The sequence below is a fragment of the Bradyrhizobium sp. MOS001 genome (genome assembly GCF_004634465.1).
In the GTDB taxonomy this organism is placed as follows: domain Bacteria; phylum Pseudomonadota; class Alphaproteobacteria; order Rhizobiales; family Xanthobacteraceae; genus Bradyrhizobium; species Bradyrhizobium barranii.
This window is the reverse complement of record NZ_SPVJ01000002.1, coordinates 1-55,858: the sequence shown is the minus strand read 5'-3', so window position 1 is coordinate 55,858 and position 55,858 is coordinate 1. Positions and strand designations below refer to the sequence as shown.

Annotated in this window: 53 protein-coding genes and 1 pseudogene; 25 read left to right on the top strand and 29 right to left on the bottom strand. The window is 64.5% G+C overall.

All coding sequences use genetic code 11. The features are described from left to right. Positions 1–82 precede the first annotated feature (82 nt). The gene (typA, locus tag CT676_RS03670) at positions 83–1,909 is read right to left on the bottom strand and encodes a translational GTPase TypA (protein ID WP_135213907.1); all 1,827 of its coding nucleotides are present in this window, start codon (positions 1,907–1,909) and stop codon (positions 83–85) included. Between the two features lie 289 nt (positions 1,910–2,198). Beyond that, on the bottom strand, positions 2,199–2,975 hold the full coding sequence (locus CT676_RS03665) for a Crp/Fnr family transcriptional regulator (RefSeq protein ID WP_135213906.1): 777 nt from the start codon (positions 2,973–2,975) through the stop codon (positions 2,199–2,201). Positions 2,976–3,111: 136 nt separating this feature from the next. Between CT676_RS03665 and CT676_RS03660 the strand changes: the two genes are divergently transcribed. After that, on the top strand, positions 3,112–3,546 hold the full coding sequence (locus CT676_RS03660; protein WP_135213905.1) for a response regulator: 435 nt from the start codon (positions 3,112–3,114) through the stop codon (positions 3,544–3,546). A 24-nt stretch (positions 3,547–3,570) separates the two neighbouring features. On the opposite strand, the gene CT676_RS03655 is transcribed toward CT676_RS03660, so the two are convergent. Both CT676_RS03655 and CT676_RS03650 read right to left on the bottom strand, forming a co-directional pair. Continuing rightward, positions 3,571–5,112, bottom strand: coding sequence for an alkaline phosphatase D family protein (locus CT676_RS03655; protein ID WP_167767931.1), 1,542 nt, complete (start codon positions 5,110–5,112; stop codon positions 3,571–3,573). A gap of 165 nt (positions 5,113–5,277) precedes the next feature. After that, positions 5,278–6,723 (bottom strand): TAXI family TRAP transporter solute-binding subunit, encoded by a 1,446-nt coding sequence (locus CT676_RS03650; RefSeq protein ID WP_085402976.1) that lies wholly within the window; start codon positions 6,721–6,723, stop codon positions 5,278–5,280. A gap of 151 nt (positions 6,724–6,874) precedes the next feature. Here CT676_RS03650 and CT676_RS03645 point away from each other — a divergent pair, with 151 nt between their 5' ends. Continuing rightward, positions 6,875–7,177: a 4a-hydroxytetrahydrobiopterin dehydratase gene (locus CT676_RS03645; RefSeq protein ID WP_028152804.1), complete on the top strand. Its 303-nt coding sequence runs from the start codon at positions 6,875–6,877 to the stop codon at positions 7,175–7,177. A 91-nt stretch (positions 7,178–7,268) separates the two neighbouring features. Next, the gene (locus tag CT676_RS03640; RefSeq protein WP_085402974.1) at positions 7,269–7,652 is read left to right on the top strand and encodes a YkvA family protein; all 384 of its coding nucleotides are present in this window, start codon (positions 7,269–7,271) and stop codon (positions 7,650–7,652) included. A gap of 253 nt (positions 7,653–7,905) precedes the next feature. On the opposite strand, the gene CT676_RS03635 is transcribed toward CT676_RS03640, so the two are convergent. The 3 genes from CT676_RS03635 to CT676_RS03625 all read right to left on the bottom strand — a co-directional run bounded on the left by CT676_RS03635 (position 7,906) and on the right by CT676_RS03625 (position 11,309). After that, positions 7,906–9,060 carry a TAXI family TRAP transporter solute-binding subunit gene (locus CT676_RS03635; RefSeq protein WP_135213903.1) on the bottom strand — a complete coding sequence of 385 codons (1,155 nt, stop codon included), beginning with the start codon at positions 9,058–9,060 and terminating at the stop codon, positions 7,906–7,908. Between the two features lie 18 nt (positions 9,061–9,078). Further along, positions 9,079–9,939 (bottom strand): hypothetical protein, encoded by an 861-nt coding sequence (locus tag CT676_RS03630; RefSeq protein WP_135213902.1) that lies wholly within the window; start codon positions 9,937–9,939, stop codon positions 9,079–9,081. Between the two features lie 395 nt (positions 9,940–10,334). Further along, positions 10,335–11,309 (bottom strand): NADPH:quinone oxidoreductase family protein, encoded by a 975-nt coding sequence (locus CT676_RS03625; protein ID WP_135213901.1) that lies wholly within the window; start codon positions 11,307–11,309, stop codon positions 10,335–10,337. 240 nt (positions 11,310–11,549) lie between these two features. Between CT676_RS03625 and CT676_RS03620 the strand changes: the two genes are divergently transcribed. From CT676_RS03620 to CT676_RS03585, 8 genes are all read left to right on the top strand, one after another. Further along, positions 11,550–12,389, top strand: a complete 840-nt coding sequence (locus CT676_RS03620) for an SDR family oxidoreductase (protein ID WP_135213900.1) — start codon at positions 11,550–11,552, stop codon at positions 12,387–12,389. Between the two features lie 105 nt (positions 12,390–12,494). Then, positions 12,495–13,142: an invasion associated locus B family protein gene (locus tag CT676_RS03615; protein WP_071908694.1), complete on the top strand. Its 648-nt coding sequence runs from the start codon at positions 12,495–12,497 to the stop codon at positions 13,140–13,142. Between the two features lie 218 nt (positions 13,143–13,360). Next, positions 13,361–14,563 (top strand): 23S rRNA (adenine(2503)-C(2))-methyltransferase RlmN, encoded by a 1,203-nt coding sequence (rlmN, locus tag CT676_RS03610; protein WP_135213899.1) that lies wholly within the window; start codon positions 13,361–13,363, stop codon positions 14,561–14,563. 169 nt (positions 14,564–14,732) lie between these two features. After that, on the top strand, positions 14,733–15,227 hold the full coding sequence (locus tag CT676_RS03605; protein WP_063980357.1) for a hypothetical protein: 495 nt from the start codon (positions 14,733–14,735) through the stop codon (positions 15,225–15,227). Between the two features lie 54 nt (positions 15,228–15,281). Beyond that, complete coding sequence (locus CT676_RS03600; protein ID WP_135213898.1) at positions 15,282–16,058, top strand: phosphatase PAP2 family protein; 777 nt, start codon at positions 15,282–15,284, stop codon at positions 16,056–16,058. A 93-nt stretch (positions 16,059–16,151) separates the two neighbouring features. Continuing rightward, on the top strand, positions 16,152–17,489 hold the full coding sequence (argG, locus tag CT676_RS03595) for an argininosuccinate synthase (RefSeq protein ID WP_085402962.1): 1,338 nt from the start codon (positions 16,152–16,154) through the stop codon (positions 17,487–17,489). Between the two features lie 118 nt (positions 17,490–17,607). After that, the gene (locus CT676_RS03590; protein WP_135213897.1) at positions 17,608–19,365 is read left to right on the top strand and encodes an alkaline phosphatase; all 1,758 of its coding nucleotides are present in this window, start codon (positions 17,608–17,610) and stop codon (positions 19,363–19,365) included. 104 nt (positions 19,366–19,469) lie between these two features. Next, positions 19,470–20,426, top strand: a complete 957-nt coding sequence (locus tag CT676_RS03585) for a homocysteine S-methyltransferase family protein (RefSeq protein WP_071908688.1) — start codon at positions 19,470–19,472, stop codon at positions 20,424–20,426. A gap of 54 nt (positions 20,427–20,480) precedes the next feature. On the opposite strand, the gene CT676_RS03580 is transcribed toward CT676_RS03585, so the two are convergent. The 10 genes from CT676_RS03580 to sdhC all read right to left on the bottom strand — a co-directional run bounded on the left by CT676_RS03580 (position 20,481) and on the right by sdhC (position 32,383). Then, the gene (locus CT676_RS03580; protein WP_135213896.1) at positions 20,481–22,589 is read right to left on the bottom strand and encodes an OmpA family protein; all 2,109 of its coding nucleotides are present in this window, start codon (positions 22,587–22,589) and stop codon (positions 20,481–20,483) included. Between the two features lie 186 nt (positions 22,590–22,775). After that, entirely contained in the window at positions 22,776–23,018 is a 243-nt protein-coding gene (locus CT676_RS03575; protein ID WP_063980365.1) for a hypothetical protein, read from the bottom strand. An 84-nt stretch (positions 23,019–23,102) separates the two neighbouring features. Next, a complete protein-coding gene (locus CT676_RS03570; RefSeq protein WP_028158603.1) occupies positions 23,103–23,489 on the bottom strand; it encodes a VOC family protein in 387 nt (128 codons plus the stop codon). A gap of 22 nt (positions 23,490–23,511) precedes the next feature. Then, positions 23,512–24,336: an FkbM family methyltransferase gene (locus CT676_RS03565; protein WP_167767930.1), complete on the bottom strand. Its 825-nt coding sequence runs from the start codon at positions 24,334–24,336 to the stop codon at positions 23,512–23,514. Positions 24,337–24,558: 222 nt separating this feature from the next. Then, on the bottom strand, positions 24,559–26,517 hold the full coding sequence (locus CT676_RS03560) for an ABC transporter ATP-binding protein/permease (protein ID WP_135213894.1): 1,959 nt from the start codon (positions 26,515–26,517) through the stop codon (positions 24,559–24,561). A 52-nt stretch (positions 26,518–26,569) separates the two neighbouring features. Next, positions 26,570–28,726 carry a hybrid sensor histidine kinase/response regulator gene (locus CT676_RS03555; RefSeq protein WP_135213893.1) on the bottom strand — a complete coding sequence of 719 codons (2,157 nt, stop codon included), beginning with the start codon at positions 28,724–28,726 and terminating at the stop codon, positions 26,570–26,572. A gap of 193 nt (positions 28,727–28,919) precedes the next feature. Further along, on the bottom strand, positions 28,920–29,702 hold the full coding sequence (locus CT676_RS03550) for a succinate dehydrogenase iron-sulfur subunit (RefSeq protein WP_028151918.1): 783 nt from the start codon (positions 29,700–29,702) through the stop codon (positions 28,920–28,922). A 42-nt stretch (positions 29,703–29,744) separates the two neighbouring features. Beyond that, entirely contained in the window at positions 29,745–31,580 is a 1,836-nt protein-coding gene (sdhA, locus tag CT676_RS03545; protein ID WP_135213892.1) for a succinate dehydrogenase flavoprotein subunit, read from the bottom strand. A gap of 3 nt (positions 31,581–31,583) precedes the next feature. Further along, a complete protein-coding gene (sdhD, locus tag CT676_RS03540; RefSeq protein WP_028151915.1) occupies positions 31,584–31,988 on the bottom strand; it encodes a succinate dehydrogenase, hydrophobic membrane anchor protein in 405 nt (134 codons plus the stop codon). Next, positions 31,985–32,383: a succinate dehydrogenase, cytochrome b556 subunit gene (gene sdhC / locus CT676_RS03535; protein ID WP_085402948.1), complete on the bottom strand. Its 399-nt coding sequence runs from the start codon at positions 32,381–32,383 to the stop codon at positions 31,985–31,987. Before sdhC ends, sdhD begins: the two co-directional genes overlap by 4 nt. Positions 32,384–32,892: 509 nt before the next feature. Between sdhC and CT676_RS03530 the strand changes: the two genes are divergently transcribed. Next, positions 32,893–33,753, top strand: coding sequence for a sulfite exporter TauE/SafE family protein (locus CT676_RS03530; RefSeq protein WP_014490679.1), 861 nt, complete (start codon positions 32,893–32,895; stop codon positions 33,751–33,753). 192 nt (positions 33,754–33,945) lie between these two features. Here CT676_RS03530 and CT676_RS03525 read toward each other — a convergent pair whose 3' ends face one another. Beyond that, positions 33,946–35,475, bottom strand: a complete 1,530-nt coding sequence (locus CT676_RS03525) for a malonyl-CoA synthase (protein WP_135213891.1) — start codon at positions 35,473–35,475, stop codon at positions 33,946–33,948. Positions 35,476–35,570: 95 nt separating this feature from the next. Between CT676_RS03525 and CT676_RS03520 the strand changes: the two genes are divergently transcribed. From CT676_RS03520 to CT676_RS03505, 4 genes are all read left to right on the top strand, one after another. Then, complete coding sequence (locus tag CT676_RS03520) at positions 35,571–36,332, top strand: SDR family oxidoreductase (protein ID WP_135213890.1); 762 nt, start codon at positions 35,571–35,573, stop codon at positions 36,330–36,332. A gap of 316 nt (positions 36,333–36,648) precedes the next feature. Next, complete coding sequence (locus CT676_RS03515; RefSeq protein WP_014490676.1) at positions 36,649–37,203, top strand: fasciclin domain-containing protein; 555 nt, start codon at positions 36,649–36,651, stop codon at positions 37,201–37,203. Between the two features lie 183 nt (positions 37,204–37,386). Then, positions 37,387–38,016 (top strand): cytochrome b/b6 domain-containing protein, encoded by a 630-nt coding sequence (locus CT676_RS03510; protein WP_014490675.1) that lies wholly within the window; start codon positions 37,387–37,389, stop codon positions 38,014–38,016. Positions 38,017–38,088: 72 nt separating this feature from the next. Beyond that, a complete protein-coding gene (locus CT676_RS03505; protein WP_135213889.1) occupies positions 38,089–38,871 on the top strand; it encodes a molybdopterin-binding protein in 783 nt (260 codons plus the stop codon). Positions 38,872–39,008: 137 nt separating this feature from the next. Here CT676_RS03505 and CT676_RS03500 read toward each other — a convergent pair whose 3' ends face one another. After that, entirely contained in the window at positions 39,009–40,211 is a 1,203-nt protein-coding gene (locus CT676_RS03500) for a YbfB/YjiJ family MFS transporter (RefSeq protein ID WP_135213888.1), read from the bottom strand. A 131-nt stretch (positions 40,212–40,342) separates the two neighbouring features. On the opposite strand from CT676_RS03500, the gene leuB reads away from it, so the two are divergent. Beyond that, complete coding sequence (gene leuB / locus CT676_RS03495; RefSeq protein ID WP_071908678.1) at positions 40,343–41,455, top strand: 3-isopropylmalate dehydrogenase; 1,113 nt, start codon at positions 40,343–40,345, stop codon at positions 41,453–41,455. A gap of 141 nt (positions 41,456–41,596) precedes the next feature. Further along, a complete protein-coding gene (locus CT676_RS03490) occupies positions 41,597–42,235 on the top strand; it encodes a DapH/DapD/GlmU-related protein (RefSeq protein WP_135213887.1) in 639 nt (212 codons plus the stop codon). Positions 42,236–42,308: 73 nt separating this feature from the next. Here CT676_RS03490 and CT676_RS03485 read toward each other — a convergent pair whose 3' ends face one another. Both CT676_RS03485 and CT676_RS03480 read right to left on the bottom strand, forming a co-directional pair. Continuing rightward, entirely contained in the window at positions 42,309–42,695 is a 387-nt protein-coding gene (locus CT676_RS03485) for a hypothetical protein (RefSeq protein ID WP_193560867.1), read from the bottom strand. Between the two features lie 157 nt (positions 42,696–42,852). Next, entirely contained in the window at positions 42,853–43,641 is a 789-nt protein-coding gene (locus CT676_RS03480; protein WP_135213885.1) for a hypothetical protein, read from the bottom strand. A gap of 116 nt (positions 43,642–43,757) precedes the next feature. Between CT676_RS03480 and CT676_RS03475 the strand changes: the two genes are divergently transcribed. After that, the gene (locus CT676_RS03475; protein ID WP_063980378.1) at positions 43,758–44,792 is read left to right on the top strand and encodes an aspartate-semialdehyde dehydrogenase; all 1,035 of its coding nucleotides are present in this window, start codon (positions 43,758–43,760) and stop codon (positions 44,790–44,792) included. Between the two features lie 112 nt (positions 44,793–44,904). Here CT676_RS03475 and CT676_RS03470 read toward each other — a convergent pair whose 3' ends face one another. Continuing rightward, positions 44,905–45,549, bottom strand: a complete 645-nt coding sequence (locus tag CT676_RS03470) for a carbonic anhydrase (RefSeq protein ID WP_135213884.1) — start codon at positions 45,547–45,549, stop codon at positions 44,905–44,907. 169 nt (positions 45,550–45,718) lie between these two features. Here CT676_RS03470 and CT676_RS03465 point away from each other — a divergent pair, with 169 nt between their 5' ends. Continuing rightward, positions 45,719–46,600, top strand: a complete 882-nt coding sequence (locus CT676_RS03465) for a CoA ester lyase (RefSeq protein WP_071908673.1) — start codon at positions 45,719–45,721, stop codon at positions 46,598–46,600. Positions 46,601–46,716: 116 nt separating this feature from the next. Here CT676_RS03465 and CT676_RS03460 read toward each other — a convergent pair whose 3' ends face one another. Next, positions 46,717–47,517: a Crp/Fnr family transcriptional regulator gene (locus CT676_RS03460; protein ID WP_167767950.1), complete on the bottom strand. Its 801-nt coding sequence runs from the start codon at positions 47,515–47,517 to the stop codon at positions 46,717–46,719. Positions 47,518–47,942: 425 nt separating this feature from the next. On the opposite strand from CT676_RS03460, the gene CT676_RS03455 reads away from it, so the two are divergent. Next, positions 47,943–49,634 carry a caspase family protein gene (locus CT676_RS03455; RefSeq protein WP_135213883.1) on the top strand — a complete coding sequence of 564 codons (1,692 nt, stop codon included), beginning with the start codon at positions 47,943–47,945 and terminating at the stop codon, positions 49,632–49,634. 51 nt (positions 49,635–49,685) lie between these two features. On the opposite strand, the gene CT676_RS03450 is transcribed toward CT676_RS03455, so the two are convergent. From CT676_RS03450 to CT676_RS03435, 4 genes are all read right to left on the bottom strand, one after another. After that, positions 49,686–50,105 (bottom strand): hypothetical protein, encoded by a 420-nt coding sequence (locus tag CT676_RS03450; RefSeq protein ID WP_135213882.1) that lies wholly within the window; start codon positions 50,103–50,105, stop codon positions 49,686–49,688. A 291-nt stretch (positions 50,106–50,396) separates the two neighbouring features. Continuing rightward, the gene (locus tag CT676_RS03445; protein WP_135213881.1) at positions 50,397–51,182 is read right to left on the bottom strand and encodes a hypothetical protein; all 786 of its coding nucleotides are present in this window, start codon (positions 51,180–51,182) and stop codon (positions 50,397–50,399) included. Positions 51,183–51,262: 80 nt separating this feature from the next. Then, a complete protein-coding gene (gene leuD, locus CT676_RS03440; protein ID WP_014490662.1) occupies positions 51,263–51,868 on the bottom strand; it encodes a 3-isopropylmalate dehydratase small subunit in 606 nt (201 codons plus the stop codon). A gap of 106 nt (positions 51,869–51,974) precedes the next feature. Next, the gene (locus CT676_RS03435) at positions 51,975–52,544 is read right to left on the bottom strand and encodes a pyridoxamine 5'-phosphate oxidase family protein (RefSeq protein WP_135213880.1); all 570 of its coding nucleotides are present in this window, start codon (positions 52,542–52,544) and stop codon (positions 51,975–51,977) included. Positions 52,545–52,643: 99 nt separating this feature from the next. Between CT676_RS03435 and CT676_RS03430 the strand changes: the two are divergent. Then, positions 52,644–53,442: pseudogene (locus CT676_RS03430) on the top strand (helix-turn-helix transcriptional regulator). A 4-nt stretch (positions 53,443–53,446) separates the two neighbouring features. Here the strand turns inward: CT676_RS03430 and CT676_RS03425 are convergent. After that, complete coding sequence (locus tag CT676_RS03425; protein ID WP_071908668.1) at positions 53,447–53,845, bottom strand: metallopeptidase family protein; 399 nt, start codon at positions 53,843–53,845, stop codon at positions 53,447–53,449. A gap of 166 nt (positions 53,846–54,011) precedes the next feature. On the opposite strand from CT676_RS03425, the gene CT676_RS03420 reads away from it, so the two are divergent. After that, complete coding sequence (locus CT676_RS03420) at positions 54,012–54,293, top strand: hypothetical protein (RefSeq protein WP_063980388.1); 282 nt, start codon at positions 54,012–54,014, stop codon at positions 54,291–54,293. A gap of 49 nt (positions 54,294–54,342) precedes the next feature. Next, entirely contained in the window at positions 54,343–54,603 is a 261-nt protein-coding gene (locus CT676_RS03415; protein ID WP_135213878.1) for a hypothetical protein, read from the top strand. A 9-nt stretch (positions 54,604–54,612) separates the two neighbouring features. On the opposite strand, the gene CT676_RS03410 is transcribed toward CT676_RS03415, so the two are convergent. Next, the gene (locus tag CT676_RS03410; RefSeq protein ID WP_135213877.1) at positions 54,613–54,912 is read right to left on the bottom strand and encodes a DUF1330 domain-containing protein; all 300 of its coding nucleotides are present in this window, start codon (positions 54,910–54,912) and stop codon (positions 54,613–54,615) included. A 166-nt stretch (positions 54,913–55,078) separates the two neighbouring features. Here CT676_RS03410 and CT676_RS03405 point away from each other — a divergent pair, with 166 nt between their 5' ends. Beyond that, the gene (locus CT676_RS03405) at positions 55,079–55,639 is read left to right on the top strand and encodes a hypothetical protein (protein WP_135213876.1); all 561 of its coding nucleotides are present in this window, start codon (positions 55,079–55,081) and stop codon (positions 55,637–55,639) included. Positions 55,640–55,858: the final 219 nt, after the last annotated feature.

The following is a 55,858-nucleotide window of genomic DNA, read 5'->3' as shown; positions in this document are numbered from 1 at the left end:
GTGCCCACCATTGCCGACGGGGATTTCAAGTGGTGGGCCCGCTACGCTTGGCCCACCCTACGGCACTACGGTGTGGAGCGGCTTACGCCACCGCTTCCTTGGACTTTTCCGCGCGCTTGCGCTCGTTCGGGTCGAGGTGCTTCTTGCGCAGACGGATCGACTTCGGCGTGACCTCGACGAGCTCGTCGTCCTCGATATAGGCGAGCGCCTTTTCCAGCGTCATGCGGATCGGCGGGGTCAGGCGCACGGCTTCGTCCTTGGACGTCGTGCGGATGTTGGTGAGCTGCTTGCCCTTGAGCACGTTGATCTCGAGATCGTTGTCGCGGGTGTGCTCGCCGACGATCATGCCCTTGTAGACCTTCCAGCCCGGCTCGATCATCATCGGGCCGCGGTCTTCCAGCTTGAACATGGCGTAGGCCACCGCTTCGCCCTGGTCGTTGGAGATCAGCACGCCGTTGCGGCGGCCCTGGATCTCGCCCTTGTACGGGGCGTAGCCGTGGAACAGGCGGTTCATGATCGCGGTGCCGCGGGTGTCGGTGAGCAGTTCGCCCTGATAGCCGATCAGGCCGCGGGTCGGCGCGTAGAACACCAGGCGCAGGCGGTTGCCGCCGGACGGCTTCATCTCGACCAGCTCGGACTTGCGCTCGCTCATCTTCTGCACGACGACGCCGGAATGCTCCTCGTCGACGTCGATCACGACTTCCTCGATCGGCTCCATGGTGGCGCCGGTCGCTTCGTCCTTCTGGTACACGACGCGCGGGCGCGACACCGAGAGCTCGAAGCCTTCGCGGCGCATGGTCTCGATCAGGATCGCGAGCTGCAATTCGCCGCGGCCGGACACTTCCATCGCATCCTTGTCGGTGGCCTCGACGACGCGCAACGCGACGTTACCCTCGGCTTCGCGCAGCAGACGGTCGCGGATCATGCGGCTCGTCACCTTGTCGCCTTCAGTGCCGGCGAGCGGGGAGTTGTTGACGATGAACGACATCGACACGGTCGGCGGGTCGATCGGCTGCGCCGGCAGCGGCACCTCGACAGTCGGATCGCAGAAGGTGTCGGCGACGGTGCCCTTGGTCAGGCCGGCAATGGCGACGATGTCGCCGGCTTCGGCTTCATCGAGCGGCGTGCGCTCGAGACCGCGGAATGCCAGGATCTTGGTGATACGCCCGGACTCGACCAGCTTGCCGTCGGCATGCAGCACCTTGACCTGCTGGTTCGGCTTGAGAACGCCGGACGAGATGCGGCCGGTGATGATGCGGCCGAGATAGGGGTTGGCCTCCAGGATGGTACCGATCATCCTGAACGGGCCTTCCTCGACCGTCGGCGGTGCGACGTGGCGCAGAATCAGGTCGAACAGCGGCTCCATGCCCTTGTCCTGCGGACCTTCGGGGCTTTCGGCCATCCAGCCCTGCTTGGCCGACCCGTACAGGATCGGGAAGTCGAGCTGCTCCTCGCTGGCGTCGAGCGCCGCGAACAGGTCGAACACCTCGTTGATGACTTCGGTCGGGCGCGCATCGGGCCGGTCGACCTTGTTGATGACGACGATCGGCTTCAGGCCGACCTTGAGCGCCTTGGAGACCACGAACTTCGTCTGCGGCAGCGGGCCTTCGGCGGCGTCGACCAGCACCAGGGCGCCGTCCACCATGTTCAGGATGCGCTCGACCTCACCACCGAAATCGGCGTGGCCGGGGGTGTCGACGATGTTGACGCGGGTGTCCTTCCACTGCACCGAGGCCGCCTTGGCCAGGATGGTGATGCCGCGCTCACGCTCCAGATCGTTGGAGTCCATGGCGCGATCCGTCACCTTCTGGTTCTCGCGGAACGTACCGGATTGCTGGAGGAGTTTGTCGACCAGGGTCGTCTTGCCGTGGTCGACGTGGGCGATGATGGCGACGTTACGGAGGTTCATGAGTGAGCTTCTTTGCGGTCGGACAATGGGTTAAGCGCGATCTCGCCGGTCGGACCGGGACCTCTTCTCGAAACAACGCTGGAAGACTGGAAACGGGCGCTTTCCGCCCAAAAAGGGCCGCCCGGCCATCTCGACCAGGCACCCTACGCGTTGCGGCGCAATATATGCAAAAACCGCCAAAAAACAATGTGTTCTTTGCTGGTTGGTTGACTGAATTTTGTCCGGGAATCTCCGGGGGTTAGGGTAAATCCAGCACCAAACCGGCCTTTGCTCGGGGACGGGGCCTCGATCAGCCCTGCGCCGAGCCGGGGCTGGTCTCCTCGGTCGGATAGACCCCGCGCAGCACCTCCTCGAAGTGCATCTTCACCGCGTCGTTGCACAGGCAGGCGCGCAGGCGCAGGCCGTCGAGATTGCGGACCAGGATCGCGCCGCGTCTTGTATCGAGCACGCCCTCGGCCTTGAACGACTGGAGCACGCGGCTCGCATAGCTGCGGCCGACCCCGAGCAGCGTCGCGAGCTGCTCATGCGTCAGCGGCACGCTGCTCTCGTCGCCGGTCCGCTCCATCGCCGCAATGATCCACTTTGCCGTACGCTGTTCGATGGAGTGGATGGCGTTGCAGGCGGTGGACTGGAACATCTGCGCCAGCATGCAGTCGGCATAGCGGGCGAAGATGTTGCGCAGCGAGGCCGAGCGCATCTTGGCAGCGTCCAGCTTGGCGACGTGAATGCGCGCGAATGGTCCGCCGAATTTCACGCAGATGCGGGTATAGGCCGGCAAAAATCCCTCGCTGACGATGCCGCCCACTGCGCCTTCGCGGCCGACCAGGATGGTCTCGACGTCGCGGCCGTCCTCATTGGGAACGAGAAATGTCGCGAGCGACGGCCCGCAGGGGAAGTGCACGACCTGGACATCGTCGCCGGGACTGTAGAGCAGCTCGTTGGCCCCGGCGGTGTCCAGGGTGACGTGCGGTGCCAGCAGCGCGTAGTCAGCCGGACTCAAGCGTCGCAGCAGATTGTTGGCCGGCCGGCTGCCGACTTCGGTTGTCTTGCTGATGCGCGCGTCCATCGTAAATCCCCTGCTCTCCTTTCAACACTAGCGAGGTCCGATCATGGGCTATGTGCACAAGTGGACAGACGTCAAAACTGTTCTGTGATGAGTTTCGTTCCGGGAACCCTCCGATGCGCTGGGCGCAGGCATCGGGATGAGGCTGTCCTCGATCGGTAAGAACATGCAGCCCTCGATATCCACCATCATGATACCTGCTCCCCCGGACGGCTCGACCGGCATGCCCGCCGATGTTCTGATCGTTGAAGACGATCCGATCATTGCGATCGATTTCGAGGATCGCCTGCTCGGATTTGGCGTGAGGAGCGTGCGCACCGTGGGGTCGGTGGCGCAGGCGCTGGCGTCGATCGCAGCGCGCGCGCCGGATTTCGCTCTGCTCGACGTCGAACTCGGCCGCGAGAAAAGCTTTGCTGTCGCCGACCGGCTGGCGGCGGCGCAAATTCCCTTCGTCTTCGTGACGGGCTACGGCGCCGAGGATCGGATCGCTCCCGAATTCAAGACGCGGCCGCGGCTGCAAAAGCCGTGCTCGAGCGAAGCGCTGGAGGCCGCGCTGCGCTTGCGCGGCGCCTGATCGCCCGTCGACGTTCTCCCGGCTTCAGGCCAATTTCGGATCGAGCGTGGTCGACCAGAGCGCGACGTCGGCGCGGTCGCGCAAGGTCACCGTCATCTGGCCGGATGCGCCGTCGATCTTGACGTGACCGAAGAACTGCATGCCCGCGGACGGCGGCAGGTTCTGGTTGTCCTTGCCCGGCGCTTTGACGAAACGCACCTCGGGCCCAAAGGTGTTGTCGAGCTCATTTGGACCAAAGGTGCCCGCATGCAGCGGGCCCGAGACGAATTCCCAGAACGGCTCGAACTCCTGGAATTGCGCCTTGTTCGGATCGTAATAATGCGCGGCGGCGTAGTGCACGTCCGCGGTCAGCCAGACCGTGTTGTTGATCGGCGCCATCTTGATGAAGCGCAGGATGTCGGCGATCTCGAACTCGCGGCCGCGTACCGGGCCGTCGCCCTGCGCAATGGCTTCCGATCCGCCCTTCGGCGTGTCCGATACGACGAGACTGATAGGCATGTCGGAGGCGATCACCTTCCAAGTCGCACGCGAATTCAGAAGGCCGCGCTTGAGCCAGGCGATCTGGTCCGGGCCGAGAAAATAGCTCGCGGGCCCGTAAGCGGTTTCGAGATTGGCGCCGTTCGGGCCGCGATAGCTGCGCTCGTCGAGCACGAACACGTCGAGATGCGGGCCGTAGGAGATCTGGCGATAGACGCGGCCCGGCTCAACGATGCTCTCCCGCATCGGATACATTTCGTGGAAGGCGCGGCCGGCGCGGGCCGCCAGCAGCGAGATGTCGCGCACCTTGTAGGAGGCGGGCAGTTCTTTCGACAGCGACCAGTTGTTGGTCACCTCATGGTCGTCCCACTGCACGAAGATCGGCACCTCGGCATTGAAGGCGCGGACGTTGTCGTCGGTGAGATTGTATTTGTGCGCGGCGCGGTACTCGTCCAGCGTCTCCGCGACCTTGGCCTTCTCGGGGATGGTGACGTTCTTCCAGGTCTTGCCGTCGGCGAGCTTCACCTCGGATTCGATCGGGCCGTCGGCATAGATCGTGTCGCCGGAATGCAGGAAGAAATCCGGGCGATGCTTGCGCATCGCGGAGAAGGTGAACATGCCGCCATCATCGGGATTGATGCCCCAGCCTTGCCCTGCGACATCGCCGCCCCAGACGAAGCTGACGTCGCGACGGTCGGCCGGCGCGGTGCGGAAGCGGCCGATCACCGGTTCGCCCTCGATCGCGGTATGCGAGAGATCGCGAAAGCGGACGCGATAGAAGATGTCCTGTCCGCCCGGCAGGTTCTCGATCAGCATCTTCGCGGTGAAGTCGCTCTCCGGCAGCGCCGCGATCGGCGGCAGCACGCGGGCATCCTTGAAGGACTCGGTCGTGGCCACCTCGACCAGCATCTGCGATGGCCGGTCAGCGCGCGCCCAGACCACGCCACCGTCGACCGTGACGTCGCCGGACTGCACACCATGCGTAACCGCCGGCCGGTCGGCCGCGCGCGAGAGATGGGGCATCGCGATCGCGCCGAGTGCGCCGGCGCTGGTGGTGAGGAAGCGGCGGCGGGAGAATTTGATGTTCATGGCGGCTTCGCTTTTTGTCTCGTGCGCATCTCGCGTCGTCATTCCGGGACGGTCCGAACGACCGGACCCGGAATCTCGAGATTCCGGACTCGCGCTGCGCGCGCTCCGGAATGACAGCGAAAGCTATACTGAGACAGTATGACGCAGCAATAACGCGGCAGGCGTTTACGCGTTGCCGGCGGCCCTGAATTGCGCGCCTGCGCGCTGCAGGCTTTGCGGCATGGCAAACAGCACGGCCTTGCGGTCGGCGACGGCGGCGTGGAATTGGTCGAGCACGATGTTGATGGCGGTGAGCCCGCCCTCTTCGATCGCGCCGTGATCGAAGCAGCGCAGCGTGTCGCGCAGGATTTCGTCAGCCTCGGTTTGCATCTGGTCGAGCTCGTCGGTCGTCTCGCTCTTGCGCGCCGCCGCGATCAAGTCGAACAGGCGGTCGCGCAAATGGCTGTTGTTGTCGCGCTCGTCCTTCTTGAGGTAGCCCGCGAACCAGGCGCCGATCGAGCCCATCGCCGAGAGCGCCATCAGCGTCCACCAGATGTAATCGCTGTATTTGTCGAGGAAGGTCTTTTCCTCGCCGTCGACGAAGGCGGCGGCGCCCGGATGCACGGGGATCACCGCATCCTTGTCGGTGTCGGGCGTCTCGATCTTCGCCGCCATCGGGAATTCCGCCACCAGTTGCTGGCGCACGGCGAAGAGCTGGCGCGTGAACGCCGCGATGGTGGTATCGGACACACCTTTGCGCGCCACGATGTGGTGCGAGAAGCTGATGGTCTTGACCTCGTCATCGGGGCGATCGGGCGAGCCGCCATAGGTGCCGGCGGGAATCTCCGATGCTTCGTAGACGGGATGGTTTTGCGCGATCGCGTCCGCGGAATCGATCGCGAGGAACGTCGGCGTGCCGCTGTCCTTGGCGGAAGCCGCGATCGCATCCGACGTGATCTTGCTGTTGACGGGGCCGGCTGCGAGATAGGCATCGGCCTTCTGGGCCTTGATCGCCTCGGCGGCTTCATTGGCGGGGAACTGTATGACCTCGACCTTCGCGGGATCGACGCCGTATTGCTGGAGGATCACCTTGAGCAAATTGACGTTGGCCTGGGTTCGGCCGATCACCCCGACGCGATGGCCGGCGAGCTGCGCGATCTTGGTGATCTTCGCGCCCTTCTTCTTGCCCTTGCCGGGCACGGACCACAGCACCACGACGTTCTTGCGCAGGGTCGCAACGGCTTGCGCGTTCTTCGGCACGTCGACGTCGCCGCGCACGATGGCGAGATCGACCTTGTTTTCCGCGAGCGCATCGGCGCTGGCGGTGGCGCCGTCGGTCTGGATCGGGCGTAGCCGCACAAAGCTCTTGTGCTGCGCGAAAGCCTGCGTCAGCGCCTGCACCACCTTGAGGTCGTCGCTATTGGCCGGACCGACCGCGATCTTCAACGTCACCGGCCGCATCGCGAAGTAGTATCCGCCGACGAGCGCGCCGATGATCGCAAGCACCAGCGCCAGAGACACGAGCGCCGTCTTCCGCGCCGCTGATCGCGGCGAAGGCGGGGTGGGCGCTTCGGCCAGGTCCAATCCCCCGGTCATCGATCTCCCAAACAGGCGCTTGAGGCTCAGTTTCATCTTGGCCAGCGATTTACACCTATAATCATAGCAAATTTCTTGTCCCGCGGGGTTACATCTCCGTCATGGTTAGCGGATGGACGAAATCCGGTCTGAACCAGGGCCATATGCACGGTGTTAGGGTAAAGTTCCCCTGAAAATGGAGGCGATCATGGCAGAGCGGCTGACGCCGGAAGCACGCAAGCAGGCACTGGGCGCCATACCGGGCTGGACCGAGGTTCAGGGCCGCGACGCCATCGGGAAGACCTTTGTCTTCAAGGATTTCAACGAGGCGTTCGGGTTCATGACCCGCGCGGCGCTGGTTGCCGAGAAAATGGATCACCACCCCGAATGGCGCAACGTCTACAAGACAGTGGAGGTGGTGCTGTCGACCCATGACGCCGGCGGCGTCACCAAGCTCGACATCGAGCTCGCCAGGACGATGAACACGATCGCCAAGCTGACAGCTACCTGACACCTTGCGAGGATCGGCTGCATCCCCATGTTGTGATCAGCAGGAGATGCGGCCATCTGCCGCCCCTGGCTGAACGGGGAGTTTGTCGAACATGGCTGCCGAACACAGCGTCGGCTTCGAGCCGGCCGATCGGCTCGCGGAGGATCATGAGAGCGTGCGCCGCCGTTTCTGGCGCAAGCTGAAGCGTGTCGCCGCGCAATTGCCGTTCGCGGAAGACCTGCTCGCGGCCTATTACTGTGCGTTCGACCGGCAGACGCCGCGCCATGTCCAGGCGTCGCTGCTCGGAGCGATCGCCTATTTCATCCTGCCGTTCGATTTCGTCCCCGACGTGATGCCGATCCTCGGCTTCACCGATGACGCCGCCGTGCTCGCCACCGCCATCCGCATGGTCGCCAGCCACATCACGACGGAGCACCGCGAAGCCGCCCGCGCCGTGCTGAAGCGCGGGGTGGATGGTGCGGAGGCGGCGCAGTAGGCGTTGTTGGCGACACGCCGTAGCCACGCCCACCGCTGTCATTCCCCGCGACCCGGCTACGCCAAGGCTTCGCCGGGGTTGCGGTCCAGGGCCGCCGAAGCTTTAGCGTAGGCGGCAGGCGGGGAATCCAGTACGCCGCGGCCTCTCGATTCAATCACTGACGTCACGGAGTACTGGATCGCCCGGTCAAGCCGGGCGATGACAGCGAGTGTGTGGGTGCCGCTTGCGACACCATCGGCCGCAATGCCGCTCGTTACTTCTTCTCCGCCCGCGCGTTCCCCGCGTCCCACGCCTGGAATTGCTTGAACAGCGTTTCCCTGTCTGCGTCGGACACCTTCTGGGCCGCAGGGTTCTGCTTGAGGAACGCCTCGAAGCGCTGCCGGGTCACCGGTTCGACGCCGTGCTTGTCGAGCCATTGCTGCGCCACCGGCAATCTGTTCCAGCCCGTCAGAGGTGCCGGGAGCGAGACTTCCTTCCACTTGGGATGGAAAGGCGGGTTCTGCAGGGTCGGGAATTTCGTGAAGAACGCATCCACGAACAGCGCAAGCTTACGGTAACGGTCGGTGTTGGGCGCCCAGTTGTAGGCCGCGAGCACCGCCGGCACCGCGATGGTGTCCACGTTATCGCCTTCCTTGATCAGGTTCGGATAGTCCTTGGCGGTCAGCGTCGCCGGCAGATAGTCGCTCTGGAGCGGCTTTGCATAGTCGACCCCCGCGAGGTGGAAGCGGCCGTCATTGCTGAAGGTCGACACTGACTTGTACGGCTTGCCGCCGACCACGATGACGGCGTCGATCTCGCCGGCTTTCAGCTTCTCCATCGCGATGCGCTGCTCGACATAGACGAAGTTCGCCTTGATCCCGAGCCGTTCGAACACGGTGAGCGCGGTGACGAAGGTGCCGCCGTTCGGCAGGTCGACGCTGACGGTCTTGCCTTCGAGGTCCTTGAGCGTCGCGACCGATTTCGGTGCGATCACCTGCATCTCTTCATTGTAGAGCTTGGTCACATAGGTGAACTGCTTCTTGATGTCCTTGGCAAAGCCCTTGCGCTCGAGATAGTCGAGCGTATCCGCCCGCACGATGCCGAGATCGACGCCTTGCAGGAACAGAATGTCGGCGACGCTCTGCACCGAGCCGCGGCCGACGATTGGCAGCACGCGGATCTTGTTGCCGTCGTCGAGTACGGAGGCGAGGTCGGCGCCGAACTGCACGTAGGTGCCGCCGATCGTGCCGGTGATCAGCGTGACCGTATTGGCGTTCAGCGACTGCTTGGTCGAGGTCGAGCCGAACTGGAAGATGGCCTTCAGGCCGTCCGAGACCTTGGCCGGATCGTATTCGGTCTGCTCGGCGCGTGCCGCGAAGGCACAGATCGTCATGATGGCGGCAACCGCCATTCCCAAAGCGTTACGCATGATACCCTCTAAAAAGTTCTAGTTCTGAAGCTGAGCGAGGCGCTGCCGCGCCTCCGCCGATCCGAGTGCCGCGGCCTTCTGGTACCAGTCACGCGCGACGGTCGCGTCGCCGGCGATGCTCCGCGCGTCGCTGGTGCCCAGCACGGCCGGGTCGTAGGTCTGCGCCAGCAGAAACGCGGCCGTTGCATCCTGTGCATTGGCCGCGCGCTCAAGCAGCAGGCGGGCTGCAACAATATCGCCGATCCTCAACAGGCTCTTCGCGCGTGTCATCAGCCCGGCCAGCGTGTCGGCATCGAGCGTCTTGGCTAGCGTCTTGGCGGGCGGAGTGGGCGCCGGCGGCGCCGCGACGGGTGCGGGCGCAGGTGTGGGTGCCTGGGCTTGCAGCGCCGTCTGATAGGCGGTCGCGATCGCTTCGCGGCTCGGCGTTGACGGTGCAGGGGGAACCTGCGTGTCGGCGCTCGCCAGCCTCGTGTTGGTCGCGCGGTCCGAATCCTTCAGCGAGCTCTGCGTCATGGCCGGCGTGTTGGCCGACGCCATGGCTTGCTCCGGCGCGATGCCCATCCAGCTAACGGCATTGGCGGGGAAGAGGCCGCGAAAGTCGGACTGATACAGTGTGACCAGAATTGCCAGGGTGGATGCCGTCAGAACGGCCGCGAGAACACGCGGGACAATTCTGGAGCGCACCTCAATGGGCGCATATTCGCCTGGGTCCGGCGCACCGAGCGGATCGGACAGGAAGAGTGGAATTGGATCGTCCTGCGAAAGATCGGCCCGCGCGGCGCGCGCACGGATAAAGGACGCGGTCGGCGGATGTGATGTGGCTCGATCGGAGTCGAACGCCTTCGACTCCTTCGACGGGCGATGTGCCGTCGTCTCCATGGTCATGCTCCCCATTACCAACGCAACGCAGGGGCAATTCGGCTTAAGTCTTCTTGCTTTTGTCCAAAGTGTCCCGCAAATGGAACCGGTAAAACGCAGTTGGAATCAGCCCAAAAAACGACGACGGTTTGCGCGAATTAGGAAATATTTGGGTTTGATTGAGGCGGAGCGGAGGAATGCACCACGATTTTGGCGGTGATGGTTGAGGAAGGTTTTCCTAGATTCCGCTGGCTTTGACCCCGGGGCATCCAGTGGGCCGCGGCGTCTCGGCTGAAATCTCTGGCGTCTCTGAAATCTGGACCGCCCGCCTCAGTACGCAATTGCGCAGAAGGCGGGCGACGACGGTCGCATATGTGGCGAGTGCGTGTGGCAGGCAAGCGCTGCGGCTCACACCATCACGGATGCAGGATCACCTTGCCCATGGCCTGGCGTCCCGCCAGGACCTTCAGTGCGTCGGCGGTTTGTGCCAGCGGGAAGGTGCGGTCGACATGCGAGGAAATCTTTCCTTCCGCGGTCCACTTCACGAGCTTCTCGAGATTGGCGCGGTTCTTGGCCGGGTTGAGCCGGGTCCACGCGCCCCAGAACACGCCGCGGATGTCGCAGCCCTTCAGCAGCGCGAGGTTCAGCGGCATCTTCGGAATGTCGCCGGCGGCAAAACCGATGACCAGGAAGCGGCCTTCCCAGGCGATCGAGCGCAGTGCCTGCTCGGCATAGGCGCCACCAACCGGATCGAAGATGATGTCGACGCCCTTGCCGCCGGTGAGCCTGCGCAGGCCCTCTTTCAAATCTTCCTTGCCGTAGTTGAGCGTCAGCTCGGCGCCATGCGCTTTCGCGAATTCGAGCTTCTCGTCCGACGAGGCGCAGGCGATCACCTTCAGGCCCATCAGCTTGCCGAGCTCGCAGGCGGCCAAACCGGTGCCGCCGGCTGCGCCCAGCACCGCGAGCGTCTCGCCCGGCTTCGGGCTCGCGCGGTCTTCCAGCGCATGCAGCGCGGTGCCGTAGATGATGATGATGCCGGCCGCGCGGTCATAGTCGAGATTGTCGGGAATCTTGACGATCGATGCCGCCGGCAGCGCGATCTTTTCGCGCGCGCCGTTGTGGCCGCAAGACGCGACGACGCGATCGCCGACCTTCAGATCAGTCACGCCGGGACCGATGCTCTCGATCACGCCGGCAACTTCGGCTGCGGGCGAGAACGGGAACGGTGGTTTGATTTGGTACTTGCCCTGAATCATCAGGATGTCGAAAAAGTTCAGCGCCGCCGCCTTGATCGCGATCACCGCTTCGCCGGGACCTGCCACCGGATCCGGCACGTCGGCAAGCACGAGATCATCGGGCTGGCAATATTGCGAGCAGAGGATGGCTTTCATGGCGGCACCTTCTTGAGAAGTAAGCACTGGGCGTTTCGAGCGGAATTATAGTTGATTGGGTTTTGCCGGATTTAGGCACGGGCGACAATCCGGATTCTTTGTCTGAGGCTACGCGCCGGCTTATCCTCGTCATTGCGAGCGAAGCGAAGCAATCCAGAGTCCGTCCCGCGGAAATAGTCTGGATTGCTTCGTCGCTTCGCTCCTCGCAATGACGGCTTACGTGGAAAGAGGATTCAAACGATGTTTGAAACAGGTCTGCTCAGGGACAAGCGCATCCTCGTCACCGGCGGCGGCTCCGGCCTCGGCGCCGCGATGGGACACCGCTTCCTCGCGCTCGGCGCCGAGCTCGTGATCTGTGGTCGCAAGCTCGACCGGCTGGAAGCAACGGCGAGCGAGATGCGCGCACAGACCGGCGGCAAGGTCACGACGATGGCTTGTGATATTCGCGACGGCGCTGCCGTCGAGAGCATGATAGACGCGATCTGGCGCGAGGCGCCGCTCGATATTCTCGTCAACAACGCTGCCGCAACCTTCATCGCGCAGAGCGAGCATCTGTCGTTTCGCGCGGCCGACGCGATCCTCGCGCCGACGCTGCATGGCGCGATGTATTGCACGCTCGCCGCCGGCAAGCGCTGGATCGACGGCAAGCATGGCGGTGTCGTGCTGTCGATCCTCTCGACCTCGACTATCACCGGCCGCGCCTTCACGGTTCCCTCGGCGATGGCGAAGTCGGCGGTGCTGGCGATGACCAGGAGTCTCGCGGTCGAGTGGGGCCCGAAGGGCATCCGCACCGTCGCGATCGCCCCGGGCCCGTTCCCGACCGCAGGCGCCTCGGGGCAGCTCCGTCCCGAGGGCCGCGACGAAGGCTGGACCGCCCGGAACCCGATGGGGCGTACCGGCGAACACAGTGAGCTCGCCGACCTCGCCAGTTTCCTGGTCTCGGACCGTGCCGGCTATATCAATGGCGAGATGGTCGTGATCGACGGTGGCGCCCATTTGCGCAGTTCCGGCGCCGAGGATTTGTTGCGCTGGACCGACGCCCAATGGGCCGAGCAGCGCGCTGCGCGATCCAAAGGCTGAGCCGCTAACTGCCTTCCCAAATTGGACTTTCCCGGTTATCCCTGCCGGGGGACAAAGCGCGGCCGGGCCATCTTCCAGTCACAATATTGAGGGAACCACTCCAGCATGTGGCGGGTGCTGATTTTAGCCTTGATGACGGGCGTTATGGCCGTGGGAATCACCGATTCCGCGCGGGCGCAGACGACGCAACCGGCGCCCAAAGCCGCGCCAAAGGCGGCTGCACCGGCGGCCAATACAGCTCCAAAGACCGCAGCAAAGCCCGAGAGCAAGCCGGTGGCTCCAGCCACGGCGGTTGCGGGCGGCGCGGAGCCGACCCTGATCGGCCAGTTCGGCACCTGGGGCGCCTATTCGGCCACACCCAACGGCAAGAAGGTCTGCTTCGCGCTGGCCAAGCCGTCGTCGTCGAAGACCAACCCGCCGAACCGCCCGCGCGATCCCGCCTATGCCTTCGTTTCGACCCGGCCGGCGGAAAAGGTGAACAACGAAGTCTCTGTCATGATCGGCTATGCGCTGAAGCCGGGCTCGGAATCCTCGGTCGAGGTCGGCGGCGCCGCTTTCGCGATGTACACGCAGGGCGACGGCCTCTGGATCAAGAACGCGGCCGAGGAAGAGCGGATGGTCGAGGCCATGCGCAAATCCGCCGATCTCGTGGTCAAGGGCGTCTCGGCCAAGGGAACGGAGACGACCGATACGTTTTCGCTGAAGGGCCTCGCCCAGGCGCTCGACCGGATCGCCCAGGATTGCAGGCGGTAGGACTGCCGGCGTTAAGCCTGAGGGCGGCATCACGGTCGCAATCGGCGGTTCCGGTTGCTATATTGGGGTATCCCAAAGGTGCAGCCGTCATGGCCGGGCTAAAGCGCGAAGCGCGTCTTCGCACCAGATGTCCCGGCCATCCACGCGCTAGCAACGGGTGGAACAGAACGTGGATGCCCGGGACAAGCCCGGGCATGACGAGAGATATCAGGCAACCAATGCAACCGACGACCGAGCCGCACAACGCAATCCTGGTGGAGAAGACTCCGCTCGAAACCTATGTGCCGCCGGCCAGGCCCTCGCTGATCGGCCTGTCGCGTAGCGAGCTTGCCGACCGCCTCGGCGAGATCGGCGTCGCGCCCGCGCAGCGCAAGATGCGCGTCCAGCAGCTGTGGCACTGGCTCTATTTCCGCGGCGCCCAAAGCTTCGACGATATGACGTCGATCTCGAAGGGCATTCGCGCCGAGCTCGCGCAGCATTTTACGGTCGACCGTCCCGAAGTCGTGGCCGAGCAGATCTCAAACGACGGCACCCGCAAATGGCTGCTGCGGCTGCCGAGCGGCGACAACGTCGAGCGCGCGCATGAAGTCGAGTGCGTCTACATCCCCGAGACCGATCGCGGCACGCTTTGCGTCTCCTCCCAGGTCGGCTGCACGCTGAACTGCTCCTTCTGTCACACCGGCACGCAGCGGCTGGTGCGCAATCTCACCGCCGGCGAGATCGTCGGACAGGTGATGGTTGCGCGCGACCGCCTCAATGACTGGGCCGATCGCGAGGACGGCACGCGCCGCGTCACCAACATCGTGATGATGGGCATGGGCGAGCCGCTCTACAATTTCGACGCGGTGCGCGACGCGCTGCTCATCGTCGGCGACAATGAAGGCATCGGCATCTCCCGTCGCCGCATCACGCTGTCGACCTCGGGCGTCGTGCCGAACATCGTGCGCGCGGGCGACGAGATCGGCGTGATGCTCGCGATCTCGCTGCATGCGGTGCGCGACGAGCTGCGCAACGAGCTCGTGCCGCTCAACCGCAAATATCCGATCAGGGAGCTATTGCAGGCCTGCCGCGACTATCCCGGCGCCTCGAATGCACGCCGCATCACCTTCGAATATGTGATGCTCAAGGGCGTCAACGATTCGCTCGACGATGCCAAGCTGCTGGTAAAGATGCTCAAGGGCATTCACGCCAAGATCAATCTGATCCCGTTCAATCCCTGGCCCGGCACGGCCTATGAATGCTCAGACTGGGACCAGATCGAGAAATTCTCCGAATACATTTTTAATGCCGGCTATTCTTCGCCGGTGCGCACCCCGCGCGGCCGCGACATCCTCGCCGCCTGCGGCCAGCTCAAGTCGGAGACCGAGAAGCTCTCGGCCCGCGAACGTCAGGCGCTGCGCGCCATGGCGATGACGGATTGATAGTTCATGCCTTCGCTCTCGCATTCTCGTCATTGCGAGCGCAGCGAAGCAATCCAGATTCCCTCCGCGGAGACAGTCTGGATTGCTTCGTCGTGGAGCCTGTCATCCGGCCCGCCGAAGGCGGGACCGGGTGGCTCCTCGCAATGACGGCGAGGTGAGCTTTCCCGTCATGTCCCTGATCGGCCGCCTCATCGTCATCTTCATTGGCTTCCTCGCCGCCTGCTTCGTCGGCGGCATGATCGTCGTCGTCGCGCTGTTGTTTCCGGAGTTTGCCGATCTCGGCGCCGGTCCGGTCGACCAGGGCGCGATCGACATTCTGCTCGGCTTCGGCTTCATCTTCGTCTCGGGCTTTGCGCTGGTTCCGGCGGCGGTGATCGTCGCGATCACCGAAGCGCTCTATATCCGCAGCGCGCTCGCTTATGCCGTGGGTGGCGGCGTAGTTGGCCTAGCCTGCTATCTCGGCCTCATCCCCTTCCACTCCGATACGCTCCAGTTCGAAGGCATCGTGCGGCGGCATCTGGAGATCATGACGGGCGCGGGCATCGTCTCCGGCGTGGTCTACTGGCTGATTGCCGGCCGTAACGCCGGCGCCTGGCGCAATCCGCCGCCCCCGCACAAGCCGCCTCCGCCGCTGCCGTCGAATTCGCGGCCGGATGCGCGATGAGTCGCGCCGCTTCCGGGGTTTTCATCTCCTCCCCACTCCGCTAAACCGCGCGCCATGAACCGGACTGGACTCTTCATCGCCCTGGCGCTGTGGCTTGTGATCGGCGTCGTTTTCGGCCTCTATCCCGAGCTCGATCTCAAGCTCGCCGCACTGTTCTTCGACCCCGAGACGAAGACGTTTCCGCTCAAGCTGAATGAGTGGGCGGGCGTCGCGCGCGACGCCGCCATGTGGGTCGCCTGGGCATTCGTGCTGCCGCCGCTGGTCGCGCTTGTGGTCAAGATGATCCGACCCGACCGGCCGCTGATGGTATCGGGGCGCGCGATCGTATTCCTGCTGGTCACCATCATCATGTCGGCAGGCATCCTCACCAATCTCACCTTCAAGACCTATTGGGGACGGCCGCGTCCGGTGGTGGTGACTGAGTTTGCCGGCGACCAGCAATTCGTGCCGTGGTGGGATCCGCGCGGCGATTGCGCGCGCAACTGCTCGTTCTTCTCGGGCGAGGGCGCGACCGCGTTCTGGACGCTGGCCCCTGCTGCGCTGGCGCCGCCGGCATGGCGGCCGCTCGCCTATGCCGGTGCGGTTGTGTTCGGCATGGTCACCAGCGGGCTGCGGATGGCCTTCGGCGGCCACTTCTTCACCGATGTCTCGATCGCCGGCCTCGTCACCTTCGTCGTGATCTGGTTCGCCTACGCGCTGATTTACCGCTGGCCGCGGACCCGGTTCTCGGACGAGGCGATCGATGCCGCCCTGACCCGGCTGAACATGCCCGCCTACCGGCTCCGCCAGCGCCTGTTCGGCCGCAAGACAGGCCCCGAGCCGTCGATTTGAGCCATTAAATGCGTGCCGAGGCGCGCGAAATTTGATATTCGCGCGGTCAACCCACGAACGCCATCCGCCCCTTGAGACCCGATTGGAAGCCCCATGACCACGATCCTGAAAAGCCTGCCCAAGGGTGAGAAAGTCGGCATCGCTTTTTCGGGCGGTCTCGATACCAGCGCGGCGCTGCTCTGGATGAAGCAGAAGGGCGCGCGCTGCTACGCCTACACGGCCAATCTCGGCCAGCCCGATGAAGCCGACTACAACGAGATCCCGCGCAAGGCCGAGGCGTTCGGTGCCGAGAAGGCGGTGCTGGTCGACTGCCGCACCCAGCTCGTCCACGAGGGCATCGCCGCGATCCAGTCGGGCGCCTTCCACATCTCGACCGGCGGCATCACCTATTTCAACACCACGCCGCTCGGGCGCGCCGTCACCGGCACGATGCTGGTCGCGGCGATGAAGGAAGACGGCGTCAACATCTGGGGCGACGGCTCGACCTTCAAGGGCAACGACATCGAGCGCTTCTACCGCTACGGCCTGCTGACCAATCCATCCTTGCGCATCTACAAGCCCTGGCTCGACCAGCAGTTCATCGACGAGCTCGGCGGCCGCGCCGAAATGTCGGCGTTCATGACCGCGCAGGGCTTTGCCTACAAGATGAGCGCGGAGAAGGCGTACTCGACCGACAGCAATCTGCTCGGCGCCACGCATGAGGCCAAAGATCTCGAAAGCCTCGACAGCGGCATCAAGATCGTCAACCCGATCATGGGCGTGCCGTTCTGGCGCGACGACTGCAACGTCAAGGCCGAGAAGGTCGTGGTGCGTTTCGAGGAAGGCCAGCCTACGGCGCTGAACGGCCAGACCTTCAGCGATCCCGTCGCGCTGTTCCTCGAAGCCAATGCGATCGGCGGCCGCCACGGCCTCGGCATGAGCGACCAGATCGAGAACCGCATCATCGAGGCCAAGAGCCGCGGCATCTACGAGGCGCCTGGCATGGCGCTGCTGCACATCGCCTATGAGCGCCTCGTCACCGGCATCCACAACGAGGACACCATCGAGCAGTACCGCATCAGCGGCATGCGCTTGGGACGCCTGCTGTATCAGGGCCGCTGGTTCGATTCGCAGGCCCTGATGCTGCGCGAGACCGCGCAGCGCTGGGTCGCACGCGCCGTCACCGGCGAGGTGACGCTGGAGCTGCGCCGCGGTAACGATTATTCGATCCTCAACACTGAGAGCCCGAACCTGACCTATGCGCCGGAACGGCTCAGCATGGAGAAGGTGGAAGACGCCGCATTCACGCCGGCCGACCGTATCGGCCAGCTCACCATGCGCAATCTCGACATCGCCGACACGCGCACCAAGCTGAAACTCTACACGGATACCGGCCTGCTGTCGGGCAGCGAAGGCTCGCAGATCTTCCGGCTGGAGAACGACAAGAGCTGAGGCCTTTTTGGGCTGAGGCCTTTTGTCGCCCGACCGGGCGACGCGCGACTTAATGACGGTGTCATTCTCGATCGCTAGCTTTCCGTTCCTGTTGGGAACGGATTGCGGAGCATCGAGCATGGTCAAGGGATCGGCACTCGCCTCACTTATCGCCCTCTGTTGGACAACGTCGCTGTCGGCGCAGACGATCTATCCGATCGATCGTGCCGAGATCCTGGCCGGCGCCCTGTTCGACTTCAAGGTCGAGTTTCCCGGGCCGGTCGATCCGGCCAGGCTGAAGGTGACCGTGAACGGCGCGGACTATGCTGCCGCGTTCGGACGTAGCGGGACCTTCATCGATCGCGAGGACGGCAAGGACCAGTCGGCGCTGATTTTGCGCGACGTCACGCTGGCCAAGCCCGGCACCGTCACGGTGGATGTCAGCGATGGCACGCAGCAGCGCAGCATCGCATGGACGGTCTACGACACGGGGCCACGCAAGGCGAAGAACGTCATCCTGTTCATCGGCGACGGCATGTCGCCGGCGCATCGGGTCGCGGCGCGAATCCTGTCGAAGGGGATTGCGGAAGGCAAGAGCCGCGGCAAGCTCGCGATCGACGACATGCCCCACATGGCGCTGGTGGCGACCGCGGGCTCGGACTCGATCATTACGGACTCCGCGAACTCGGCGAGCGCCTATGCGACCGGCCACAAGAGCGCCGTCAACGCCCTGGGTGTTTACGCGGACCGTACCGCGAGTCCGTTCGACGATCCCCGGGTCGAAACCATCACCAGCCTTGTCAGGCGGCGGCACGGCATGGCGATCGGCATCGTCACCAACACCGAGATCGAAGACGCCACGCCCGCCGCGATGGTCGCGCACACGCGCCGTCGCGCCGCCTATGACGAGATCGTCGAGCAGTTTCTCGCGGCGAAGCCGGATGTGCTGATGGGCGGCGGCAGCGCGAATTTCCTGCCGAAGTCCGCGACCGGCTCCAAACGCAAGGACGAGACCGACTACATCGCGAAGTTCCGCGACGCAGGCTATCAGGTTGCGACGACTGCGAGCGAGCTCGGAGCCTCGGCCGCAAAGCCGGAGACAAGCAAGCTGCTCGGCCTGTTTGCGACCGGCAACATGGATGGCGTGCTCGACCGCAAATTCCTCAAGGGCGGCGGCGTCAAGAAATTCCCTGAACAGCCTGATCTGACCGATCAGGTGCAGGCAGCGCTGAACATCCTCTCCAAGAACGAGACCGGCTTCTTCCTGATGGTCGAATCCGGACTGATCGACAAGTATGCGCATGTCCTCGACATGGAGCGCGCCGTCTACGATACGATCATGCTCGACAACGCAGTGCGCCAGACGCGCGAATGGGCACGGGCGCGCGGCGACGACACCCTCATCCTGGTCTTGGCGGACCACAATCATCCCAACAGCCTTGTCGGCACGGTGAACGACGACATGGGCACCACGCCCAACGTGCCGCTGCGCGAGCGCGTCGGCGTCTACGAGCAGGCCGGATTTCCCAATTATCCGGCGCCGGATGCCGAGGGCTATCCGTCACGCATCGATGTGAGCCGCCGGCTCGCCATCTTCTCGGCCAGCCTGCCCGATCACTACGAGACGTTCCGGCCGAAGCTCGACAATCCCAACGAGCCGACCGTCAAAGCGGGCGACGACGGGACCTTCAAGGCCAACGACAAATACAAGGACGTCCCCGGCGCGGTGCTGCGCCCGGGCAATCTGTCGGCGATGATCGGTGCCAGCGTGCATTCGGGCGAGGACGTCATCCTGACGGCCACTGGCCCGGGCAGCGAGCGCGTGCACGGCTCGATGGACAACACCGAGGTGTTTCGCGTGATGGTCGATGCACTTGGACTCGCCGCAGCGCAGTAGGAGCAGTCGCGTGCCGCGCGACATTATGCGGCACCACCTCGCATGAGACCGGAAGGAGGTTGAAACGACCGAATGAGTGGGGCCTCGCAGCGACGGAGCGACCAATGGCGAAGTACAGAGACAATCTGCCTCAGCGCCACGGCGGCATCTTCCTGACCGACGGCGGCATGGAGACCACCCTGATCTTTCACAAAGGTCTGGAACTTCCTCACTTCGCTGCCTTCGTGTTGCTCGAGAGCGAGGCCGGCCGCTCGCATCTGAGGCAGTATTACGAAGCTTATCTTGCGATCGCGCGTCAGCATGGGCTCGGCTTCGTGCTCGACAGCCCGACCTGGCGCGCCAATCCTGATTGGGGTGCCAAGCTCGGCTACGATGCGGACGCGCTCAAGGCCATCAACATGCGCGCAGTTCGCTTTCTCGAGGAATTGCGCGGCACATGGGAGACCTCCGGCCTGCCCTGCGTGATCAACGGTGCGATCGGTCCGCGGGGCGACGGCTACAAGGCCGGCAACATGGATGCGATGGAGGCGATGGACTATCATTCGTCCCAGATCGCCTCCTTCGCCGAGGCAGGCGCCGACATGGTCACCGCGTTCACGCTGAACAGCGTCAATGAAGCCATCGGCGTGGTGCGTGCTGCAAAGATGCACGCGATCCCGGTTGCCATCTCCTTCACGGTCGAAACTGACGGTTGCCTGGTCAGGGGAGAGACCCTGCGGGAAGCGATCGAAATCGTCGATCGTGCAACGGAACGTGCTTGCGAATATTTCCTGATCAACTGCGCTCATCCGACCCATTTCGAGAGTGCCCTCCAAGCCGGCGAGCCATGGGTCGAACGCATTCATGGCGTGAGGGCCAATGCGTCGGCCAAGAGTCATGCCGAGCTCGATGAGTCCGAGGTGCTCGACAGCGGCGATCCCGCCGATCTTGGCCGCCGTTATGTGGCGCTCAGGCGGGCATTCCCGCGCATGCAACTGCTCGGCGGCTGCTGCGGCACCGATCACAGGCATGCCGCAGCCATCTGCGCTGCCTGCGTGCCGCTTCAGGCAGCGGGCGCCTGATCCAAACAAAAATGGCCGGGATTGCTCCCGGCCATTTTGCATTTGTGCTTCGCCTCAGCGCGGCGGCGCGGTGCCGGGCGGGGGCGGCGGCAGCGAGGCCTGGCCACCGTTGAGCAGCGGCGTGATGTTGCGGACGGTGACGCGCCGGTTGATCAGGCTCGGTCCTTGCGTCTGCTCCTTCAGATACTGCTCGCCATAGCCCTGCGAGGTCAGGTTCTCGGCGGGCACCCCGAACTGCTGGGTCAGCAATTCGGCCGCGGACTGCGCACGGCGATCCGACAATGACAGATTGTCGACCTCGTTGCCGACCGCGTCGGTGTGTCCCTCGATCAGGAACACCGCACGCGGGTTGCGCTGGATCGCACGGTTGAGACCGTCGGCGATCCCCTGCAGCCGGGCCGCCTGGTCCGGCGGGATGGTCCACGAGCCCGTCTCGAAGGTGATCGTGTTGACGTCGATGCTCGGCATCTGCATGCGAACATTGGGGCTGTAGCGGATCTCGTCGAGCGTGTAACGCCGATCGATCCGCTGTACCGGCGGTGCCTCCATGGTCTGGTAGATCAGGTCCGGCGATGCTTCCTCGGCGTCGACGATGTAGCGATCGTAGGGAATGTTCACGACCGGCGGCGGCGCATCGACATAGAAGCCGCCGACCGACCGCGGATCGCGGTAGCTGTTGTCGATGATGATGATCTCGCGCCCGCCGGGGTCCCTGCGGATTCGCCGCAGCAACGAACCGTCGGGACCGACCACGGTGATGACCTCGCTGCCATCAGGACGGATCACGACCGTGCGGGTTTCGCCGCCGACGGTGTCGGTGCGGATGTCGCGGGCGCCATAGCGGAAGCGATAGAGGTCGTTGCCGCGGACGTAGGCCTGCCCGCCCGGATCGCGGATGATGATGCGATCCGGTTCGGTGTAGACGGTGCGGCCGCCTTCGATGGCCTCGCGTCGCTGGTTGTGCAGGTCGGCAATGGTGGCTCCGATCACGGCACCGGCCACCACGCCCGCACCGATCGCGAGCGGTGTCAGGTCACGCTGCGGCGGGCGCGGCGGAGGTGGCAGCGGTGCGACGACTGTCGGCCTTGCCTGGAAGGCAGGCGTAACCGTCGGCGGAGCGAATTGCGCCCGGTTGGGCGGCGGCGTTGCGGCCGCCGAGCCCGGGACTGTGCTCGGAGCTGCGGCACCGGCGGGCGCGCCCGCGGGAGGCGTTCCACCCTGTTGACCAGGGGTCGGCGTCGCTGCCGGGGCTGCGCCGGGGGCGGGCGTCGGTCCTGCGCCGGGACGGCCGGGCAGCGGCGTCGGAGCGCCACCGGGGGCCGGCGTGGCCGTTGGAGTGGGCGCGGCACCGGGGGCCGGTGTCGGTGATCCTGCAGCCGGAGGCGTGCCGGGACGTCCGCCGGGCGGCGGGGTGCCCGGGCGTCCAGTCGGCGGTGCGCCGGGCGTGGCGCCCGGTGCCGGCGTTGCTGTCGGCGCAGGTGTTGCCGTCGGAGTAGGCGTGGCGGTCGGTGCAGCCGCGCCAGGGCGGGCCGCAGGCGCGGCCGGTGAAGGCGACGGCGTAGCCGCAGGTGCCGGTGCCGGTGCCGGACGTGCGGGAGCTGCTGCGGGCGGCGTTGCTGCTGCCGGCGGAGTCGGAGCGGGACGCGCGGCAGGCGGAGCTGCGGCGGGAGGCGGCGTCGGCGTGTGCGGCTGCGCGGCCGGGGGCGGCGGAGTTGGCGCAGGCGCATGCTGCTGGGGTGCCGCAGCCGGAGGCGGCGACGGCTGCTTGGGACCTGCCGGCGGTGGGGGTGGCGGCGGAGGCGGAGGTGCCGGACGTGCCGCAGGCGGAGGAGGCGGTGGTGGAGTCGGGCGCGACGGCGCGGCGGCCGGCGGCGGCGGAGCGGGAGGATGCGGAGGTGCAGCCGCGGGCGGCGGCGCCGTGGGGCGCGCAGGAGCTGCGGGCGGTGCCGCGGCCGGAGGAGGTGGTGCTGCGGGACGTGCGCCAGGCGGCGGTCCCTTCGGTGCTTCCTTCGGAGGCTGCTTCGATTTGTCGGTCTCTGGTGGTGGTGTCTGCGCCTGCGCGACCACGAGCGGTGGCGCGCTTTGCGCATGCGATGCGGAGCTTGCGAATTGCATCGCGGTCAGAGCCGTCGTTGCAAGCAGCACGAAACGAAGGTTGGTCATGATGGTGAACTTCCCCGGAAGGTTCTTTGACGAAGTGTCGGGATGAACGGCTACGCGTTAGGCCGGAATGTGGCGGGCGAAGAGGTCGCGGCCCGATTTATTTCTGCACGCAAATCACCTCACTATGGTGACGTTCATTGCGCATTCAGACGCAGGTTGCAATTGCCTCATATGTGATGCTTCGCCTCACATATGATCGCGCAGCGAACTTGCATCCGTCGCGGGATTCGGCGTCAGCGGTCCGTTCTGTCCGCGCGATGGAATCTCTTCCGGCACGTGGCCCGGCAATTCGTCGGGCCGCGGTGATTCGCCGGGCTCGCGCACGGGCGGCGCGATTTCAGGCTGCGGATTGCCCGGCGGAATTCCAGGCGGCGGCTCGGTGGGAGTGCCGGGCGTCGACGGTGGAATCTCGGGCGGTTCGATCGGCATCGGCATCATCGAGGTCAGTTGTCTGGAGAATGACAACGATGATGCCGCGCCGATGTTCCTTGTCGTGTCGTGCCTGAACGCGCGCTATTCCGGCGCGTGGCAGACGGCCTCGATGTTGTGTCCGTCAGGGTCGAGCACGAACGCGCCGTAGTAGTTCGCATGATAATGCGGGCGGATGCCGGGCGCGCCGTTGTCGCGGCCGCCGGCGGCAATCGCTGCCTTGTAGAAGGCATCGACCGTGGCGCGATCCTTGGCGAGAATCGCGATATGCACCGGCTTGTTCATCGCGCCTTCCGCACCGAACCAGAGGTCCGGCTTGCCGTTGGCGCCGAAGCCGGCGGCTGCGGCGTGGCCGGTCTGCTCCGCCGTTACCTCCATGATCAGGCTGTAATCGAGCGGTGCCAGCGCCTTGGCGTAGAACGCTTTCGCGCGCTCATAGTCGGAGACCGAAAAACCCAAATGGTCGATCATCGCAAATCTCCCTTGCTCACGGTTAGCGCGACAGGAACGTATTGCTCCGTGTCTTGCGCGCGATCGCAAAGCCGCGCGCGACCATGTCAGCGATACAATCCTGCTGCCATTCGTTTTGTGACAGATGCTCGATCACCACCGCGCGCGGCCACAGCGATTGCGGCGCGTCGCGGAAGAAGCCGATCAGCACGCGGTCCTCGAAGCCCTCGACGTCGATCTTGAGCGAATCGACTTGGCCGACGCCGGCCTCGTCCAGAATGCGCGTCAGCCGCAGCGACGGCACCTTGATGGCCTCCGCGCTGGCCGTGCCGGTGACGACGTGCGTGGCGCCGAGATTGCCGCCGCCGCTCTCGATCATGAGCTCGCCGTCGCTGTCACCGGCGGCAGCCTGCACCAGGCGCACCTGCGTCGTCTTCGACGCGGCGTGGTTGAACGAGAGCCGTCCAAACGTCATCGGATGCGGTTCGATCGCGACCACCTTGCCATTGGCGCCGACCTGCTGCGCCATCACCAGGGCAAAGGTGCCGACATTGGCGCCGACGTCGACGAACACGCCGCCTGCCGGGGTGTGTCGGCGCAGGAAGTCGAGCTCGTCGAGATTGTAGTCGGGATTGAACAGCGCGCCGCGCTCGGTCGCGCTGCCCTGGTGATAGAAGCGGAACGAGGCGCCCTGGTACTGCACATCGATCGGCCCGCCGCGCATCAGGTTGACCAGCCGCGACATCCACGGGCGGAACGCACCGCGCTTCAGCCCCGACTGTTGCGCAAGGCGGATGATCGCAGCCTGCGCCGCGTTCGGCGCAAACGCGCCGAACGGCGCGGATGAAGGGGCGTTGTCGGGCGTCAAGCAGGCGATCCTCGTTGCAAGCGGCGCATGCATAGCCGGTTTTGCGGGGGACTCCAACGCTCCATCACAGGTGTCGTCCCGGGGCGCGAAGCGAGCCCGGGACCCATAACCCCAGGGAAGAGTTGTGACATGGGACTGGCAACTACGGGGCCTCGCCAAACTCAATCCTGTGGCTATGGGTCCCGGGCTCGCGCTTCGCGCGCCCCGGGACGACAGAGCCTCTTACGCCGCCTTTTTCGGCGCCGCCTTGCGCTGCCTCAGGAATCGCCCAAGCAGCTTGCGCTTGCCCTTGCGCGGGATCAGGTCGATATCGCTGACGAGTTTTGCGCCGCCCTTGCGGCGTTCCAGCACGATCTTGCGGCTGTGGAAGGCTTCCAGCTCGACGCGATGGGCGACGCTGACGATGGTCGCCTTCGGCAGCTCGTCGGTGACCATCTGCATCATCTTGTCCTGGCTCTTCTCGTCGAGCGCGGAGGTCGCTTCATCGAGCACGACGATGTCGGGATTGTGCAGCAGCAGCCGCGCGAAGGCGAGGCGCTGCTTCTCGCCGCCTGACAGCGTCTGGTCCCACGGTCCCTCTTCCTCGATCCTCTCCTTGAGGTGGTCGAGGCCGACCTTGTGCAGGGCCTCGCCGATCTCCTCAACGCTCCAGTCGTCCTCGGCGCCGGGATAGGCGACGGCGCGGCGCAGGCTGCCGGACGGCACGTAAGGCCGCTGCGGCAGCATGAACAGGCGCCGGTCGGGATGGAAATTGACGCTGCCGCCGCCCCATGGCCAGAGCCCCGCGATGGCGCGCACCAGCGTGCTCTTGCCGGTGCCGGATTCACCGGCGACGAGCAGCCGCTCACCCGGCTCGATCACCACCTCGGTTTCGCCGACGACGGCGGTGCCGTCATCTAACGTGACGGAGAGATCCTTCATCTCCAGCATGGCGTCGTTGCCGGTCTCGCCGCGCTTGATGCGGCCGAGGCCGTCGCCCTGCTCGGCGCGCTCCAGGCCGTCGAGCGACATCATCAGCGAGGCGATGCGGCGCGCGCAGGCGTTCCAGTCGGCGAGCCTGGGATAATTGTCGACCAGCCAGCCGAACGCGCTCTGCACGATGGTGAAGGCGGAGGCCGCCTGCATCACCTGTCCGAGCGTCATGCTGCCGTCGAGGAATTTTGGCGCGCAGAGCAGGAGAGGGACCACGGGAGCGACAAGGCTCGAGCCTTGGGAGACCAGCGTTGTGCGCATGTGCTGGCCGGCCAAACGCGCCCACTGCCGCAGCACGTTGGTGAAATTGCGGTCGATGCCGCCGCGCTCCTCCTCCTCGCCGCCGAGCAGAGCGATGCTCTCGCCGTTCTCGCGCACGCGCGTCAGCGTGTAGCGGAAATCCGCCTCGGCTTGGTTCTTGTCCTCGGAGACCTGCACGAAGCGCCGGCCGATCACCAGGATCGAACCGGAGGCGATCGCGGCGTAAAGGATCGCGGCGATGACGAGGAAGCCGGGGATGGTGATGGCAGAGCCGCCGAGCGTGACCGTGAGCGCGCCGCCGATGGTCCAGAGCACGATGATGAAGGTCGCAGCCGACAACAGCGCCGACGTGACGCCGGCGAGGAAATCGACCGGCGAATCGGTCGCGATGCGCAGATCCTCGGCGATCCGGTATTCCGGGTTCTTGTGGTCGCCGCCGACCAGGTTGAGCTGATAATAGCGCCCATTGGCCAGCCAGCGCGTCAACACGCTTGCCGTGAGCCAGGCGCGCCAGCGGCGCTGAATTCCCATGCGCGCGAACACCTGCGCGACGCCAAGCACGATGCTGCCGATCGCGAGCGGGAAGAACACCGCCGTGAGATGGAAGACGGTGGCCGCCTCGCGCTTCTCGATGGCGTCGAAGATCGCGCGATTCCAGACATTGATGCCGTATTGAAAGCCGACGGTGAGGACGATCAGCACGACGAGGCCGATCGAGTAGAGCCACGCCAGCCGGTCGCCGTTGCGGCCCCAGAAGCCGCGGGCGCTGATCCAGAAGCGCGTCAGCAGATAGTCCTTGCGAACCTGCTCGGCCTCCTCGGGCGAGAGTGCAGGATCGGGCTCAATAACCTCCGGCGGCGGCGGCGTGACCTCGTCGCCGTTCTCGCCCTTGATCTCGACAATGGGGGGCTTCCTGCCCTGTTCGCGCTTTGCGGCCGGCTTGTGCATGAGCGGATAACGCGAACCAAATCAATCGGTTCCCGTTGGTTCCGCGCCAGCCTCACTCGGCTGCGCCGTCGCGGACCGGCCGGAGCCGCGCGGCCCGATGGAGAACGCGCGACAATTCCTCGATCGAATAGGGCTTTTGCACGAGATCGAAGCCGGCGGCGCCATCTTGTGAGAGGGCCTGACTGTAGCCGGTGGTCAGCACGATCGGCACGCGAATGCCGCGGTCGCGGATCGCCTGCGCCAGATCGAGCCCGGTCATCCCGGGCATCACCACGTCGGAGAACACGACGTCGAAGCGCTCTGCGTCCACGGTGAGCTCGGCGAGCGCGTCGGTGGCGTTGTCCACCAAAGTGATGCTGTAACCGAGCTCGGTGAGGCCGTCGGCCGCGAAATTGGCGAGCTCGATATTGTCCTCGACCAACAGCACCGACATGCCACTGCCGGCCACCGCCGGTGCGGTGTTGGGCGCCTGCCGCTGCGGCAGCAGGTCTGCCGGCACGCGCGGCAGATAGAGTGAGAAGGTGCTGCCCTGGCCGACCTCGCTCTCGACGGTCACCTCGCCGCCGGATTGCCGGGCGAAGCCGAACACCTGCGACAGGCCGAGACCGGTGCCCTGGCCGACCTGCTTGGTGGTGAAGAACGGCTCGAAGATGCGCTCCAATCGTGCGGCGGGAATGCCGATGCCGGTGTCGCTGACGGCGACACTGACGAAGCCATCGCTGCCTGCAAGATCATGGCTGCCCGAGGCGTGCACCAATGTATCGGGTACGGTCGCCGCCGCCTGCACGGCGAAGGTGATCCTGCCTTTGCCCTGCATGGCGTCGCGCGCATTAGTCGCCATGTTGATCAGAGCCGTCTCGAACTGGCCGGCATCGGCCTTGACGAGACAGGGCTCGGTCGGCAGCCGGATTCCGATCTCGATCGCCGGCCCGAGTAGCGTGGCGAGCATGTCGTGCAGCGACTGCATCCGCTCCCCGACGTCGAACACTTCCGGTTTCAGGGTCTGGCGCCGCGCGAACGCCAGCAGCTGCGAGGTCAGTTTGGCGGCGCGCGCGACCGCGTCCGCGATGGCATTGATGTAGCGCTGCCGCCGCTCCTCGCTCAGCTGCGGCCGGTTCAACAGGTCGACCGAGGCGCGGATCACGGTGAGGAGATTGTTGAAGTCGTGCGCGACACCGCCGGTGAGCTGGCCGAGCGCTTCCAGCCGCTGGCTGTGCTTGAGCGCCTCCTCGGCCTCGCGTCGCGCCGTGGCCTCGGCGTGGAGATGCTGGGTGCGCCGGAACGCGAGCGCAAGCAGCAGAAACAGCAGCGCCGTGGCGGGAATGCCGAACACCAGATGCTGGCCCATGGTGGCGAGCCAGCGCGCGCGGATCGCCGAGGTCTCGAGCCCGGCGCTGACATAGATCGGATATTCGGCGACGCGTCTGTAGCCGACGCGCCGCTCGATTCCGTCCGACGGCCAGGCGATGGTGATGAGGCCCTGCTCGGGGTGAGCGGCGATCTGCTGCCCGACCGGCCCAGTCGGATCGAGCCGGAAGTCGCGGTCGAGCCGGGGAAAATGGGTGAGCACCACGCCGTCCGTGCGTCCCATGGCGAAGAAGCTGCCGCGATCAGAGCCGATCCTGGCATAAAAGCTCTCGAAATATTCCGGCAGGACGGAGGCCTGGATGACGCCGATGAAGCTGCCATCGTCGGCTTCGCGGCGCCGGCTCATGCCGAAGAAGCGTGCTCCCTGATAGGGCGGACGCGGCGTCAGGGCCGCGCCGACGAACGTGCCAATGTTCTGGTCGACGTGGGCGTAGAAGTAATCGCGGTCCGCAAAACTCAGATCCTGCGGTGGCGAGGCGAGGCTGTTGACCAGCGATTTCCCGTTCGCGTCGAAGATCCAGGCCGATTTGAGCTGCGGCAGCGCATCGGTCAGCCGTTTCAGGCGCCGGTGCAGCGCCGGTTCACGCGAGCGGATGACCTCGTCGGGGAGGCTGCGCACGACCTCGTTGAGCTCGGCAAGGCTGCGGTCGATGGTCTCGAACACCTTGAGCGCGTGCTCATGGGCGACATCGAGCGTGCGCTCGATCTCGCGGTCGGCGATGTCCTTTGTCGACGTGTAGGAGATCGTGGAAGTGAAGACGAACAGTGCAATCGGCAGCGCCAGGGATGCCGCCATCATCCACTGCAACAGTCTCAGCGAGTTGCGTTGCGCGCCCTGCACAGTCGCTCCGGTCCGTGACCGGAGAGCTTACTTGAAATTCCCGCTGGGAAGGAAGCGGCTTGTCGATGGAACCGGAGGTTGCAATCCGGAAGTTCGCGCGTGGCGCGGGCCGGGAGAACAATCTCCTTGAATTCGCGGCGGCCGTAGAATCCCCCGGCCGTCCCGGCCGGGGGATCAAGGCGACAAAGGCGGGCTAAATCTGGCGCTCGACCATCTTGAGCTTGAGCTCGGCGATGGCTTCCGCCGGGTTGAGGCCCTTCGGGCAGGCCTTGGCGCAGTTCATGATGGTATGGCAACGATAGAGGCGGAACGGGTCCTCGAGATTGTCGAGCCGCTCGCCGGTCGCCTCGTCGCGGGAGTCGGAGACCCAGCGGTTGGCCTGGAGCAGGGCGGCCGGGCCGAGATAGCGATCGCTGTTCCACCAATAGCTCGGGCACGAGGTCGAGCAGCAGGCGCAGAGGATGCACTCGTAGAGGCCGTCGAGCTTCTCGCGGTCCTCATGGCTCTGGCGCCATTCCTTCTGCGGCGTCGGCGAGGTCGTCTTCAGCCACGGTTCGACCGAAGCGTACTGCGCGTAGAAATTGGTGAGGTCAGGAACGAGGTCCTTCACGACCGGCTGGTGCGGCAGCGGGTTGATCTTGACCGCGCCATCCTTGACGTCGTGCATCGAGCGTGTGCAGGCGAGCGTGTTCTGGCCGTCGATGTTCATCGCGCAGGAGCCGCAGACGCCTTCACGGCAGGAGCGGCGGAAGGTCAGCGACGGGTCGATGTTGTTCTTGATCCAGATCAGGCCGTCCAACACCATCGGACCGCAATCATGGGTGTCGACGTAATAAGTGTCGACGCTCGGATTCTTGCCGTCGTCCGGATTCCAGCGATAGACGCGGAATTCGCGAACGTCTGTCGCGCCCGCCGGCTTCGGCCAGGTCTTGCCGCCGGTGATCTTGGAGTTCTTCGGAAGTGCGAATTCAACCATTTCGATAAAGCTTTCGCTGTTCGTTCAGTACACGCGCGACGTTTAGTAAACGCGAGCTTTGGGCGGAATGTACTGCACGTCGTTGGTCATGGTGTAGTCGTGAACGGGGCGGTACTCGATCTTGACCTTGCCGGCATCGTCGAGCCAGGCCAGCGTGTGCTTCATCCAGTTCTTGTCGTCGCGCGCGGAGAAGTCCTCGCGGGCGTGGGCGCCGCGGCTCTCGGTGCGGTTGGCGGCGGAGTCCATCGTCACCACCGCCTGCGAGATCAAATTGTCGAACTCGAGCGTCTCGATCAGGTCGGAATTCCACACCAGCGAGCGGTCGGACACGGCTATGTCGGTGATGCCGCTGTGGACCTTCTCGATCAGGTTCTGGCCTTCGCTCAGGATGTCGCCGGTGCGGAACACCGCGCAATTGTTCTGCATCACGTGCTGCATGCCCTCGCGCAGCTTCGCGGTCGGCGTGCCGCCGGAGGCGTAGCGGTAATGGTCGAGGCGGCCGAGGGCGAGATCGGACGAGTTCGCCGGCAGCTCCGGCTGCTTGGCGTTGGGCGTGAGCTTTTCGGCAAGACGCAAAGCGGCGGCGCGGCCGAACACGACGAGGTCGATCAGCGAGTTGGAGCCGAGGCGGTTGGCGCCGTGCACGGAGACGCAGGCGGCTTCGCCGATGGCCATCAGGCCGGGGATGATGGCGTTGTCGTCGCCATCCCGCTTGGTCAGCACTTCGCCATGATAGTTCGTGGGGATGCCGCCCATGTTGTAGTGGACGGTCGGCACGATCGGGATCGGCTCGCGCGTCACGTCGACATTGGCGAAGATTTTTGCGGATTCGGAGATGCCCGGCAGGCGCTCGGCCAGTACCGCGGGATCGAGATGGTCGAGATGCAGGAAGATGTGGTCCTTCTTCTTGCCGACGCCGCGGCCTTCGCGGATCTCGATGGTCATCGCGCGCGAAACGACGTCGCGCGAGGCGAGGTCCTTCGCGGACGGCGCATAGCGCTCCATGAAGCGCTCGCCCTCGGAATTGACGAGATAGCCGCCTTCGCCGCGCGCGCCTTCGGTGACGAGACAGCCCGAGCCGTAAATGCCGGTCGGGTGGAACTGCACGAACTCCATGTCCTGCATCGGCAGGCCGGCGCGCAGCACCATGCCGCCGCCGTCGCCGGTGCAGGTGTGTGCCGAGGTGCAGGACGCGTAGGCGCGGCCGTAGCCGCCGGTGGCCAGGATCACGGTCTGGGCGCGGAAGCGGTGCAGCGTGCCGTCGTCCAGCTTGAGCGCGATGACGCCGCGGCAGGTGCCCTGGTCGTCCATGATCAAATCGATGGCGAAGAACTCGATGAAGAACTCAGCCGCGTGACGCAGCGACTGGCCGTACATCGTGTGCAGCATGGCGTGGCCGGTGCGGTCGGCGGCGGCGCAGGTGCGCTGCGCCTGGCCCTTGCCGTAGTCCATGGTCATGCCGCCGAACGGGCGCTGGTAGATCTTGCCGTCCTCGGTGCGCGAGAACGGCACGCCCCAATGTTCGAGCTCGTAGACGGCCTCGGGCGCGTTGCGCACCATGTATTCGATCGCGTCCTGGTCACCGAGCCAGTCCGACCCCTTCACGGTGTCGTACATGTGCCAGCGCCAGTCGTCCTTGTGCATGTTGCCGAGGGAAGCCGAGATGCCGCCCTGGGCCGCGACCGTATGCGAGCGGGTCGGAAACACCTTGGTGATGCAGGCGGTGCGCAGACCGGCTTCGCTGCAGCCGACCACGGCGCGCAGGCCCGCGCCGCCGGCGCCGACCACGACGACGTCATAGGTGTGGTCTTCGATCGGATAGGCTTTGCCGTTGGTGGCGGGAGCGCCGTTGCCCTTGCCATTCGTCGCTGTGGCCATGGGTTACACTCCGGATGAAAGCTTGAGGATCGCGTAGGTCGAGGCGAGCGCCACAGCGATCGAGAAGAAATTGTTGAGCATGATCGAGATGAGCTTCAGCTTCTCGTTATGGACGTAGTCCTCGATCACCACCTGCATGCCGATCTTCATGTGCCAGGCGCTGGCGGCGATGAAGAGCAGCAGGATCACCGCGATCGGCAGCGAGCCGAGGATCTGTGCAGCACCGGCCTGGTTGCGGCCGAGCAGCATCATGATGATCACGAGCACCGGAATCATCAGCAGCGTCATGGCGACGGCGGTGATGCGCTGGCGCCAGAAATCGGACGTACCCGAATGCGCCGCGCCGAGATTGCGGACGCGGCCGAGCGGGGTGCGCATGCTGCGCTTGGGCGTATCGGTCGCGCTCATCGTCCGCCTCCGATCGCATAGGCGATGATCCAGATCAGGACCGTGAGCACGATGCCGCCGATCAGCGCGCCCCAGGTCAGGGCCTCGCGCTCATTGGCCTTGAAGCCGTAGCCGAGGTCCCACACGAAGTGCCGGATACCGCTCAGCATATGGTGCATCAGCGCCCAAGTGTAGCCGAACACGATCAGCCGGCCGATGATGCTGCCGGTGAAGGCCTGGACGTGGGAATAGGCGGCGGGGCCGGAAGCCGCCGCGATCAGCCACCAGGCCAGCAGCAGGGTTCCGACGTAGAGCGCGATACCGGTGGCGCGATGGACGATGGACAGCGCCATCGTTAGCGTCCAGCGGTAGACTTGCATGTGGGGGGAAAGCGGTCGTTCGATCCGTGCGGTCATGGGCTTTTGATGTTTATTGCGGCCCCAGCAGGGGGCACGCGGGGATCGCGAAAGGTCGGCTCTATTTACGGAGTCGATTTCGCCTGCGCAATCACCAAATCGCCATAAATCGAACCGCGGTTCAGCTCTAGAGCGTTGATGATGCAAGGCCAATCAGTGGCTTGGTATACCAGCACTTCTGTCCGCCAACGAAAAAAAGAATGTAGATTCATTTGTTCTGAAGGGACCGATGCGCGTTGAAATTGCTATTGGAACGCCTCTAAACGGACCATGCCGTCCAAACCTGCCCGGCGCCGGTCTTTTGGGCCGCTAACGCCGTTCGGACGGCACCAACCCGCTCCCGCCCGGGCCCGGTTTGACCCCTGTCCGGATATGCGCACCTTGCATTCCACCCCAGCCGCAAGACGTGGCGTGTCGACCGCGAGAATCAGATCGCCTAAAGCTCCGCACGCAGCTTTCCGAACGCATGTTTCGGAGAAGTTGCGACCAGTCGCCGGGGCAGGTCAGGGGTGATTGCAGGTCTTGATATCAAGGAGATCGTCGAGCTCGCGCTGTTGCTGATCGCGACCGGCGCGCTCTCGGGATTCTTGGCCGGCGTGTTCGGCATTGGCGGCGGCGCGATTCTCGTGCCGGTGTTCTACGAATGCTTCCGGATCGCCGGCGTGCCGCTCGAAGTGCGCATGCCGCTCTGCATCGGCACCTCGCTCGCGGTGATCATTCCGACCTCGATCCGTTCGTTCCAGGCGCACTACAAGCGCGGCGCCGTCGACATGTCGATCCTGCGCGTGTGGTGGCTGCCGATCGTGATCGGCGTCGTCGCCGGCAGCGTCATCGCGCGTTACGCGCCGGAGAAGCTGTTCAAGATCGTGTTCGTCTGCGTCGCCTATTCCGCGTCGGCGCGGCTCATCTTCGCGCGCGAGGGCTGGAAGTTCGGCGACGATCTGCCCAAAGGCCCGCTGATGCGCGTCTACGGCTTCTGCGTCGGTATCCTCTCGACGCTGATGGGCATCGGCGGCGGCTTGTTCTCGAACCTGCTGATGACGTTCTACGGCCGGCCCATCCACCAGGCAGTGGCGACCTCGTCGGCACTCGCGGTCCTGATCTCGATCCCCGGCGCGCTCGGCTACATCTATGCCGGCTGGCCGGCCGCGGCGACCTATCCAGCCGTCGCAGCGCTGCAAATCCCGTTCGCGCTCGGTTACGTCTCGCTGATCGGCGCCGTGCTGGTGATGCCGATGAGCCTCGTGACAGCGCCGCTCGGCGTGAGAGCCGCGCATGCGATGTCGAAGCGAACGCTGGAGGTGGCGTTCGGGTGCTATCTGTTTATCGTCGGAAGCCGGTTCGTGATGAGCTTGGTGGGCGGGCAGTGAACGGCTTCGGCTGAACTCCGCGCCACATCCTCCGCTGTCATCGCCCGCGAAGGCGGGCGATCCAGTATTCCACCAGCGCCGGTGATTGATCCCAGAGGCCGCGGCGTACTGGATGCCCCGCCTTCGCGGGGCATGACAGCGTACCGGGTAGAGGCTCCTCGCAAGGACGGCGAGAGAGCAGAGCTCCCCCACTCACTTCTTCGCGTAAATATCCTTGTACGTATCGCGCAGCACGTTCTTCTGTACCTTGCCCATGGTGTTGCGCGGCAGCTCGTCCACGACGAAGACGCGCTTGGGCATCTTGAACTTTGCCAGCCTTCCGTCGAGTGCCTTCAGCACCGCGGCTTCGGTGACGTCGGCGCCCTTGTTGCAGACCAGAACCGCCGTGACCCCTTCGCCGAAATCGGCATGCGGCACGCCGATCACGGCGGACTCGACCACGCCGGGCATGGCGTCGAGCTCACTCTCGATTTCCTTGGGGTAGACGTTGAAGCCGCCGGAGATCACGAGATCCTTGCCGCGGCCGAGAATGTGGACGTAGCCCTTGTCGTCGATCTTGCCGAGGTCGCCGGTGATGAAGAAGCCGTCGGGCCGGAATTCCGACTTGGTCTTCTCCGGCATGCGCCAATAACCCCTAAAGACATTCGGGCCCTTCACCTCGATCATGCCGATTTCGTCGCGCGGCAGCTCCTTGCCGGTCTCGGGCTCGGTCACGCGCACGGAGACGCCGGGGAGAGGAAAGCCGACCGCGCCGGGCACGCGCTCGCCGTCATACGGGTTCGACGTGTTCATATTGGTCTCGGTCATGCCGTAGCGCTCGAGCACCGCGTGTCCCGTGCGCGCCGACCATTCGCGATGGGTTTCGGCGAGCAGCGGCGCGGAGCCCGAGATGAACAGTCGCATGTGCCTTGTGGTGTCGCGCGACAGCGCGGAGCTCTGGAGCAGCCGCGTGTAGAAGGTCGGCACGCCCATCAGCACCGTGGCGCGCGCCATCAGCTTGATGATGAGATCAGGGTCGAGCTTCGGCAGGAAGATCATCGACGCCCGCGAAAACAGCGTCACGTTGGTCGCCACGAACAAGCCGTGCGTATGGTAGATCGGCAGCGCGTGGATCAGCACGTCCTTGTCGGTGAAGCGCCAGTAGCCGACGAGCGAGAGCGAGTTCGACGCGAGATTGTCGTGCGTCAGCATCGCGCCCTTGGAGCGGCCGGTGGTGCCCGACGTGTAGAGGATCGCGGCGAGATCGTCGTTTGCCCGTGAGACGGTTACGAATTCGCTGCTGGCCTTGTCGGCTGCTTCCGTCAGCGAGCCCTTGCCGTCGGGCCCGAGCGTCTCGACCTTGGCCTTCACTTTGGCGGCGATCGGGGCGAGGCCTTCCGCCTTGGAGGGATCGCAGACCACCAGCGACGGCTCGGCATCGCCGATGAAGTAATCGAGCTCGTTCAGCGTATAGGCCGTGTTCAGCGGCAAATAGACCGCGCCGGCCCGCACGGTGGCGAGATACAGCACGATATTGGCGACCGATTTCTCCACCTGCACCGCGACGCGGTCGCCGGGCTTCACGCCGCGCGCGACCAGCACGTTCGCCATCTGCCCGGCCCGCGCGATCAGATCGCCATAGCTGATACGGCCGCCGTCCTGCGTCTCGACCGCGAGGCGTTTGGGATCGTCCAGACCGTCGAACAGGCGGGAAAACAGGTTGGCGTTGGCAGCTTGGTTCATGCAAGATTTCCTCGACCGCAAGGCAAACAAGGCCGGTCAAAACCGAGGGCTGGATTAGCAAAAACCGCCCCAATGAAGCAACGGAGACAGTTTGCATGACCAAAAACGGGAAACGCGTGGCCTGGGTGACGGGCGGCGGCAGCGGGATCGGGGAGGCCGGCGCCGAGGCGCTCGCGGCCGACGGCTGGATAGTCGTGGTCTCGGGCCGCCGCAAGGACGCCCTGGATACCGTGGTTGCCAGGATTGCCAAGGCAGGCGGGGCGGCCGAGGCCATTGCGCTCGATGTGTCCAACGCCGCCGAAGCCCAGAAGGCGGCCGATCAAATCGTCGCGAAGCACGGCCGCATCGACCTGCTCGTGAACAACGCCGGTATCAATGTCCCCAAGCGGAGCTGGAAGGACATGGAACTGGAGGGCTGGGACAAGCTCGTCCAGGTCAACCTCAACGGCGTGCTGTATTGCATGCGCGCAGTGTTGCCCACGATGCGCAAGCAGCAGGATGGCTCGATCATCAACGTCTCGTCCTGGGCCGGCCGCCACGTCTCGAAGATGCCGGGCCCGGCCTACACCACCACCAAGCATGCGGTGCTGGCGCTGACTCATTCCTTCAACATGGACGAATGCGTTAACGGCCTGCGCGCCTGCTGCCTGATGCCGGGCGAGGTGGCTACTCCCATCCTGAAGCTGCGCCCGGTGGTGCCGAGCGAGGAGGAGCAGGCCAAGATGCTGCAATCGGAAGATCTGGGCCGCACCATCGCGTTCATCGCATCGATGCCGCCGCGCGTCTGCATCAACGAGCTCCTGATCAGCCCGACGCATAATCGCGGATTCATTCAGACGCCGAACAACAGGGATTGAGCCTTGTATGGTGGGCAAAGCGAAGCGTGCCCACCATACCTATCCTCAATCGCGGAGAGATGGTGGGCACGGCGCATGCGCGCCTTTGCCCACCCTACGGCTCCTGAGATGTGTGGCGCGCTCGCTCACACACGAACGTACCCCCGCTTAGTTTCACGCATCACGATAAATTATTTCCCGAAACCCCATCGCGAACCCTCCCGTAGTTCGGTCCAACGACGGCACTGCTGCTTCACGCCAAAAGGTCGCAGGCGCCGTTGTTGCCCCAACGCAAATGCCGGCCATTGCCGGTCACAATCCAATCGGGAGACTCTCCATGTCGAAGCGTATTGCCTATCTCGCCGCCGCCGCCTTCAGCGCCCTGGCCATCACCGCGACCGTCGTCGCGCCTGTCCGCGCCGAGGAGAAGACCGTCATGGTCGGTGGCGCCGCGATGTTCCCGTCCAAGAACATCGTCCAGAACGCCGTCAACTCCAAGGATCACACCACGCTGGTCGCGGCGGTGAAGGCCGCCGGCCTGGTGCCGACGCTGGAAAGCAAGGGCCCGTTCACGGTGTTCGCGCCCACCAATGCCGCCTTCGGCAAGCTGCCGGCCGGCACCGTCGACAACCTGGTCAAGCCCGAGAACAAGGCGACCTTGACCAAGATCCTCACCTACCATGTCGTGCCCGGCAAGCTCGAGGCCTCCGACCTCACCGATGGCAAGAAGATGAAGACCGCCGAAGGCGAGGAGCTGACCGTGAAGAAGCAGGACGGCAAGGTCTGGATCGTCGATGCCAAGGGCGGCACTTCGATGGTGACGATCTCCAACGTCAACCAGTCGAACGGCGTGATCCATGTGGTCGATACCGTGCTGATGCCGGCGACGTAACACCGCCCACCCCTGTTTCATCCCCGGAACAGGATGCTTTGAGACGGCGAGCCGGGGGCACCCGGCTCGCTTTATTGTGACCAAGGTCGCCCGCAGACTCGATTCGCCGTCGTGCGGGGGCGTAACGAAAGCGGAAGTATCGGCGTATATTCGGTGTCAGACGACCTTCAGGACGGAACCATCATGTCGAGCCTCACAGTCAGCGACGAGCAGGTCAGCGCCACCCCCGCCAAAGTGATCCAGCCGGCCTGGGTCCGTGTCATGCACTGGACCAACGCGGTCGCCATGATCCTGATGATCCTGTCGGGCTGGCAGATCTACAACGCCTCGCCGCTGTTCGGTTTCAGTTTTCCGCGCGAATACACGCTTGGCGGCTGGCTCGGCGGCGGCCTGCTCTGGCACTTTGCGGCGATGTGGCTGCTGATGGTGAACGGCCTCGCGTATCTCGTCACCGGCTTCGCCACCGGCCGCTTCCGCAAGAAGCTGCTGCCGATCACGCCATCCGGCGTGCTCCACGACGTCAGGGCTGCGCTGACCTTCAAGCTCGGCCACGACGATCTCACCGTCTACAATTACGTGCAGCGCCTGCTCTATGCCGGCATCATCGTGGTTGGCGTGCTGATCGTGCTGTCGGGCCTGTCGATGTGGAAGCCGGTGCAGCTCTATTATCTCGTGATGCTGTTCGGCGATTATCCGACCGCGCGCTACGTCCATTTCTTCTGCATGGCCGCGATCTGCGCCTTCCTCGTCATTCACGTCCTGCTCGCGCTGCTGGTGCCAAAGAGCCTGCGCGCGATGATCATTGGTCGCTGAGAGCATGATCCGGAAAAGTGGGAACCGGTTTTCCGACAAGATCATGCTCAAGATAAATATGTGAGACCCGTTATGGCCAAGCGCTCATTCCTCATCCCCGGCGTCGACAAGCGGCTGCTGATCAAGGACTCCATCAAGTCCATGCCGGACTTCACCCGCCGCCGCTTCATCGCCGGCGGCGCCAGCCTCGGCGCGCTGACGCTGCTCACCGGCTGCGACGTCGTCGATTCCTCGTCGGCCGATACCCTGCTCGCGAAGGTCTCGAAGTTCAACGACGCCGTGCAGGCCTGGATGTTCAATCCCGACGCGCTGGCGCCGACCTTCCCCGAGAGCGCGATTACGAAACCGTTCCCGTTCAACGCCTATTACGATCTCGACGACGCGCCTGATGTCGACGGCAAGGACTGGAAGCTCGAGGTGCGCGGCCTCGTCGACAACAAGAAGTCCTGGACGCTGGACGAGCTCTACAAGCTGCCGCAGGTCACGCAGATCACCCGCCACATCTGCGTCGAGGGCTGGAGCGCGATCGGAAGCTGGACCGGCACGCCGCTCCGCGATTTCCTCAAGCTGATCGGCGCCGATACCCGCGCGAAATACGTCTGGTTCCAGTGCGCCGACAAGGATGGCTACAACTCGCCCTTGGACATGCGCAGCGCGCTGCATCCGCAGACCCAGATGACGTTCAAATACGCGAACGAGATTTTGCCGCGCGCCTACGGTTTCCCGATGAAGATCCGCGTGCCGACAAAGCTCGGCTTCAAGAACCCGAAATACGTGGTCTCGATGGAAGTCACCAACGACTACAAGGGCGGCTATTGGGAAGACCAGGGGTACAATTCGTTCAGCGGGAGCTGACGCCAGCCCCGCTGCCGTAGAGTGGGCAAAGCGACTTGTCCGCCATAGCTCGAAGAGCGAAGGCGGAAGCGTGCCCACCAATGCTGTATCCGCGACAACGGTCATGGTGGGCACGGCGCTTTGCGCCTTTGCCCACCCTACGGCACCGATTGCTTGGCCGGCCCCACCTTGCGCTGGCACAACGCGGCCACCGCCCCCAGCGCCAGCAGCGCCGCCGACACATTCAAGGCGTAACTCAAGCTTCCCAGCGCATCCGTGATCGCGCCGACCACGATCGGCCCCAGCGTCTGGCCGACGCCGAACGAGATCGTCATCGCCGCGATCGCGGTTGGCCACGCCTCCGGCGGGTAGTTGAAGCGCACGAAGGCCGTGGTCGAGCCGACCACGGCGAAGAAGGCGACGCCGAACACCACTGCCGAGACCGCAAGCCACGCCGGCGAATGCCCCAGCATCGGCAAGGCCGCACCTAACGCGTTGGTGCCGAGGATGATCGCGGTGGCGAGCCCGCCGCGGTCGAGCGCCAGCACGCCGCGCCAGACCCAGGGTGTGACGAAGGCGCTGAGGCCGATCAGGCTCCAGAATGCGGCCTGCGCCGCGGCGCCGCCGCCGCCGTCGCGCACATAGGCGATCATGAAGGTCATGTAGGCGATGTAGCCGGCGCCAAACAGGAAGTAGCCGGCGAGATAGATCAGCACGGGCAAAATCGCGAAGGTGGCGTGGCTGCCTTCCGAGAAACGCACTCCGCTCTCGATGCGGATCAGGAACAGCGGCACGGTCATCACGACCGACAGCAGCGTCAGCGCCCACCACACCAGCCACCACGAGCCCGGCCCGAAATATTGCAGCGTGAACGGGGCGATCAGCCCCGAGGCGAGAATCCCGATGCCGGGCCCAGCATAGAACAGGCTGAGCAGGAAATTGGCCCGTTCCGGGCGCGACTGCGCGATGGCCGCGGCCAGCGCGCCGCCGGCGACGAAGCCGGCCGCGGCCCCTAAGCCCAGCACGAGGCGTGCGAGGCTCAGCGCAACGAAATTGCCTGTCAGCGCGCAGGTGGCGAGCGCGGCGACGCAGGCGAGGGTTCCGCCGCGGATCGCCGCCGACCAGCCGACACGCTGGATCAGCCGGGACGCGACAAGCGCGCCCGCGAGGTAGCCGACGGCATTGATGGTGTTCATGAAACCGGCCGCCGAGTAGGACCAGCCGAGGTCCTCCCGCATATCGGGCAGCACCAGCGCATAGGCAAAGCGGCCGATGCCGAGCCCGACCGTCGCCGCCAGCGACAGGGTCAGGATCAGCCGCGCGGGATGTGCGTCGGGCGGGGGACGATCAGGGGCGCGCAAGGGATACTCCGGCACGCCCAGTGTGGCAGGCCCTGCGGGCCTTGCACAGCCGCGAGGCGGCAATGGTGTCTTGCCAAGCGCGCAACGCCGCTCTAGCACTCCGGCCGAATTCGATCTCAGAGGAAACGACCATGGCGACCCACAAATTGCTGCTGCTCCCCGGCGACGGTATCGGCCCCGAGGTGATGGGCGAGGTGAAGCGGCTGATCGACTGGCTCAATTCGGCAGGGATCGCCAAATTCGAGACCGATACCGGACTCGTCGGCGGCTCCGCCTATGACGCCCACAAGGTGTCGATCTCCGAGGGCGACATGGCCAAGGCGCTGGCCGCCGACGCCATCATCTTCGGCGCGGTCGGCGGCCCGAAGTGGGATGCCGTTCCTTACGAGGTGCGCCCCGAAGCCGGCCTGCTCCGCCTGCGCAAGGATCTCGCCCTGTTCGCCAACCTCCGTCCCGCCGTCTGCTATCCGGCGCTGGCCGATGCCTCCAGCCTGAAGCGCGAGGCGGTCGAGGGTCTCGACATCGTCATCGTGCGCGAACTCACCGGCGGCGTCTATTTCGGCGAGCCCAAGACCATCACCGATCTCGGCAACGGCCAGAAGCGTGCCGTCGATACCCAGGTCTACGACACCTATGAGATCGAGCGCATCGGCCGCGTCGCCTTCGAGCTTGCCAGGAAGCGCAAGAACAAGGTGACGTCGATGGAGAAGCGCAACGTCATGAAGTCGGGCGTGCTCTGGAACGAGGTCATGACGGCGGTCCACAAGCGCGAATATCCTGACGTCACGCTCGAGCACCAGCTCGCCGATTCCGGCGGCATGATGCTGGTGAAGGCGCCGAAGCAGTTCGACGTCATCGTCACCGACAATCTGTTCGGCGACATGCTCTCCGACATCGCGGCAATGCTGACGGGGTCGCTCGGCATGCTGCCCTCGGCTTCGCTCGGTGAGGTCGATGTGAAGAGCAAGAAGCGCAAGGCGCTGTACGAGCCCGTGCACGGCTCGGCACCCGACATCGCCGGAAAGGGCCTCGCGAATCCCATCGCGATGATCTCGTCCTTTGGCATGGCGCTGCGCTATTCCTTCGACATGGGCGATCTCGCCGACAAGGTCGATGCCGCGATCGCCGCGGTGCTGGCGAGCGGCCTGCGCACCGCCGACATCAAGTCGGAAGGCACCACGGCCGCCTCGACCACGCAGATGGGCGAAGCGATCCTGAAGGAATTGCAGAAGCTGCACGCGTAGCCACAAACACCGCAATCGTAGGGTGGGCAAAGCGATAGCGAGCCCACCATTTCGATCGCGATTGCCGGGAGATGGTGGGCACGGCGCTACGCGCCTTTGCCCACCCTACGGCTCTGCCGACGACGTCAGGGAAGCCAACTCATGGATGCCTCGCCCCGCCCCAAGATCGCGGAAACCATCATCCATGAAACGGTCCGCCAGCGCGAGGCGCAGATCGGGCGCCGCTGCGAAATCCTCGCCAACACCCGCATCGAATATGCCGCGCTCGGCGACTACTCCTATCTCGGCGAGAACTGTGAGGTCGCCGACGCGGTGATCGGAAAATTCACCGCCATCGCCAATTCGGTGCGCATCGGCGCGCCCAATCATCCGATGGGCCGTCCGTCCCAGCATCGCTTCACCTATGTCCCGGAATATTACGAGGCGAGTGCGACGCGTGACCGCGACTTCTTTGCGGATCGTCGCGGAGATCGCGTCATCGTCGGCAACGATGTCTGGATCGGGCACGCCGCCATCCTGCTGCCGGGCGTCACGGTCGGCGACGGGGCGGTGATTGCCGCGGGCGCGGTCGTTAGCCGCGATGTCGAGCCCTACACGATCGTCGGTGGCGTTCCCGCGCGTGCCATCCGCAAACGCTTTGACGATTCGGTCGCGGCAAGCCTGCGCCGCATTGCCTGGTGGGATTGGCCGGACGAACTCATCTTCGAGCGCCTGGGCGATTTCCGCTCCGAGGCGATCGAAGAATTTTGCAGGCGCTACGACCCGGCAGCCAACGCCTGAAGCGGACGTATCTCTCACAAACAAAAATGGCCGGGCGTGAGCCCGGCCATTTTGATTCGGTCGATCATTCCGCTCAGTACAGCGGGAAATTCCGCGGATAACCGCCGACGTCGGCCGGCGTGCTCAGCGGCTGGCGATCGATCGGGCGGTTGTTGTTCTCGCGGGCGAAGGTCGGATAGCCGATCGCCGGCGGGAAAGCGTAGTCGGAGAACTTGCGGTCGCCCGGATTGACCTCGGTGCCGCCGTCGAGCCAGGAGCGCTTGCTCACATAAAGGCGGGTGCGGCCCTGCTGATAGACCGCGTTGGGGCCGCTCGGACCGTAATAGGGCCGGCTGTTGTCGTAACGTTGCTTCTTGGTGTCGGCCGAGGCGGGAGTCGCGAGGGCTGAGGACATGGCAACCACGGCGCCGGCCGCAAGCCATATCGCCAGTTTGTTCGCGGCGGAGAAATTCGAGCTCATCACGTCCCCTTCAGGCGGCAAGCCGCCAATCGATTTCATCCCCATACTAGCCCGGCAAGGGTGGCCGCAACTAGGTCTATTGGGTCACACCAGCTCGGAATAATCGTGCGCGCTGGCAAAAGTTGCATCAATACCAGCCACTTGACCTTGATGCCGGTTAGAGCGCCCCGCGCAATTGCGCGTTCGCCGCGCCCAGCAGCCAGTCCGACGAACCCTGGGGAGCGCAGGAGCGGCGCTTCAGCTCCGCATGGGCGAACAAGTCCGCCAGCTTCGGCTCGTTGCCCGAGGTCAGGAGCGTCAGCCGGTTCAGCGTGCAGGCGATCGCCGCGCGCCGGGCGGGCAGGGTATCGCCCTGGCAGGAGAAGCCGGAGATCTGGAGCGCCGGCTCCTCGCTGCGCTTGAGGTAGCCGAGGCACGCCCGCGCGGCCTCCGCCGTGCCGGTGGGCCGGAACAGGGCGACGGGACCGAATTTCGTGTCGATCAGGCCGGCCTGCTCGAGCGGCGTTGCTTCCCCCAGGCCCATGTGGACCGCCAGGTCCGCTGTCGCCGGGCGGGTCACGTCGAATTCGCCGCCTTCGCGGTAGATCTCGAGCTCCGCCACGGGCTTGTCCGCCTCGCCGGTCCAGCGCATCACGTCCCTACGGCCGCCTTCGGGATGCCTGAGAATGACGTAAGAGGCTGTTTTTTCTGATGAATCGAGCCGACTGAGGGCGAACGCCGGTTGCGAGCGATCGGCCACGCTCCACCCCGGCTTCTCGGCCGGCTCATCGTCACGCAGGCTGGGCAGCTGGTCGAGCGCGGCGAGGGCGAGGATGGCAAACAGGACCAGCGTCCCCACATAGGCGAACAGGCGCGCCAGCGTGCCGACGATTTCGTCGGCGAGGGCTGCGAGCGCCAGATGGATCTGGGTAGGGGTTGCGGCCGTGCTGGCCTCTGGCGACTGCATCCACGGCCTTCAGGCATGGTCCAACGTTGTCTTGAGGCCGGTTCTCGCATAGAAGCGCTGCTCTTCCTGTTTAAGCGTCAGCTTCAGGAACGGGCTTTTTCATCGGAGAGTGAACGATGGGTTACAAAGTCGCAGTCGTCGGCGCGACCGGCAATGTCGGACGGGAAATGCTCAACATCCTCGATGAGCGCAAATTCCCCGCGGACGAGGTCGTGGCCCTGGCGTCACGCCGCAGCGTCGGCGTCGAGGTCTCCTATGGCGACCGCACCCTGAAGGTCAAAGCGCTCGAGCACTACGACTTCTCCGATGTCGATATCTGCCTGATGTCGGCGGGCGGCTCGGTGTCGAAGGAATGGTCGCCGAAGATCGGCGCCGCCGGCACGGTCGTGATCGACAATTCCTCCGCCTGGCGCATGGATCCGGACGTGCCGCTGATCGTGCCCGAGGTGAACGCGGACGCGACGGCGGGCTTCAAGAAGAAGAACATCATCGCCAACCCGAACTGCTCGACCGCGCAGCTCGTGGTCGCGCTGAAGCCGCTGCACGACAAGGCGACGATCAAGCGCGTCGTTGTCTCGACCTATCAATCGGTCTCGGGCGCCGGCAAGGATGCGATGGACGAATTGTTCTCGCAGACCAAGGCCGTCTACACCAACAGCGAGCTGATCGCGAAGAAATTCCCCAAGCGCATCGCCTTCAACGTCATCCCCCAGATCGACGTCTTCATGGAGGACGGCTACACCAAGGAAGAGTGGAAGATGATGGCAGAGACCAAGAAGATTCTTGATCCCAAGATCAAGCTCTCCGCGACCTGCGTGCGCGTGCCGGTGTTCGTCGGCCACTCCGAAGCCGTCAACATCGAGTTCGAGAATCCGATCACGGCGGACGAGGCACGCGACATCCTGCGCAAGGCGCCGGGCTGCCTCGTCATCGACAAGCAGGAGCCCGGTGGCTACGCCACGCCCTATGAAGCCGCCGGCGAGGACGCCACCTATATCAGCCGCATCCGCGAGGACGCGACGGTGGAGAACGGCCTCGTGCTGTGGTGCGTGTCCGACAATCTTCGCAAGGGCGCCGCGCTCAACGCCATCCAGATCGCGGAAGTGCTGATCAACCGCAAGCTGATCAGCGCGAAGAAGAAGGCGGCGTAACGCACGCTACCGTAGGGTGGGCAAAGGCGCGAAGCGCCGTGCCCACCATCTCTCCCCGATTGCGATAGAAGTGGTGGGCACGGCGCGTTGCGCCTTTGCCCAGCCTACGAATTCAAGCCGCGTTGCGCACGCTCTTGAATTCCTTCGCGACCTTGTCCAGCACGAACAGCGACCCCTCCGCGACGCCGAAATAGGCGCCGTGGGTCTGCATCTGGCCTGAGTCCACCGCCTTCTGCACGAACGGAAACGTCATCAGGTTTTCCAGGCTGCGGAACACCGCGGCCTTCTCGATGCGCTCGACGAACTGCGCCATGGTCTCGTGGTCGCGCTGCTCGACCACTTCGCCCGGCTTGATGAACATCTGCATCCATTTGCCGATGAAGTCGCCCGGCGTGAGCGGCTCGATCTTGTCGACGAAGGCGCGGATGCCGCCGCATTGCGCGTGCCCGAGCACGACGATGTGCTTCACCTTCAGCACCGTCACGGCATATTCCAGCGCTGCGGAGACGCCGTGCGCATTGCCGTCGGGCTGATACACCGGCACCAGATTGGCGATGTTGCGGACGACGAACAGTTCACCCGGGCCGACGTCGAAGATCACCTCGGGCGAGACGCGGCTGTCGCAGCAGCCGATCACCATCACTTCCGGGAACTGCCCCTTCACCGACAGCTCGCTATAGCGGCTCTGCTCGGTCGGCAGCCGCTGGGTGGCGAAGGCCTTGTAGCCTTCCAGCAAATGCTTCGGGAATGTGATCATGGCCTATGCCTAACCATAGACCAGAGGGGCGAACAAGCCTTTCGAATAGGCAGGCCAGATGCTATCGGCTTGGCTTGTTGTTTGAGCATGATCCTTTCGGAAAACCGCCGCACACTTTTCCCGGATCATGCTCCAGAATACACCCGAGGAAACTGGAAGGAATGCTCGCATGACCCGCCCGCGCCGCAGCCATCTGTTCATGCCTGGCTCCAACCCTCGCGCGCTGGAAAAGGCGCGAAATCTCGCCGCCGACGGCCTGATCCTCGATCTGGAAGATTCCGTCGCCCCCGACCTCAAAGGGGTGGCGCGTGACGGCATCGCCGCTGCGATCGCGGACAAGGGGTTCGGCAAGCGCGAGATTTTGATCCGGACCAACGGCCTCGACACGCCCTGGTGGGCCGATGACGTCGCGATGGCCGCCAAGGCCTCGCCCGATGGCATTCTGGTTCCAAAAGTTTCAAGCATCGAGGATCTCCAGGCGATCGGCGCTCGCCTTGCCGAGCTCGGCGCCGCGCCGACGGTGAAGGTCTGGGCGATGATCGAGACCGCGCGCGCCGTGCTTCATGCCGAGGAGCTGGCCGCCGCGGGCCGCGATCCCAAGACGCGCCTCTCCGGTTTCGTGTTCGGCCCGAACGACATCTCGCGCGAGACGCGCATCAAGATGTTGCCGGGTCGCGCGGCAATGATCCCGATGATCACCCATTGCATCCTGGCGACGCGCGCCCACGGCCTCGAGATCCTCGACGGCCCCTATAGCGACATTGCCAATTCCGACGGTTTTGCCACCGAATGCGCACAGGGCCGCGACCTCGGCTTCGACGGCAAGACGCTGATCCATCCGTCGCAGATCGAGGCTTGCAACGCGATCTTCACGCCGCCCGAAGAGGAAGTCGCGCGCGCGCGAAAGATCATCGCGGCATTCGAGCTGCCGGAGAACGTTTCGCGCGGCGCGATCCGGCTCGATGGCGCAATGGTGGAGCGTCTGCACGCCGACATGGCGCGGCGTACGATCGAGATCGCGGACGCGATCGCAGCGATGAGCAAGGGCTGAGGCGTCAACTCGAAGAAGCGATATCCGCTTTTCCCCGCCAGGCGGACATCTTCTCGACGTCAAGAGGACTGCCGCTTGTGACCCATGCGGTCATCGCGGCGGTCAGTCCCAATCGCCTATTTTCCCGCCCGCGAAGCGGCTCTGGATTCGTCACCCGCGACGATGGCGCTTTCGCGGGACGGCGCATCGACAGGCTGCGGCGCCGCCAATTCCTGGCAATACATCTGATCGATCTTGCGCTGCATGAGCGCATAGCAATCGCATGCGACCTTCTCGAGCCGCGCCCGATGGATCTCGACAAACCCGCGCCGGTCGGACGGGACGGCGCCGGCATCGCGCAGCTTGCTCATCGTCAGGGTCACTGTCGTCCGTCGCACCCCAAGCAATTGCGCAAGCGCCTCGTGCGTCACCGGAAGCCGGTCATCGGGAACGCGGTCGTGCAGCTGCAGGAGCCACCGCGCCATGCGGCCATCGACCCGGTGCAGCGCGTTGCAGGCGGCGACGTGCTGGAGCTGCAACAACACCGCGCGGGCGTGGACTTGCACGACGTTCCTGATGGCGGCGCTTTGCGCAAAGGCCGCGCGAAACTTGGCGGCGGAAATCAGCGATGCCGTGCCGGCGATCCGAGCAATCGCGGTCACGGATGACAGCGACGGGCCGAGCACGGAGAACGAGGCCAAAGCGCCTTCCCGTCCCATCAAGGTGGTTGCGACCGTTTGCCCGTCCGGCATATCGATCATGAAGGCGATGGCGCCGCTATGGGGAAAATAAACCGGGTCGAGCTCATCGCCCGACCGCACCAGGATGGCATCGGGTTCGAACGAGACCTTCTGGAAGTAGGGCGTGAGCAAACCGAGATCCGCCGGCGGCAACGCCGCCAATAGTCGATTCCCGACGCCCGTGCGGTGGACAGTCATGGCGCTTTCCTGTGAACGAGCACCCAACGAACGACGGTAACCATCTATTTCGTTTGCCATGATTATCCGGAATACGAATTGCCGAAGGGGAACCATCCAAACAGAGCCATTCGTCGAGATCAAGCACGGACAATTGCGGAGACCTTGCCGGCATCCTCGCCGCGCAAACAGGGCCTTGCATACATCATACTATTGACGCTCTTTGCCACTCGGTGAGGTGACACATGTGCTGATCGACCAGTGATGGTTGTGGCAGCGCGGGAGTCTGCCCCTGGCCCGGGCGCCTCCGCGCCGATGCCGAACTGTACCAGCATCTTCGGCCGCTCGTCGTCGGCGCGTCCCGACAACGGCCGTTTCGCCGAAGTCCATGATCTCGGCTTTTCCCGTTGCGGTGGTGAACAGGGGTGCTACCCTCGAAGCCATTGGTGGGTTCGGGCAATCTATTGATGCGTTTTTTTGGGGCAGCTGTCTTTCTCGTCACATCGCTTTTGTCTGCTCAGCCCGCCCTTGCGCAGGCGCGGGTTGCGCTTGTCATCGGCAATGGCGCCTACGAGAAGGTGCCCGAGCTGCCGAACCCGACTCGCGATGCGGCCGACATCGGCCGCGCGCTGGAGCGGCTGGATTTCAAGGTCACTCAAGTCAGGAACGCCACCGCGCAAGAGATGAGGAAGGCCGTCGTTGAGTTCGGCCGATCCGCCGAAATGTCCGACATCGCCGTCGTGTTCTACGCCGGGCACGGCATGGAAGTCGGCGGCGAGAATTGGCTGATCCCAATCAGCGCAGAGCTGCGCAGCGATACCGACGCCGAAAGCGAGGCGATCAGCCTGCGTTCGGTGAGCCTTCAGGTTTCGAAGGCACGGAAGTTGGGCCTCGTGATACTTGACGCGTGCCGCAACAACCCTTTTGCCGCGAAGATGAAGCGCTCGTTGAGCACCCGGGCCGTGGCTCGCGGGCTCGCGCCGACGGAGCCGTCCGACAACGTCCTGATCGCGTATGCCGCCCGGGACGGCACCACGGCGAGCGACGGCGATGGCCGGAATAGCCCCTTCACGACGTCGCTGCTTCGCCACATCGAAACACCCGGCCTGGAGATATCGTTTCTGTTTCGTCGGGTTCGTGACGACGTGATGGCGGCAACCAGGCGCGAACAGCAGCCCTTCGTGTATGGCTCCTTGTCGAAGGAAGAGATTTACCTCAAGGCCCCTGCCGTCGCCGCTCAGGCACCAGCTGCATCGACTCCGGCGCCCGCAGCTCCTGCGGAAGACGAGAAGTTCTGGCAGGCTGTCCGGACGTCGACGGTGGCAGCTCTCTTTGAGGAGTTTCTCGCCAGATACCCCCGCAGCGACCACGCTGCCGAAGCCCGCCAGCGAATCAAGGATCTCAAGGCCAGCGAAGTTGCGGCGCTATCATCTCCGGCTGCTGCTCCGAAATCCGATGCGAGCGGACGCCAGGAGGCTGATGCCAAGCGCGCCGTACGAAATCCATTTACGCCCGACGACAACAAAAAGATCTCTGTCATCGCGGCAGCTCAGCAACTCGAATTGCCGAGCTTCACCATCTCGTCCGATCAGAACGATCCACTTAACGCCAATTCCAGGTTTGTCGGCGTGTGGTCCAACAAGCGTGGGTGGACCAATGGCAAGGGTCGCTACGCCATGCTGATCGTCACGGAGGTCTCCGCGACGGGCTTGGCCAAAGGATACTACCTCTGGGGGCCGCCCACGAAACAATCATGGGTGAAGGATGTGGCGGGATACAAATCGTTCGCCGAGTACATTACGAACGATAAATTCTCCATCAACGGGACGCCTGTTACGGCCAAGCTGGACAAGAACGTCCTTGCCCTGACTTCCGTCAATAAGGAGAAGCCGTCAGAGACCGCGAATATCGAGCTTCGTCCAGTCTGGCAGCTTGTGCCGGTGCCCGAGGATGCCGAACCTCCGACCAAACGCGATAAAACGTCGCGAGCTCATGCAGTCAAGAAAGAGAGCGCGGCCGAACCTGGCCCTCCGGGTCATGCCGGCGGAGCGAGTATGGAAGAGCGCTATCGCGCGTGCAGAAAGCTCGTGAAAGGATTTGCCCAGCGCGACGCATGCGCGCGAAACGGCACGATCTAGGACAGGATGACATTCCGCCGGCCGAACTGATATTTCGATCCCGACGACGCGTCAGCGCGGGGCGACGTCGGCCCGATCGAGCGACTCCAGCGTCGATGCATTGCCACAATAGCCGTGGTAGTTCTCCGCGGCGGTGCCCTCGGCGAGATCGCGGTCGCATTGTCCCTTGTGATTGCAGAGCGAGCAGACGCGCTCCATGTCGCGGAGCAGCAGCGGCTGCGCACGACCGAGCCTGTCTGCGCTGATGCCGAGCTGCTCGAGCATTTTCGGCAGCTCGTCGGCAGCATGCTTGCCGTGACGGACCAGCTCCTCCAGATCGTCAGGTGCGATCCTGAGATCTTGCGCGATCCGGTCGAAATCGGCGCGATCGAGCTGCCGCATCTCGTTCATCTCGCGGCGATGCTTCAGCCAGGCGGCAAAGGACTCGATGAGGTCCTGGACGATGGGATAAGGCCTGCTTGCGGTGCTCATGGAAAGCTCCATTCGGGCGGCGGAATTGGAGCGAGATTAGGCACAATGGTGCAGAGGCGCGTTGCGCTGGATCAAATTTGGAAGCGTTGGAGTGTGGCGCGTTGGTGGTTGGTTTCGTGTCCCGGACGCGGTGCGGCGCGAAGTGCCGCTCCGCAGAGCCGGGACCCATCTCGCCGCATCTCTGGGCCCCGGCTCCGCAGCGCATCACCATAGCGCGTCGAAGACGCGCGTGAACGCGCTTATGGCGCTGCGCTGCGTCCGGGGCAGGAGAGCGCCGCGTAGCGGACTGGGTTACGCGAACCGCTCCGTCGCCCACGCATACAGGCTGCCCGGGATCGGCTTTTCGCCGCCGCGGCCCTTGGGCGAGATGTGCAGGCCGATGATTTCGGGATTGGTGACAAGGCCGAGATAGCTCGAGGGATCGAAGAACAGTTTTGGCTCGGCATGCACGGCGTAGAACGATTGCTTCGGCAGCGCGTTCTGTAGTTCACCGGTGCGGCGCGCGAGCGCGGTCAGCGCTGCCGGCCCGAAGATCGCGACGCGAATGTCCGAAAGACGGTTCGAGCCCCCGCGCAGGCGACGCATCATGAAGGTGATGCGATGGCGCACCGACAGCCAGTTCGGCGTCAGCTCCTCCTGCTCCATCAGCTCCTCGAAGGCGGCAACGATGCCGTGCTCCGCCGGCAGATAGATCACGGAATTGCCGAGCTGGCGCGGCCGCTCCCAGGCGAAGTAGGGTTTTGCCGGATCGATCTCGACGGGTTTCAGCAGCAGCACGTCGGCATCGAGCCAGAGGCCGAGGTTCTTCGCCATCAGCTTCATCCGGAAGAAGTCGCTGAACTGAAGCGTGGTCCAGTCGCGCCAGCTTCCGTCCGGCTGCGGCGGTCGCAATCGTTCGGAGAACGCATGCGGCAGGATCGCCTCGGCGTCCGCGTTCCCGATGCCCGCGGGCAGGCCGGGAATGGTGTCGAAACTGTAGACCGTGACCTTGTGGCCGGCCGCGAGCTGCGAGCGCAGACAGGTCTGGCGCAGGGCGTCCATCGGGCCGTGCCAGAAGGTGACGATGTCGGGCAGCATGCGCGTCAGTCTAGGGGTTAATCAGGACAAAGAAAAAGCCCCGGCGCTATCAGCACCGGGGCTCGAACTGGAGCTCGATCTCAGGCCCAGGCGCGCTCGCGCTTGAGCTTTTCCTCGTAGGTGTCGATCGAGGCCTTCTTCTCCATCGTCAGGCCGATGTCGTCGAGGCCGTTGATCAGGCAGTGCTTGCGGAACGGGTCGATCTCGAACTTGACCTTGCCGCCGTCGGGGCCGCGGATCTCCTGGTTCGGCAGGTCGATCGTCAGCGTCGCATTGGCGCCGCGCTCGGCGTCGTCGAACAGCTTGTCGAGGTCTTCCTGCGAGACGCGGATCGGCAGAATGCCGTTCTTGAAGCAGTTGTTGTAGAAGATGTCGCCGAACGAGGTCGAGATCACGCAGCGGATGCCGAAGTCGAGCAGCGCCCAGGGCGCGTGCTCGCGGCTCGAGCCGCAGCCGAAATTGTCGCCGGCGACCAGCACCTTCGAATTGCGATAGGCGGGCTGGTTGAGGACGAAATCCGGATTCTCGCTGCCGTCGTCCTTGTAGCGCTGCTCGGAGAAGAGCCCCTTGCCAAGGCCGGTGCGCTTGATGGTCTTGAGGTACTGCTTCGGAATGATCATGTCGGTGTCGACATTGATGATCTTCAGCGGCGCCGCGACGCCTTCCAGCGTGGTGAACTTGTCCATTTCAGGCTTCCCGGTTTGAAGTCAGGGGAGGGCTATTTAGCCCGGTTGGCACACAAATCCTAGGCCGGATTCGGCAGGCCTAAGGGGCGTAAATCGAGGTTCGTCTTCAGCCTGGCGGAGCCATGCTGTCAGGGGCAAAGCCGGTCGGCAGGCCGTCGATGCTCTTCATGTTCTTCAGACCCCAGTATTTTCGCAAATTGTTGACACCCTGCGCCGTCCAGTAGCGCACGAGGCTGCCGCGTTCTTGTCTGTAGTCGAACAGCGGCACGCCCATACCGCATGACGTCTGCACGAGGTCGACCGAGAGGCGCACGATTTGGCGGGCGCCTGCCATGTCCTCGAAGTCAGGAACGAGATCGGAATATTCCGGCGTGCCGCGCATGAGCGATCGAGCGTGGCCATAGAGCCGCAGGATCATCGGGGCGCCGTCGAAGGCGCAAAACATGATGGTCAGCCGCTTGTCGTCGGAGGCGGTCAGATGCGCACGGGTCTCGCTGCCGCTGCCGGTGCAATCGAGGTAGGCGACGTCGCTCTCTCCCAGCACCCGGAATGACGACAGGCCCTTGGGAGACACGTTGATGCGTCCCTTCGGCGGGGCGCTCGCGACGAAGAAGATCTTCTGCCGTTCGATGAAAGCCCGGTGCTCGGGTTCGATCCTTGCGAATTGCCTGCCCATACCCGCTCGTCCTTTCCGCAGCGACGCTGCAGCGGCAAAGAATTAGCATGCCGATTATACCCGTTTAAGAATGTTCTTTATGCTGGTATAAAAACCACCATGAAGGGACCAGACTCGATCGCTCCAGCTCTCTCGCTCAGCGCGTTCCTGCGCGCGCTCCGGGAGCGCCAGTCTCCGGCAGAATTCGGCCTCGCCGCCGGAGCACGGCGGCGCACGCCCGGCCTCCGGCGCGAGGAGGTCGCTCAGCTCTGCGGATTGAGCGTCACCTGGTACACGTGGATCGAGCAGGGTTGTCTCCGTCTCGGCTTCGACACTTGCGCGCCTCGCACGCGGATTGCGCCTGTCACGAGCGGAGCGCAGCTATCTGTTCGAAGTTGGGGGCAAGCGCGATCCCGAGCGTCCCGGCCACAGCGATGATCCGCCTGAGGAGGTGCTGGCCTGCGTCGATGCGATCGATGGGCCGGCCTACATTCTCGATCGCACATGGGGCGCGCGTCGTTGGAATGCGAAAGCGTCCCGGTTGTTTGCCGGATGGCTCGATGCTGACGGCGAAAAAAATCTTCTGCGCTACATCTTCCTCAGGCCCGAGGCGCGAACACTGATCCTCGACTGGACCCCACGCGCGCAACGCGTCGTCGCAGAATTCCGCGCCGCTGTTACAGCCTATTCCGACGATCCGGACATTCGCCGGCTCGTCGAGGAACTGAGAGTTGGAAGCCCCGACTTCGAACGCTGCTGGGAGACGCAGGGGGTTCTGGCACGCGAAGGCGGCGAGCGTGCGTTCGATCATCCGACCATGGGACTGCTGCACTATCAGCAGGTGTCGCTGTCTCTCGCGGGCTGGTCCGACTATCGACTGACGATGCTTCTCGCTGCGCCAACCATACGCAACCGATGACGTCCTACTCCGCCTGAGCCTCAATCGCCGCCATATCGTCGTCCGAGAGGCCGAAATGGTGGCCGATCTCGTGGATCAGGACGTGGCGGACGATGTGGCCGAGGCTCTCGTCGTGCTCGGCCCAGTAATCCAGGATCGGCCGGCGGTAGAGCCAGACCATGTTGGGCAGCCGCGCCACATCGCCCAGGCTCTGCTGGGGCAGGCCGACGCCCTGGAACAGGCCGAGCAGGTCGAACTCGCTCTCGCATTCCATCTCGTCCATCACTTCCTCGGTCGGGAAGTCGTCGACACGGAGGATCACGCCCTCACAGAGGCCGCGAAATTCCGCCGGCAGGCGCTCGAAGATGTCGTGCGCCGTCGCTTCCATCTCAGCCAGCGAGGGTGCTTTCAATTCCGTCCACATGGGCTTTTCTTAGCGCGGGTTCCGTGGCGATGCATCCGGCTTTATAGAAGGCTACGAAGAGTTGACGCCGCGCGCGAAAACGGGGAGCGTACGGCGCCTCAAGGGGATAGCTCAGGTGGGTGGTGGTGCGATGCGGGCGGGAACAGCAATACTGGTTCTACTTTGCATGGGGTTGTTTTCGCAATTTTGCGTCGGTGCGGAAGCCCAGACGGCCGGCGCCGGTGTCAGGCTGGCCCAGGCGGCCTCGCCAGACGACGTTCCTCCGCCGCGCAGGCGCCCGCCCGCCCGGCTGCGCGTCACGCCCTACTACGCTCCGGACGGCGTCTATCCGCGCTACTATCCGGGTCCCGATGCGGTCCGCGAGTGCAACGCCACCTATGTGCAGGAATATCGGCCGAGCGGCACGGTGATCGTGCCGCATATGAGCTGCTACTGGCGGCGGGGCTGACGCGCCTCAACGGCCGCGTGATGCCCGCATCTTGAGGGCGGAGTTCGTCATGACGAGATGGATTGCATTGGCCGTTGTCGCCGGGCTCGCAGCGGGTCTGCCTCGCGCTTCAACCGCGCAGAGTGTGACGAAGTCGGATGCCTCGGCCGGGACAGCGATTTTCGATGCGAGACGGCACGCAAGACACCATGACGTTGGGCGGCGCTCCGCGCCCCATGATCCGCATTATTATGCGCGGCCCATCTACTATCGTCCCTATCCCTACGGCGTGCCGGCACCCTTCGTGTTCGGCTACGGGCCGTGGTGGTGACGCGCCGCGTTAGCCCGCCGGCGCAAATCCCCTGACCAGCAGCACGGTTGCCTGCGCGCCCGCCTTGCGATCGCGCGAGATCTCTTCGTAGTCCGGCGAATTCGAGAAGGCGAGGAACGCCGCCTCGTCGGGAAATGACATCATGACGAGCTTGTCGAACGGCCACGGGCCCTCAAGCACGCGCGGCTGCTCGTCGGCGGCGAGCAGCCGTCCATTGTACTTTCTGAACACGTCGAAGAACCGCGCCTGATAGCGGTCATTGGCCGCGCGGTCCGTCATCTTCAATTGCGCGATCGCGTAGACGGTCATCTTTCGAATTCCTTTTGTCGTGGCACGGCGCCTCGGCAGGAAGCTTGTTCATTCACAAGGCGTTCACGTCGCTGTCCCTAATTTAATCTTGGGAGCGACTGCAATTGAACAGCGATGCGAGCGACGCTGCGCCGCAATGCTGCCGTTCAGATTCAGGGAGAATTCCATGCTGAGGGTCTTGGATGCTCGGACAAGCTCGATACGCTTGCTCGGGCTTGCGGCCGTTGCCACGCTGATGCTGTCGGCCGGGACTGCACAACGTGCCGAAGCGATGACTCCGATCAATCCGACGCCGTTGCCGGCGGCGAAGGCTGCAAGCGACGACATGATCACCCAGGTTCGCCACGGTGGCGGCGGTGGTGGACATGGTGGCGGCTTCCACGGCGGCGGCGGTTTTCGTGGCGGTGGTTTCCACGGCGGCGGAGGACATATCGGCGGTTTCCGCGGCGGTGGCTTTCGGGGCGGCCATATCGGCGGCTTCCGCGCCGCACCGGCCTTTCATGGTGGCGGCTATCGCTACGGCGGATTTCGCCACTATGGCGGTTTTCATCGCTACGGGATCTATCGCCCGCATTACGGCTATCGTCACTTCCACCGGCGCTATTATTACGGCGGCTACTATCCCTACTACCACTATCCGCGCCGCTGTCGGGTGATCTGGACCTATTACGGTCCGCGCCGCGTCTGCCGGTGGCATCGCTGGCACTATCCGTACCGCTATTGGTAATCGCGATCGAAATGAAAAGGGCGCCGCGACGGCGCCCCTTGTTCGTGTGGCCTAAAGCAGGATGGGGTTAGGTTGAATCGATTTGGGATTCCCAAATCGGTGTGTTTCTGATTCACCATTCTGGCTGGGTTGGAGGCCAGCATGGATGGGCAAGCCTTATTCTCTGGATCTTCGCAAGCGTGTCGTGTCCGCGATCGAGGGCGGGATGTCCCGCAATCA

Excerpts from the sequence above, each read along its gene's own strand:
- CT676_RS03445 (WP_135213881.1), bottom strand. The coding sequence starts at position 51,182 with ATGCTGCCCGACATCGTCACCTTCTGGCACGGCCCGATGGACGCCCTG.
- CT676_RS03490 (WP_135213887.1), top strand. The coding sequence starts at position 41,597 with ATGGATGCCTCGCCCCGCCCCAAGATCGCGGAAACCATCATCCATGAA.
- CT676_RS03605 (WP_063980357.1), top strand. The coding sequence starts at position 14,733 with ATGTCCCTGATCGGCCGCCTCATCGTCATCTTCATTGGCTTCCTCGCC.
- CT676_RS03520 (WP_135213890.1), top strand. The coding sequence starts at position 35,571 with ATGACCAAAAACGGGAAACGCGTGGCCTGGGTGACGGGCGGCGGCAGC.
- CT676_RS03620 (WP_135213900.1), top strand. The coding sequence starts at position 11,550 with ATGTTTGAAACAGGTCTGCTCAGGGACAAGCGCATCCTCGTCACCGGC.
- CT676_RS03645 (WP_028152804.1), top strand. The coding sequence starts at position 6,875 with ATGGCAGAGCGGCTGACGCCGGAAGCACGCAAGCAGGCACTGGGCGCC.
- rlmN (WP_135213899.1), top strand. The coding sequence starts at position 13,361 with ATGCAACCGACGACCGAGCCGCACAACGCAATCCTGGTGGAGAAGACT.
- leuD (WP_014490662.1), bottom strand. The coding sequence starts at position 51,868 with ATGGACAAGTTCACCACGCTGGAAGGCGTCGCGGCGCCGCTGAAGATC.
- CT676_RS03485 (WP_193560867.1), bottom strand. The coding sequence starts at position 42,695 with ATGAGCTCGAATTTCTCCGCCGCGAACAAACTGGCGATATGGCTTGCG.
- CT676_RS03575 (WP_063980365.1), bottom strand. The coding sequence starts at position 23,018 with ATGCCGATCGAACCGCCCGAGATTCCACCGTCGACGCCCGGCACTCCC.
- sdhD (WP_028151915.1), bottom strand. The coding sequence starts at position 31,988 with ATGAGCGCGACCGATACGCCCAAGCGCAGCATGCGCACCCCGCTCGGC.
- CT676_RS03450 (WP_135213882.1), bottom strand. The coding sequence starts at position 50,105 with ATGAGCACCGCAAGCAGGCCTTATCCCATCGTCCAGGACCTCATCGAG.
- CT676_RS03465 (WP_071908673.1), top strand. The coding sequence starts at position 45,719 with ATGACCCGCCCGCGCCGCAGCCATCTGTTCATGCCTGGCTCCAACCCT.
- CT676_RS03420 (WP_063980388.1), top strand. The coding sequence starts at position 54,012 with ATGGGGTTGTTTTCGCAATTTTGCGTCGGTGCGGAAGCCCAGACGGCC.
- argG (WP_085402962.1), top strand. The coding sequence starts at position 16,152 with ATGACCACGATCCTGAAAAGCCTGCCCAAGGGTGAGAAAGTCGGCATC.
- CT676_RS03525 (WP_135213891.1), bottom strand. The coding sequence starts at position 35,475 with ATGAACCAAGCTGCCAACGCCAACCTGTTTTCCCGCCTGTTCGACGGT.
- sdhC (WP_085402948.1), bottom strand. The coding sequence starts at position 32,383 with ATGACCGCACGGATCGAACGACCGCTTTCCCCCCACATGCAAGTCTAC.
- CT676_RS03570 (WP_028158603.1), bottom strand. The coding sequence starts at position 23,489 with ATGATCGACCATTTGGGTTTTTCGGTCTCCGACTATGAGCGCGCGAAA.
- typA (WP_135213907.1), bottom strand. The coding sequence starts at position 1,909 with ATGAACCTCCGTAACGTCGCCATCATCGCCCACGTCGACCACGGCAAG.
- CT676_RS03590 (WP_135213897.1), top strand. The coding sequence starts at position 17,608 with ATGGTCAAGGGATCGGCACTCGCCTCACTTATCGCCCTCTGTTGGACA.
- CT676_RS03480 (WP_135213885.1), bottom strand. The coding sequence starts at position 43,641 with ATGCAGTCGCCAGAGGCCAGCACGGCCGCAACCCCTACCCAGATCCAT.
- leuB (WP_071908678.1), top strand. The coding sequence starts at position 40,343 with ATGGCGACCCACAAATTGCTGCTGCTCCCCGGCGACGGTATCGGCCCC.
- CT676_RS03580 (WP_135213896.1), bottom strand. The coding sequence starts at position 22,589 with ATGACCAACCTTCGTTTCGTGCTGCTTGCAACGACGGCTCTGACCGCG.
- CT676_RS03410 (WP_135213877.1), bottom strand. The coding sequence starts at position 54,912 with ATGACCGTCTACGCGATCGCGCAATTGAAGATGACGGACCGCGCGGCC.
- CT676_RS03415 (WP_135213878.1), top strand. The coding sequence starts at position 54,343 with ATGACGAGATGGATTGCATTGGCCGTTGTCGCCGGGCTCGCAGCGGGT.
- CT676_RS03650 (WP_085402976.1), bottom strand. The coding sequence starts at position 6,723 with ATGAAACTGAGCCTCAAGCGCCTGTTTGGGAGATCGATGACCGGGGGA.
- CT676_RS03640 (WP_085402974.1), top strand. The coding sequence starts at position 7,269 with ATGGCTGCCGAACACAGCGTCGGCTTCGAGCCGGCCGATCGGCTCGCG.
- CT676_RS03665 (WP_135213906.1), bottom strand. The coding sequence starts at position 2,975 with ATGGACGCGCGCATCAGCAAGACAACCGAAGTCGGCAGCCGGCCGGCC.
- CT676_RS03475 (WP_063980378.1), top strand. The coding sequence starts at position 43,758 with ATGGGTTACAAAGTCGCAGTCGTCGGCGCGACCGGCAATGTCGGACGG.
- CT676_RS03510 (WP_014490675.1), top strand. The coding sequence starts at position 37,387 with ATGTCGAGCCTCACAGTCAGCGACGAGCAGGTCAGCGCCACCCCCGCC.
- CT676_RS03635 (WP_135213903.1), bottom strand. The coding sequence starts at position 9,060 with ATGCGTAACGCTTTGGGAATGGCGGTTGCCGCCATCATGACGATCTGT.
- CT676_RS03515 (WP_014490676.1), top strand. The coding sequence starts at position 36,649 with ATGTCGAAGCGTATTGCCTATCTCGCCGCCGCCGCCTTCAGCGCCCTG.
- CT676_RS03435 (WP_135213880.1), bottom strand. The coding sequence starts at position 52,544 with ATGGGCAGGCAATTCGCAAGGATCGAACCCGAGCACCGGGCTTTCATC.
- CT676_RS03625 (WP_135213901.1), bottom strand. The coding sequence starts at position 11,309 with ATGAAAGCCATCCTCTGCTCGCAATATTGCCAGCCCGATGATCTCGTG.
- CT676_RS03505 (WP_135213889.1), top strand. The coding sequence starts at position 38,089 with ATGGCCAAGCGCTCATTCCTCATCCCCGGCGTCGACAAGCGGCTGCTG.
- CT676_RS03425 (WP_071908668.1), bottom strand. The coding sequence starts at position 53,845 with ATGTGGACGGAATTGAAAGCACCCTCGCTGGCTGAGATGGAAGCGACG.
- CT676_RS03470 (WP_135213884.1), bottom strand. The coding sequence starts at position 45,549 with ATGATCACATTCCCGAAGCATTTGCTGGAAGGCTACAAGGCCTTCGCC.
- CT676_RS03405 (WP_135213876.1), top strand. The coding sequence starts at position 55,079 with ATGCTGAGGGTCTTGGATGCTCGGACAAGCTCGATACGCTTGCTCGGG.
- CT676_RS03585 (WP_071908688.1), top strand. The coding sequence starts at position 19,470 with ATGGCGAAGTACAGAGACAATCTGCCTCAGCGCCACGGCGGCATCTTC.
- sdhA (WP_135213892.1), bottom strand. The coding sequence starts at position 31,580 with ATGGCCACAGCGACGAATGGCAAGGGCAACGGCGCTCCCGCCACCAAC.
- CT676_RS03615 (WP_071908694.1), top strand. The coding sequence starts at position 12,495 with ATGTGGCGGGTGCTGATTTTAGCCTTGATGACGGGCGTTATGGCCGTG.
- CT676_RS03460 (WP_167767950.1), bottom strand. The coding sequence starts at position 47,517 with ATGACTGTCCACCGCACGGGCGTCGGGAATCGACTATTGGCGGCGTTG.
- CT676_RS03630 (WP_135213902.1), bottom strand. The coding sequence starts at position 9,939 with ATGGAGACGACGGCACATCGCCCGTCGAAGGAGTCGAAGGCGTTCGAC.
- CT676_RS03660 (WP_135213905.1), top strand. The coding sequence starts at position 3,112 with ATGAGGCTGTCCTCGATCGGTAAGAACATGCAGCCCTCGATATCCACC.
- CT676_RS03655 (WP_167767931.1), bottom strand. The coding sequence starts at position 5,112 with ATGAACATCAAATTCTCCCGCCGCCGCTTCCTCACCACCAGCGCCGGC.
- CT676_RS03560 (WP_135213894.1), bottom strand. The coding sequence starts at position 26,517 with ATGCACAAGCCGGCCGCAAAGCGCGAACAGGGCAGGAAGCCCCCCATT.
- CT676_RS03600 (WP_135213898.1), top strand. The coding sequence starts at position 15,282 with ATGAACCGGACTGGACTCTTCATCGCCCTGGCGCTGTGGCTTGTGATC.
- CT676_RS03550 (WP_028151918.1), bottom strand. The coding sequence starts at position 29,702 with ATGGTTGAATTCGCACTTCCGAAGAACTCCAAGATCACCGGCGGCAAG.